Annotated in this window: 52 protein-coding genes (2 of these 52 running past the window's edge); 36 read left to right on the top strand and 16 right to left on the bottom strand. The window is 65.0% G+C overall.

The features are described 5' to 3' along the window. On the top strand, positions 1-960 hold the 3' portion of the coding sequence (locus tag HV765_RS19000; protein ID WP_175170622.1) for a glycosyltransferase. It extends 183 nt beyond the left edge of the window; the window shows 960 of its 1143 coding nt (coding positions 184-1143); the start codon falls outside the window, past its left edge; it ends in the stop codon at positions 958-960. A gap of 9 nt (positions 961-969) precedes the next feature. Here HV765_RS19000 and HV765_RS18995 read toward each other — a convergent pair whose 3' ends face one another. From HV765_RS18995 to HV765_RS18985, 3 genes are all read right to left on the bottom strand, one after another. Then, positions 970-2901: a bifunctional metallophosphatase/5'-nucleotidase gene (locus HV765_RS18995; RefSeq protein WP_175170621.1), complete on the bottom strand. Its 1932-nt coding sequence runs from the start codon at positions 2899-2901 to the stop codon at positions 970-972. 169 nt (positions 2902-3070) lie between these two features. Then, on the bottom strand, positions 3071-4180 hold the full coding sequence (locus HV765_RS18990) for an S-(hydroxymethyl)glutathione dehydrogenase/class III alcohol dehydrogenase (protein WP_054421138.1): 1110 nt from the start codon (positions 4178-4180) through the stop codon (positions 3071-3073). Positions 4181-4209: 29 nt separating this feature from the next. Next, positions 4210-4500 carry a metal/formaldehyde-sensitive transcriptional repressor gene (locus HV765_RS18985; protein ID WP_054421139.1) on the bottom strand — a complete coding sequence of 97 codons (291 nt, stop codon included), beginning with the start codon at positions 4498-4500 and terminating at the stop codon, positions 4210-4212. A gap of 119 nt (positions 4501-4619) precedes the next feature. On the opposite strand from HV765_RS18985, the gene hutC reads away from it, so the two are divergent. The 8 genes from hutC to HV765_RS18945 all read left to right on the top strand — a co-directional run bounded on the left by hutC (position 4620) and on the right by HV765_RS18945 (position 14599). Continuing rightward, positions 4620-5363: a histidine utilization repressor gene (hutC, locus tag HV765_RS18980; protein WP_175170620.1), complete on the top strand. Its 744-nt coding sequence runs from the start codon at positions 4620-4622 to the stop codon at positions 5361-5363. Continuing rightward, complete coding sequence (locus HV765_RS18975) at positions 5360-5956, top strand: HutD/Ves family protein (RefSeq protein WP_175170619.1); 597 nt, start codon at positions 5360-5362, stop codon at positions 5954-5956. The genes hutC and HV765_RS18975 overlap by 4 nt, the downstream gene beginning before the upstream one ends. A 199-nt stretch (positions 5957-6155) precedes the next feature. Then, positions 6156-7853 carry a urocanate hydratase gene (gene hutU, locus HV765_RS18970; RefSeq protein WP_175170618.1) on the top strand — a complete coding sequence of 566 codons (1698 nt, stop codon included), beginning with the start codon at positions 6156-6158 and terminating at the stop codon, positions 7851-7853. Continuing rightward, positions 7837-9255, top strand: a complete 1419-nt coding sequence (locus HV765_RS18965) for a purine-cytosine permease family protein (protein ID WP_175170617.1) — start codon at positions 7837-7839, stop codon at positions 9253-9255. The genes hutU and HV765_RS18965 overlap by 17 nt, the downstream gene beginning before the upstream one ends. 45 nt (positions 9256-9300) lie before the next feature. Continuing rightward, a complete protein-coding gene (gene hutH / locus HV765_RS18960; protein ID WP_175170616.1) occupies positions 9301-10830 on the top strand; it encodes a histidine ammonia-lyase in 1530 nt (509 codons plus the stop codon). A 119-nt stretch (positions 10831-10949) separates the two neighbouring features. Next, positions 10950-12359 carry an amino acid permease gene (locus tag HV765_RS18955; protein ID WP_175170615.1) on the top strand — a complete coding sequence of 470 codons (1410 nt, stop codon included), beginning with the start codon at positions 10950-10952 and terminating at the stop codon, positions 12357-12359. A 24-nt stretch (positions 12360-12383) separates the two neighbouring features. Then, on the top strand, positions 12384-13601 hold the full coding sequence (gene hutI, locus HV765_RS18950) for an imidazolonepropionase (RefSeq protein WP_175170614.1): 1218 nt from the start codon (positions 12384-12386) through the stop codon (positions 13599-13601). A 233-nt stretch (positions 13602-13834) separates the two neighbouring features. Then, complete coding sequence (locus HV765_RS18945; protein ID WP_175170613.1) at positions 13835-14599, top strand: carbon-nitrogen hydrolase family protein; 765 nt, start codon at positions 13835-13837, stop codon at positions 14597-14599. A gap of 84 nt (positions 14600-14683) precedes the next feature. On the opposite strand, the gene HV765_RS18940 is transcribed toward HV765_RS18945, so the two are convergent. Together HV765_RS18940 and HV765_RS18935 are read right to left on the bottom strand one after the other, a co-directional pair. Next, positions 14684-16282 (bottom strand): methyl-accepting chemotaxis protein, encoded by a 1599-nt coding sequence (locus tag HV765_RS18940; protein WP_175170612.1) that lies wholly within the window; start codon positions 16280-16282, stop codon positions 14684-14686. A gap of 323 nt (positions 16283-16605) precedes the next feature. After that, complete coding sequence (locus HV765_RS18935) at positions 16606-18015, bottom strand: MFS transporter (RefSeq protein ID WP_175170611.1); 1410 nt, start codon at positions 18013-18015, stop codon at positions 16606-16608. Between the two features lie 460 nt (positions 18016-18475). Between HV765_RS18935 and HV765_RS18930 the strand changes: the two genes are divergently transcribed. The 4 genes from HV765_RS18930 to HV765_RS18915 are packed head-to-tail and all read left to right on the top strand — an operon-like array spanning position 18476 to position 23110. After that, positions 18476-18982 carry a Csu type fimbrial protein gene (locus tag HV765_RS18930; protein WP_082386906.1) on the top strand — a complete coding sequence of 169 codons (507 nt, stop codon included), beginning with the start codon at positions 18476-18478 and terminating at the stop codon, positions 18980-18982. Between the two features lie 47 nt (positions 18983-19029). Then, positions 19030-19707 (top strand): fimbrial biogenesis chaperone, encoded by a 678-nt coding sequence (locus HV765_RS18925; protein ID WP_254600633.1) that lies wholly within the window; start codon positions 19030-19032, stop codon positions 19705-19707. Positions 19708-19748: 41 nt separating this feature from the next. After that, on the top strand, positions 19749-22097 hold the full coding sequence (locus tag HV765_RS18920) for a fimbria/pilus outer membrane usher protein (protein WP_254600631.1): 2349 nt from the start codon (positions 19749-19751) through the stop codon (positions 22095-22097). A 20-nt stretch (positions 22098-22117) separates the two neighbouring features. Further along, on the top strand, positions 22118-23110 hold the full coding sequence (locus HV765_RS18915) for a Csu type fimbrial protein (protein WP_175170609.1): 993 nt from the start codon (positions 22118-22120) through the stop codon (positions 23108-23110). A 12-nt stretch (positions 23111-23122) separates the two neighbouring features. On the opposite strand, the gene HV765_RS18910 is transcribed toward HV765_RS18915, so the two are convergent. Both HV765_RS18910 and HV765_RS18905 read right to left on the bottom strand, forming a co-directional pair. After that, positions 23123-25225, bottom strand: coding sequence for a site-specific recombinase (locus HV765_RS18910; protein ID WP_175170608.1), 2103 nt, complete (start codon positions 25223-25225; stop codon positions 23123-23125). A 16-nt stretch (positions 25226-25241) separates the two neighbouring features. After that, positions 25242-26933 carry an MFS transporter gene (locus HV765_RS18905; protein ID WP_175170607.1) on the bottom strand — a complete coding sequence of 564 codons (1692 nt, stop codon included), beginning with the start codon at positions 26931-26933 and terminating at the stop codon, positions 25242-25244. Positions 26934-27590: 657 nt separating this feature from the next. On the opposite strand from HV765_RS18905, the gene HV765_RS18900 reads away from it, so the two are divergent. Continuing rightward, positions 27591-28022 carry a ribosomal maturation YjgA family protein gene (locus tag HV765_RS18900; protein WP_054421397.1) on the top strand — a complete coding sequence of 144 codons (432 nt, stop codon included), beginning with the start codon at positions 27591-27593 and terminating at the stop codon, positions 28020-28022. Between the two features lie 48 nt (positions 28023-28070). On the opposite strand, the gene HV765_RS18895 is transcribed toward HV765_RS18900, so the two are convergent. Then, positions 28071-28283: a hypothetical protein gene (locus tag HV765_RS18895; RefSeq protein ID WP_175170606.1), complete on the bottom strand. Its 213-nt coding sequence runs from the start codon at positions 28281-28283 to the stop codon at positions 28071-28073. Positions 28284-28519: 236 nt separating this feature from the next. Between HV765_RS18895 and HV765_RS18890 the strand changes: the two genes are divergently transcribed. From HV765_RS18890 to HV765_RS18875, 4 genes are all read left to right on the top strand, one after another. Further along, positions 28520-29251 (top strand): iron-containing redox enzyme family protein, encoded by a 732-nt coding sequence (locus HV765_RS18890; RefSeq protein ID WP_175170605.1) that lies wholly within the window; start codon positions 28520-28522, stop codon positions 29249-29251. Positions 29252-29328: 77 nt separating this feature from the next. Further along, positions 29329-29628, top strand: coding sequence for a 2Fe-2S iron-sulfur cluster-binding protein (locus HV765_RS18885; protein WP_054421154.1), 300 nt, complete (start codon positions 29329-29331; stop codon positions 29626-29628). 5 nt (positions 29629-29633) lie between these two features. Next, positions 29634-29960, top strand: a complete 327-nt coding sequence (locus HV765_RS18880) for a ferredoxin (protein ID WP_175170604.1) — start codon at positions 29634-29636, stop codon at positions 29958-29960. After that, a complete protein-coding gene (locus HV765_RS18875) occupies positions 29957-30307 on the top strand; it encodes a 2Fe-2S iron-sulfur cluster-binding protein (RefSeq protein ID WP_175170603.1) in 351 nt (116 codons plus the stop codon). The genes HV765_RS18880 and HV765_RS18875 overlap by 4 nt, the downstream gene beginning before the upstream one ends. A 144-nt stretch (positions 30308-30451) precedes the next feature. Here HV765_RS18875 and HV765_RS18870 read toward each other — a convergent pair whose 3' ends face one another. Both HV765_RS18870 and HV765_RS18865 read right to left on the bottom strand, forming a co-directional pair. Next, positions 30452-31165 carry a GntR family transcriptional regulator gene (locus HV765_RS18870; RefSeq protein ID WP_175170602.1) on the bottom strand — a complete coding sequence of 238 codons (714 nt, stop codon included), beginning with the start codon at positions 31163-31165 and terminating at the stop codon, positions 30452-30454. An 81-nt stretch (positions 31166-31246) separates the two neighbouring features. Continuing rightward, positions 31247-31990, bottom strand: a complete 744-nt coding sequence (locus HV765_RS18865) for a sulfite exporter TauE/SafE family protein (protein WP_054421156.1) — start codon at positions 31988-31990, stop codon at positions 31247-31249. Between the two features lie 228 nt (positions 31991-32218). Between HV765_RS18865 and HV765_RS18860 the strand changes: the two genes are divergently transcribed. From HV765_RS18860 to HV765_RS18845, 4 genes are all read left to right on the top strand, one after another. Then, positions 32219-33751: a hypothetical protein gene (locus HV765_RS18860; RefSeq protein ID WP_054421157.1), complete on the top strand. Its 1533-nt coding sequence runs from the start codon at positions 32219-32221 to the stop codon at positions 33749-33751. 205 nt (positions 33752-33956) lie between these two features. Next, complete coding sequence (locus tag HV765_RS18855; protein WP_054421400.1) at positions 33957-35390, top strand: aldehyde dehydrogenase family protein; 1434 nt, start codon at positions 33957-33959, stop codon at positions 35388-35390. 26 nt (positions 35391-35416) lie between these two features. Then, a complete protein-coding gene (locus HV765_RS18850; RefSeq protein WP_054421158.1) occupies positions 35417-35896 on the top strand; it encodes a GlcG/HbpS family heme-binding protein in 480 nt (159 codons plus the stop codon). A gap of 22 nt (positions 35897-35918) precedes the next feature. Next, complete coding sequence (locus tag HV765_RS18845) at positions 35919-36929, top strand: 2Fe-2S iron-sulfur cluster-binding protein (RefSeq protein ID WP_175170601.1); 1011 nt, start codon at positions 35919-35921, stop codon at positions 36927-36929. A gap of 70 nt (positions 36930-36999) precedes the next feature. On the opposite strand, the gene HV765_RS18840 is transcribed toward HV765_RS18845, so the two are convergent. The 6 genes from HV765_RS18840 to HV765_RS18815 form a co-directional block, all read right to left on the bottom strand. Further along, positions 37000-37437, bottom strand: a complete 438-nt coding sequence (locus HV765_RS18840; RefSeq protein ID WP_054421160.1) for a universal stress protein — start codon at positions 37435-37437, stop codon at positions 37000-37002. Positions 37438-37556: 119 nt separating this feature from the next. Further along, the gene (locus HV765_RS18835) at positions 37557-39263 is read right to left on the bottom strand and encodes an ABC transporter ATP-binding protein (protein ID WP_054421161.1); all 1707 of its coding nucleotides are present in this window, start codon (positions 39261-39263) and stop codon (positions 37557-37559) included. A gap of 18 nt (positions 39264-39281) precedes the next feature. Next, positions 39282-40151, bottom strand: a complete 870-nt coding sequence (locus HV765_RS18830) for an ABC transporter permease (RefSeq protein WP_175170600.1) — start codon at positions 40149-40151, stop codon at positions 39282-39284. Next, entirely contained in the window at positions 40148-41119 is a 972-nt protein-coding gene (locus HV765_RS18825; RefSeq protein WP_175170599.1) for an ABC transporter permease, read from the bottom strand. The genes HV765_RS18830 and HV765_RS18825 overlap by 4 nt, the downstream gene beginning before the upstream one ends. A 19-nt stretch (positions 41120-41138) precedes the next feature. Continuing rightward, positions 41139-42827 (bottom strand): ABC transporter substrate-binding protein, encoded by a 1689-nt coding sequence (locus HV765_RS18820; protein WP_054421163.1) that lies wholly within the window; start codon positions 42825-42827, stop codon positions 41139-41141. Positions 42828-42863: 36 nt separating this feature from the next. After that, the gene (locus HV765_RS18815) at positions 42864-43700 is read right to left on the bottom strand and encodes a hypothetical protein (RefSeq protein ID WP_054421164.1); all 837 of its coding nucleotides are present in this window, start codon (positions 43698-43700) and stop codon (positions 42864-42866) included. 222 nt (positions 43701-43922) lie between these two features. On the opposite strand from HV765_RS18815, the gene HV765_RS18810 reads away from it, so the two are divergent. The 14 genes from HV765_RS18810 to HV765_RS18745 all read left to right on the top strand — a co-directional run. After that, the gene (locus tag HV765_RS18810) at positions 43923-45179 is read left to right on the top strand and encodes an SfnB family sulfur acquisition oxidoreductase (RefSeq protein WP_175170598.1); all 1257 of its coding nucleotides are present in this window, start codon (positions 43923-43925) and stop codon (positions 45177-45179) included. Positions 45180-45183: 4 nt separating this feature from the next. Next, positions 45184-46401 carry an SfnB family sulfur acquisition oxidoreductase gene (locus HV765_RS18805; protein WP_054421166.1) on the top strand — a complete coding sequence of 406 codons (1218 nt, stop codon included), beginning with the start codon at positions 45184-45186 and terminating at the stop codon, positions 46399-46401. 20 nt (positions 46402-46421) lie between these two features. Further along, positions 46422-47789 (top strand): LLM class flavin-dependent oxidoreductase, encoded by a 1368-nt coding sequence (locus HV765_RS18800; RefSeq protein WP_054421167.1) that lies wholly within the window; start codon positions 46422-46424, stop codon positions 47787-47789. A gap of 107 nt (positions 47790-47896) precedes the next feature. Continuing rightward, positions 47897-48697, top strand: a complete 801-nt coding sequence (locus HV765_RS18795) for a MetQ/NlpA family ABC transporter substrate-binding protein (RefSeq protein WP_054421168.1) — start codon at positions 47897-47899, stop codon at positions 48695-48697. A gap of 20 nt (positions 48698-48717) precedes the next feature. Continuing rightward, the gene (ssuE, locus tag HV765_RS18790; protein ID WP_175170597.1) at positions 48718-49311 is read left to right on the top strand and encodes an NADPH-dependent FMN reductase; all 594 of its coding nucleotides are present in this window, start codon (positions 48718-48720) and stop codon (positions 49309-49311) included. Positions 49312-49324: 13 nt separating this feature from the next. Continuing rightward, entirely contained in the window at positions 49325-50497 is a 1173-nt protein-coding gene (ssuD, locus tag HV765_RS18785; protein WP_054421170.1) for an FMNH2-dependent alkanesulfonate monooxygenase, read from the top strand. Next, entirely contained in the window at positions 50497-51189 is a 693-nt protein-coding gene (locus tag HV765_RS18780) for an ABC transporter permease subunit (protein WP_175170596.1), read from the top strand. The genes ssuD and HV765_RS18780 overlap by 1 nt, the downstream gene beginning before the upstream one ends. A gap of 10 nt (positions 51190-51199) precedes the next feature. After that, on the top strand, positions 51200-52435 hold the full coding sequence (locus HV765_RS18775) for an acyl-CoA dehydrogenase family protein (RefSeq protein WP_175170595.1): 1236 nt from the start codon (positions 51200-51202) through the stop codon (positions 52433-52435). Between the two features lie 10 nt (positions 52436-52445). Continuing rightward, on the top strand, positions 52446-53246 hold the full coding sequence (locus HV765_RS18770) for a methionine ABC transporter ATP-binding protein (protein ID WP_175170594.1): 801 nt from the start codon (positions 52446-52448) through the stop codon (positions 53244-53246). Then, entirely contained in the window at positions 53246-53908 is a 663-nt protein-coding gene (locus tag HV765_RS18765) for a methionine ABC transporter permease (RefSeq protein ID WP_175170593.1), read from the top strand. The genes HV765_RS18770 and HV765_RS18765 overlap by 1 nt, the downstream gene beginning before the upstream one ends. A gap of 16 nt (positions 53909-53924) precedes the next feature. Next, entirely contained in the window at positions 53925-54749 is an 825-nt protein-coding gene (locus HV765_RS18760; protein WP_054421175.1) for a MetQ/NlpA family ABC transporter substrate-binding protein, read from the top strand. Between the two features lie 19 nt (positions 54750-54768). Next, on the top strand, positions 54769-55674 hold the full coding sequence (locus tag HV765_RS18755) for an ATP-binding cassette domain-containing protein (protein WP_175170592.1): 906 nt from the start codon (positions 54769-54771) through the stop codon (positions 55672-55674). 66 nt (positions 55675-55740) lie between these two features. Further along, positions 55741-55956: a TOBE domain-containing protein gene (locus HV765_RS18750; protein WP_006227327.1), complete on the top strand. Its 216-nt coding sequence runs from the start codon at positions 55741-55743 to the stop codon at positions 55954-55956. 120 nt (positions 55957-56076) lie between these two features. Beyond that, positions 56077-56388, top strand: partial view of a DUF3300 domain-containing protein gene (locus tag HV765_RS18745; RefSeq protein WP_175170591.1) — the beginning only. It continues 1218 nt past the right edge of the window; the window shows 312 of its 1530 coding nt (coding positions 1-312); its start codon is at positions 56077-56079; its stop codon lies beyond the right edge, outside the window.

Below are 56388 nucleotides of genomic sequence, written 5' to 3'. Positions count from 1 at the left end.
GGGCGCCCGTTTCAGCAGTTAAGCGCGTTGCGCCGCTTGCGCACCTTGCTGCGCAAAGAGCAGTTCGACGTCATCCATGTGAATGGGTCTGCCGACCACCGCCTGTGCATGCTGGCTACGGTGGGCATGGGCGCCAAGCGTCCGTTCATCGTCTACACGCAACACACCGATCGGGCCTCGAACAGCCTGGGCGTGCGCATGCGCGCGAAGTGGGGCACGAACCGCGTCATCTGCGTGTGCGGCCATACCTTTCGCCGTATGAAAGATTCCGTGTTCCGCGATGAAGACCTGCGGGTGGTGCACAACGGCGTTTGCACGCAGCAATATCAACCGGCCAGCGCAGAAGAAGCGGCGGCGGCGCGTGCCGCCCTGTTGCCGGCCAGCATGCAGCGCCGGCTGGTGATCGGCAGCAACGCCGGCACCGCCATCTACAAGAATTGGCTGGACATGGTGACCGCCGTGTCGCTCTTGCCCGAGCATCAGCGGGATCAGGTCGTGATTCTGATCGCCGGCAAGGCGCCCGATGACGAGCAGCGCCAGCGCGTGGCTGATCTGGCCATGACGGATCAGGTTATTTTCACGGGTCTGCTGGATGACGTGCGCCCGTTCCTGGCGGCGTTGGATGTGGGCTTCGTGCTGTCGTCGCGGCTTGAGACGATTTCGTTTGCCTGCCGCGAAATGATGGCGGCCGGCAAGCCCGTCATCGTCAGCAAGGTGGGCGGATTGACCGAGAACGTGACCGACGGCCGCAACGGCTGGGTGGTGCCGCCCGGTTCAGTCAGCAGCGTGCTGACGACGGTATCGTCGATTTTGAATGACCGCAGCATCGCCGTGAAGATGGGGCAAGAAGCCCGCAGCACGGCGCTGCGGGAATTTTCGCTGGCGCGCTTCGTCGGCCAGACCGAAAAGGTGTACCTGGAAGGCCAGACGCCAGGCCGGCAATTCGGCCTGACCTCCTGATCCGTTCCTTTATTCGCTATACGACTTGGTGCTGTACAGGCTGACGGGCAGCAGGTTCAGCACGGGCAGGCCGGACACGGAGTCCTTGGCCTGCTTGTCGATATAGCTTTGCAGCACGTCGGCGTCCAGCACGCCGATGTCCTGACGGCGTTCGGCGGGCACGCTCGCCAGCGTCTTGTAGCCGTCGCCGCCGGTTGCGTTAAAGCTCAACACGAACAGCTTGTAGGTGCGCGCGGCGTTCAGCGGCTGCCACGTGCTGGTGGCCGCATCCAGCACTTCGATGTTGGTGACGCGGCTGCCCTGCGCTTGCGCGCCGTTCACATCCCAGCGCAAGCCGCCCGTGTACGGGTACGGACCCGTGGAGCCGCCCGCGCCGAACACCGCCTGCATGCCGTCTTCCAACATGCCCTTGACCTCGGCGCCGGTCACGTCCAGCCGCCACAGCATGTTGCCGAACGGCACCACCTCGATCACATTGGCCGCCGTCACATTGCCCTTGAGCGCCACGCGCACGCCGCCGCCGCTTTGCAGGGTGATGTCTGCGCCGCCGTAGTTGGCGTTGGCCACATCCAGATAGGCTTGCGCCACCAGTTGCTGCATGTCGCCACCGCGCAGGTCGACGCTGCCCAGCGTGTTGCAGTCAGCGCTTGAGCGGCTGCGGTCACGCGTCAGCCCCGGCACGCGGCGCGAGCACAGCTCTTGCGGAACCGAGGCCACGATGCTGGCGCTGAAGGTGTCGACCTTTGCCTTGAACGGCTGCAACACGGCTGCGGCCTTGGCGTCCGGCTGCTGGATGCGCAGGAAGCCGCTGGCCGCCACATCGGCAAGCATGGCGGTGTTGTCGGCGGCGGCGGGGGCGGCGCCGCCCACCGTCAGCGCGTCGCCCATAAGCACGTGCGGCGTGCCGGCGCATTCGGTCACGTCGCCGTTGGCGTCGAAGCTGACCTTCAGTTCGCCCACCACCTGCGAGTATTCCCAGGCCTGCACCAGGCAGACGCGCTTGCCGTCCTTGTTTTGCAGCACGGTCGGGTAAGCGCCCGACGGCGTGCCCACGCCGTAGCTCACCATCGAATCCGGGCCCAGCAGCGTGTGCGAATCACCGCCCACCACGACGTCAACGCCGCTTAGCTTGGGGATGATCTGCTTGTCGTAGTCGTAGCCGATATGGCTCATCACCACGATCTTGTTCACGCCTTGGGCGCGCAGCGCGTCGATCTGCGTTTGCGCGGCGGCGGCTTCATCCGAGAACAGTGTGCCCGCGTCGGGGCTGGACGATTGCTGCGTCTTGTTGGCGATGGTCAGGCCCACCAGGCCGATCGCCTGGCCGTCGCGCTGCAACACGATGGACGGCTTGACCATGCCGGGGGCGCGTGACGGATTCAACGCCGAGGCGTCGGCGAACGTGACGTTGGCGCTCAGCACCGGCGTCTGGCATGTACCGGCGTGCAGCAGGTCGATAAAGCGCTTCAATCCGGTGTCGCCCTTGTCGAACTCGTGGTTGCCGAGCGTCATCGCGTCAAAGCACACCGTGTTCATCATGGCCGCATCGGCCTCGCCGGCTTCGCCCGCGCGGTTGAAGTACAGCGTGCCGGTGTTGGCGTCGCCCGCGTGCAGCTTCAGCACGTTGGCGGACTGCGCCGACAGCGCGTTGATGGCGCCGGTGACGCGCGGGAAACCTCCCACGTCCACATTCGCCGTCACCGGCGTACCGGCGGCGTTCTTCAGCTTCAGATCTTTTTTCTTGCTGTCCAGATTGGAGTGATGATCGTTGATGTGCAGGATCGTCAGTTCCATCGGCCGGCTGGCGGCGGGTTGCTCGGGCGCGGGCTGTTCTGGCGCCGGGTTGGCGGACGTGTCGTCATCATCGTCATTGCCGCCGCAACCGGCCAGCAACAGGGCGCTCAGCATGGCCGCGCCCGCATTCCTCTTCCACGTAATCATTCGTGTGATCCCTCGTTTATGAAGGGCGAATGGTTGCGGCCGAAGATGACGTGAAGATGAATGACAGCGGTGTCATGAACGCGCGCGAACTTGTCTTGCGCGCGTCATAAAAAAACAGGCCCGGCGCATTGCGCGCCGGGCCTGCCGGAACCTGCCGCGAACGTGTCGCTTAGAAGTGAATCACGGTGCGGATCGACTTGCCTTCATGCATCAGGTCGAAGGCTTCGTTGATGCGTTCCAGCGGCAGCGTGTGCGTCACGAACGGGTCCAGATCGATCTTGCCGCTCATGGCGTCTTCGACCATGCCCGGCAGCTGCGTGCGGCCCTTCACGCCACCGAAGGCGGAACCGCGCCACACGCGGCCCGTGACCAGTTGGAACGGACGCGTGCTGATTTCCTGGCCCGCGCCGGCCACGCCGATGATGATGCTTTCGCCCCAGCCCTTGTGGCAGCATTCCAGCGCCGCGCGCATCACGTGCACGTTGCCGATGCACTCGAACGAGAAGTCCACGCCGCCGTCGGTCAGTTCGACGATGACGTCCTGGATGGGCTTGTCGTAGTCCTTGGGGTTGATGCAATCGGTGGCGCCCATGGCGCTGGCCAGCACGAACTTGTTCGGGTTGGTGTCCACCGCGATGATGCGGCCGGCCTTGGCCTGCACCGCGCCCTGGATCACGGCCAGGCCAATGCCGCCCAGGCCGAACACGGCGACGGTGTCGCCTTCCTTGACCTTCGCGGTGTTGTGCACGGCGCCAATGCCCGTGGTAACGCCACAGCCCAGCAGGCAGACCTTTTCATGCGGGGCGGCGGGGTTGATCTTGGCCAGCGAGATCTCGTTGACGACCGAGTATTCGCTGAACGTCGAGCAGCCCATGTAGTGGTAGATCGGCTTGCCTTCGTAGCTGAAGCGCGACGTGCCATCGGGCATCAGGCCCTTGCCCTGGGTGGCGCGCACCTTCTGGCACAGGTTGGTCTTGCCGGACAGGCAGAACTTGCACTCGCGGCATTCGGCCGTGTAGAGCGGAATGACGTGGTCGCCGGGCTTCAGCGACGTGACGCCTTCGCCCACTTCCACGACGATGCCCGCGCCTTCGTGGCCCAGCACGGCGGGGAACAGGCCTTCAGGGTCGTCGCCACTGAGGGTGAAGGCGTCGGTGTGGCAGACGCCGGTGTGGGTGATCTGCACCAGCACCTCGCCGCGCTGCGGCGGGGCGACGTCGATTTCAACAATTTCCAGCGGCTTGCCGGGTCCGAATGCGACTGCTGCGCGTGATTTCATAGCGGTTACTCCACGAATGTCGGGTGGGCTTACTTCAAATAGGAACGGACGATGCGCATCAGTTGATCGACCTCGGCTGCGGGGTCGATCTTCGCGTCTGGCGGCCCGCCCTGGGCGGATTGCAGGAAGGTTTCCCGGAGATGGCTTTCCAGCACTTCGGCCATCAGGCCGGTGGCGGCGCCGCGCAAGGCGGCCAGTTGCTGCAACAGCGCGCCGCACTCCGTGCCTTCATTGACCGCGCGTTCCAATGCTAACGCCTGCCCCTGGATACGGCGCAGGCGGGTGACGACACGCTTCTTTTCTTCCGGCGAATGCGGCACGGCAGGCTCCGAAAACGATACAGGGGGGGAGTATACGGAAATTCGGTTCCCGTTCGCAAGACATGTGTACCTGTCTATACTAGAACCCGATTTTTCCCGTCGCACACCAGGACTCCCCCGTGGCTTCTTCCCCCCCTCGATTGCCCGCCCAGACCAACGCCCTGCCCGCCCCGCTATACGCACAGGTCAAGCAGATGATTGCGCAGCAGATACGCAGCGGCGCCTGGCCCGCGCACTACCGTGTGCCGTCCGAAAGCGAACTGGTCGATGAATTGGGTTTCAGCCGCATGACGATCAACCGCGCGCTGCGCGAGCTGACGTCCGAGGGCCTGCTGGTGCGCATGCAGGGCGTGGGCACGTTTGTGGCGCAGCCCAAGGCGCGGTCGGCGCTGTTTGCCGTCAACAACATTGCCGACGAGATTGCGGCGCGCAATCACCGCCATCACAGCCGCGTCGTGCGCCTGGCCGAAGAGGCGGCGGGCGCGGAACAGGCGCAGGCGCTGGAGATCCGTGCGGGCCAGCCGGTGTTCCATTCCGTCATCGTCCATTTCGAAGACGACGTGCCGATTCAGCTGGAAGACCGTTACGTCAATGTGCGGCTTGCGCCGGACTATCTGAAGCAGGATTTCACGCAGAGCACGCCCTACGAATACCTGACGCGTGTTGCGCCCTTGAGCGAAGGCGAACACGTCGTTGAAGCCATTCTGGCCAAGCCGCGAGAATGCCAGTTGCTACAGATCGAACGCGATGAACCCTGCTTGCTGATCAGCCGCCGCACGTGGTCGGGAGACCGCGCCGTCACCCTGGCGCGCCTGATCCACCCCGGCTCACGCCACCGCCTGGAAGGCAAGTTCACGACATGAATACCCCCGACATCCATCTGTACCGCGCGGCCGATTATCCGCGCATGCCGTGGCGCAACGGCGGCGGCACGACACAAGAGGTTGCCTGCAACCCGGGCGGCAGCACGGCGGCGTTCGATTGGCGCTTGTCCATTGCTGATGTGGCGCAGGACGGCGGCTTCTCGGCGTTTACGGGGTATCAGCGCATCATCACGGTGCTGGAAGGCCAGGGCATCCAGCTGACGGTCGATGGCCACGAACAAGCGCCGCTTGCGCCGCGCAAGGCGTACGCGTTCTTGGGTGATGCGCAGGTGGATTGCCGGCTGCTCGGCGGCGCCATCCGCGATTTCAATCTGTTCTACGCGCCGGCGCGTTATCACGCGCGGCTGCAATGGGTGTCGGCGGCCTGCACCTTTCACAGCGCGGCGCACAGCGTGCTGGTGCTGAATGCGGGCCAGGAGTTGACGGTGCGCATCAACGGCGCGGCGCACGCGTTGCCGTCGCGCTATGACTGCCTGCATGTGGAAGGCCAGAGCGGGCTGGCGCAATACCAGCTGGATGCCGCGGGCGGGGTGGATGCCTGCGTCATTGAATTGCAGCCCCGCGCTTGCTGAACGCCTGACCCCTGGCCGGGGTGATCCCATTGGTTATCGAACATGCCGGACCTGATCAAGGTCCGGCATTTTTCATTGGGGAAATCCCTGAGCCAAATAATGGTCTTCTCATCTTGTATATACAAGCATAGGCATCCTATGATTCGGGCAACCGCCGCGCCGCGTCGTTCGCGCGGCCGAACCGATCAAGGAGAGCCTCTTGGACCAACCGACCCGATATCGCGACGTCGTCATCCGCGCCCCGCGCGGCAATCAACTGACCGCCAAGAGCTGGCTCACCGAAGCCCCTTTGCGCATGCTGATGAACAACCTCGACCCCGACGTGGCCGAGAACCCCAAAGAACTGGTGGTGTATGGCGGCATTGGCCGCGCCGCGCGCGACTGGGACTGCTACGACAAGATCGTTGAATCGCTCAAGGAACTGAACGACGACGAGACGCTGCTGGTGCAATCGGGCAAGCCCGTTGGCGTGTTCAAGACGCATGCCAACGCGCCGCGCGTGCTGATCGCAAACTCGAACCTGGTGCCGCACTGGGCCACGTGGGAGCACTTCAACGAGCTCGACGCCAAGGGTCTGGCCATGTACGGCCAGATGACCGCCGGCAGCTGGATCTACATCGGCAGCCAGGGCATCGTCCAAGGCACCTACGAAACCTTTGTCGAAGCCGGCCGCCAGCACTACGGCGGCAGCCTGACGGGCCGCTGGGTGTTGACGGCGGGCCTGGGCGGCATGGGCGGCGCGCAGCCGCTGGCGGCAACGCTTGCCGGCGCGTGCTCGCTGAACATCGAATGCCAGCAAAGCCGCATCGATTTCCGCCTGCGCACACGCTATGTCGATGAACAAGCCACCGATCTGGATGATGCTCTGGCGCGCATCGCCCGCTACACCAAGGAAGGCCGCGCGGTGTCCATCGCGCTGTGCGGCAACGCCGCCGACGTCCTGCCCGAGCTGGTGCGCCGTGGCGTGAAGCCCGACCTCGTCACCGACCAGACCAGCGCGCATGATCCGCTGAACGGCTATCTGCCCGCCGGCTGGACGTGGGACGACTACCGCGAACGCGCCAAGCGCGAACCTGCCGCCGTCATCAAGGCCGCCAAGCAATCGATGGCAGTGCATGTGCAAGCGATGCTGGCGTTCAAGCACCAGGGCATTCCCACGTTCGACTACGGCAACAACATCCGGCAGATGGCCAAGGAAGAAGGCGTGGCCGATGCGTTCGACTTTCCCGGCTTTGTGCCCGCCTACATCCGGCCGCTGTTCTGCCGTGGCGTGGGCCCGTTCCGCTGGGCCGCGCTGTCGGGCGACCCGCAAGACATCTACAAGACGGACGCCAAGGTCAAGGAACTGATTCCCGACGACGCGCATCTGCACCACTGGCTGAGCATGGCGCGCGAGCGCATCAGCTTCCAGGGCTTGCCGGCGCGTATCTGCTGGGTCGGCTTGGGCGCACGCGCCAAGCTCGGTCTGGCTTTCAACGAAATGGTGCGGTCTGGCGAGTTGTCTGCGCCCATCGTCATCGGCCGCGACCACCTGGACTCCGGCTCGGTCGCCAGCCCCAACCGCGAAACCGAAGCCATGCGCGACGGCTCGGACGCCGTGTCTGACTGGCCGCTGCTGAACGCCCTGCTGAACACCGCCAGCGGCGCAACCTGGGTTTCGCTGCATCATGGCGGCGGCGTGGGCATGGGCTTCTCGCAGCATTCGGGCATGGTGATCGTGTGCGACGGCACCGACGCCGCCGCCGAACGCATCGCCCGCGTACTGACCAACGACCCGGCCACCGGCGTGATGCGGCATGCCGACGCCGGCTACGACATCGCGATCGAATGCGCGAAGGAACAGGGCTTGAACCTGCCCATGGTGACATCGGGGCAACGCGATGGCGCAGCACGGTGAGCCAGGCGCCGCACCGCTGATCGAGCGGCGCTCCATTGACTACATTCCGGAATCTGAGCGGCACGGCAAGCTCTACAGCCAGTTCACGCTGTGGATGGGCGCCAACCTGCAGATCACGGCCATTGTCACCGGGGCGCTTGCCGTGGTGTTGGGGGGTGACGTCTTCTGGTCGCTGATTGGCTTGTTCATCGGGCAGGTGCTGGGCGGCGGGGTGATGGCGCTGCATGCGGCGCAAGGCCCGAAACTGGGCCTGCCGCAGATGATCTCCAGCCGCGTGCAGTTCGGCGTGTACGGCGCGGCGATACCGATCGTGCTGGTGTGCCTGATGTACCTGGGCTTCACCGCCACGGGCACGGTGTTGTCGGGGCAGGCGCTGGGCCAGTTGTTCGGCGTCAGCGACACCTCCGGCATCCTGATCTTCGCGGCCACGCTGTTCGGCTACCGCGTGATCCACATCATCGGCCGCATCGCCACGGTGTTCGGGCTGATCGCCTTCGTGTACCTGTTCAGCCGCGTTATCGCGGTGGGAGACGTGGGCCAGCTGCTGCAGATTCGGCATTTCAGTTGGGACAAATTCCTGCTGGCCGTGTCGTTGGCGGCATCGTGGCAGATCGCGTATGGCCCTTACGTAGCGGACTATTCGCGTTACCTGCCCAGCGGCACGTCTCCGGTGAAGACGTTTCTGGCGGTGGGGCTGGGGTCTGTCTTGGGCGCGCAGATTGCGATGGTGCTGGGCGTGCTGGCTGCGGCCATGGCGGCGGGCCAGTTCGCGGGGCGCGAGGTGGCGTACATCGTCGGGCTGGGCGGCACGGGAACGATGGCGGCGCTGCTGTACTTCAGCATCGCGTTTGGCAAGGTCACGATTTCCACGCTGAATTCGTACGGCAGCTTCATGTGCATCGCAACCATCGTCAGCGGCTTTCGGGGCCATGTCGAGATCACGCGGCGCCAGCGTGCGGTGGCGGTGGTGCTGATCGTGGGCGCGGCGACGGCCGTGGCGCTGATCGGCCAGCATTCTTTCCTGAACGCATTCAAGTCCTTCATTCTGTTCCTGCTGGCGTTCTTCGTGCCGTGGAGCGCGGTGAATCTGGTGGACTACTACTTCGTCAACCGCGAGCGCTACGACGTGCCGGCGCTGTCCGACCCGAACGGGCGTTACGGGCGCTGGAACCTGCCCGGCATTCTGGTTTATGCGTTTGGCGTGCTGGTGCAGATGCCCTTTATCTCGACGAAGCTTTACACCGGCCCGATGGTCGAGCGGCTGGGGGGTGTGGATATCTCGTGGATCATCGGGCTGATCGTGCCCAGCATCCTTTATTACCTGTTTGCGCGGCGCGGGCCGCGTCCTGAGGCCGATGCGTCCGACGCGTCGGCGCGGCGGCCCACGCAAGAACCCGCGTAACCACGACATTGCATGAAGCCGGCTGACCGGCGTAGGAGATCAAGAATGGATTTGCATATCAAGCCCGGCCACCTGACCTTGTCGGATCTGCGCCGTGTGTATCACGAGCCCGTGCGCCTGACGCTGGACGCCAGTGCGGCGGACCCCATCGACGCCAGCGTGGCGACGGTTGAACGCATCATCGCGGAAGGCCGTACCGTGTACGGCATCAACACCGGGTTTGGCTTGCTGGCCTCGACCAAGATCGCGCGCGAAGACCTGCAAGCCTTGCAGACGTCGCTGGTGCGCTCGCACGCCGCGGGCGTGGGCGAGGCGCTGGATGACGCGATGGTTCGCCTGATCATGGTGTTGAAGATCAACAGCCTGGCGCGTGGATATTCCGGTATCCGCCGCCACGTCATCGACAGCCTGATTGCGCTGGTGAACGCGGGCGTCTACCCGCACATCCCGCTGAAAGGTTCGGTCGGCGCATCGGGTGACCTGGCCCCGCTTGCGCATATGTCGCTGGTGCTGCTGGGCGAAAGCCGCGCGCGCTTCCAAGGCGAATGGCTGCCTGCGCAAGAGGCGCTGGCGCGTGCAGGCCTTGTGCCGCTGACGCTTGCCGCCAAGGAAGGGCTGGCGCTGCTGAACGGCACGCAGGTGTCCACGGCCTACGCGTTGCGTGGCTTGTTCGAAGCCGAAGACATGATGGCCGCGGGTCTGGTTTGCGGCAGCCTGAGCGTGGAAGCCATGCTGGGCTCGCGCGTGCCCTTTGACGCCCGCATTCACGCCGCACGCGGCCAGCCCGGCCAGATTGCCGTGGCGGCCGTGTACCGCGAACTGCTGGGCGACGACAGTGAAGTGGGCCATTCGCATGCGGACTGCGAAAAGGTGCAAGACCCCTACTCCCTGCGCTGCCAGCCGCAAGTGATGGGCGCCTGCCTGACGCAGATTCGTCATGCGGCGCAGGTGCTGCAAATTGAAGCAAACGCGGTGTCCGACAACCCGCTGGTGTTCACCGCCCAAGGCGACGTGATTTCTGGCGGCAACTTCCATGCGGAACCGGTGGCGCTGGTGGCCGACAACCTGGCGCTGGCGCTGGCGGAAATTGGCGCGCTGTCGGAACGGCGCATCGCGCTGATGATGGACAAGCATATGTCGCAGCTGCCGCCGTTCCTGGTTGCTAAGGGCGGCGTCAACTCGGGCTTCATGATCGCCCAGGTCACGGCCGCCGCGCTGGCCAGCGACAACAAGGCGCTGGCGCACCCCGCCAGCATTGACAGCATGCCCACGTCCGCCAACCAGGAAGACCACGTTTCCATGGCGCCCAACGCGGGCAAGCGCCTGTGGGCCATGGCTGAGAACGTGCGCGACATCCTGGCCATCGAATGGCTGGGCGCCTGCCAGGGCCTGGACTTCCGCGAAGGCTTGAAGACGTCGCCCAAGCTTGAGCAGGCGCGCCGCGCGTTGCGCGAGCAGGTGCCGCATTACGAAGAAGACCGCTTCTTCGCGCCTGACATCGCGGCGGCCAGCGGCCTGCTCAGCGCGCATGTCATGAATGGCCTGATGCCCGCCGGCCTGCTGCCCAGCCTTTGATTTCGATGTTGCGGCCGTCGTTTGACGGCCGCCATTGCTGCGCCGTGCGCACGCGCCCATAGAAGGCGCTCGCGCGGCGTTTGATGCTGTACGCCTATAAAACAAGTACGGAGACAGACATGCAAGCACAACCGCAGGATCTCAAACGGGGACTCAACGCCAGACATATCCGATTCATGGCGTTGGGTTCGGCCATTGGCACGGGGCTGTTCTACGGATCAGCCAAGGCCATTCAAGAGGCTGGCCCGTCGGTGCTGCTGGCCTACATCGTGGCGGGCGCCGCCGTGTACATGGTGATGCGCGCGTTAGGGGAAATGGCGGTGCGCAACCCGGTGTCGGGTTCGTTCGGGCATTACGCCACCAACTATCTCGGCCCGATTGCGGGCTTTCTCACGGGCTGGACCTATGCGTTTGAGATGATCATCGTGTGCCTGGCCGACATCACGGCGTTCGGGCTTTACATGGGTTTCTGGTACCCCGATGTGCCGCGCTGGATCTGGGTGCTATCGATCGTGTTCTTCATTGGCGCCATCAACCTGCTGTCGGTGAAGGTGTTTGGCGAACTGGAATTCTGGCTGTCGCTGCTGAAGGTGGGCGCCATCATTGCGATGATCGCGGGCGGCCTGGGCATCATGCTGTTTGGTTTCGGCCTGAGCGCGGATACCGCAGCAACCGGTGTGCATAACCTGTGGGAGCACGGCGGCTTCATGCCCAATGGCGTGGGCGGGCTGATTGCGTCGCTGGCGGTGGTGGTGTTTGCGTTTGGCGGCATTGAAATCATCGGCATCACGGCGGGCGAAGCCAAGGACCCGGGCCGCACCATTCCGCGCGCCATCAACGCGGTGCCGATGCGCATTCTGCTGTTCTATGTGCTGACGCTGTTCGTGCTGATGTCGATCTTCCCCTGGACCCAGATCGGCAGCAAGGGCAGCCCTTTCGTGCAGATCTTCGATAGCCTGGGCATAGGCTCGGCGGCCACCATTCTCAATATCGTGGTGATCTCGGCGGCGGTGTCGGCCATCAATAGCGACATCTTCGGCGCGGGCCGCATGCTGTATGGCATGGCGCAGCAAGGCCAGGCGCCGCGCGGGTTCGCGGCCGTCTCCCAGAACGGCGTGCCGTGGATGACCGTGGTGGTGATGTCGATTGCGCTGCTGCTGGGGGTGCTGCTGAACTACCTGATTCCCGAGGGCGTGTTCATGCTGATCGCTTCCATCGCTACCTTTGCCACGGTGTGGGTCTGGCTGATGATCCTGTTGTCGCAAGTGGCGATGCGGCGCAAGATGAGCGCGGAAGAGGTCGCGGAATTGAAATTCCCGGTGCCGTTCTGGCCGGTGGGTCCGTTGCTGGCCATTGCGTTCATGGTGTTCGTGATTGCCGTGCTGGGTTACTTCCCGCGCACGCAGGCCGCGCTGGCCGTGGGCGTGGTGTGGATTGCGCTGCTTTGCGTGGCGTACCGTTTCTGGGTCTATCCCAATCGTCCGGGTGACGGCGGCATTTCCGTGCCGTTGGCGCAAGGTTCGGACTGATGTAGTTGCTTTCAGGAGATGTGCATGAGACAGGTCTGGCGACACTGCCACGCCGCCACGATGGCGGGTGGTGGCTATGCGGTGATTGAGCGCGCGGCCATCGTGACGCGCGCCGATCGTATCGAATGGATCGGGCCAGAGGCCGAGTTGCCAGGCGTGGATGCGGCGCATGTCCATGATCTGGGCGGGGCGTGGGTTACGCCCGGCCTGATCGACTGCCATACCCATCTGGTGTTTGGCGGCAACCGCAGCACCGAGTTCGAACAACGCCTGCAAGGCGTGGACTATGCAACGATCGCCGCGCAAGGCGGCGGCATTGCCAGCACCGTGCGCGCCACCCGCGAAGCCTCGGAAGACGAACTCTATGTCAGCGCGCGCAAGCGTGCGCTGCATCTGCTGCGCGACGGCGTCACCACGCTTGAAGTCAAGTCGGGCTACGGGCTGGATTTGCCTAACGAACGCAAGATGCTGCGTGTGGCGCGCCGGCTGGGCCAGACGCTGCCGCTGACGGTGCAGGCGACCTGCCTTGCCGCGCACGCGCTGCCGCCCGAATTCCGCGGGCGGCCCGACGATTACATCGACGAAGTGGCGCGCCGCATGTTGCCGGTGCTGGCCGCCGAAGGGCTGGTGGATGCGGTGGATGCGTTCTGTGAGCATCTGGCGTTTTCGCCTGAACAGGTTGAACGCGTGTTCCAGGCCGCGAGGCATCTGGATTTGCCCGTGAAGCTGCATGCCGAGCAATTGTCGTCGCTGCATGGCGCAAGTTTGGCGGCGCGTTATGGCGCCTTGTCGGCGGACCATCTTGAATACCTGACCGAAAGCGATGTGCTGGCCATGGCCCAGGCTGGCACGGTGGCGGTGTTGTTGCCGGGCGCGTTCTACGCCTTGCGTGAAACGCAGCTGCCACCGCTGGAGCTGCTGCGCCGCCATGGTGTGCCGATTGCGATTTCCACTGACCTGAACCCGGGTACGTCGCCCGTGTTGTCGTTGCGGCTGATGCTGAGCATGGCATGTACCTTGTTCAAGATGACGCCGGAAGAGGCGCTGGCGGGCGCCACCGTACACGCGGCACGCGCGTTGGGCTTGCAGGCCACGCATGGGGCGCTTGAGGCCGGCAAGGTGGCGGACTTTGTCGCGTGGGACATCGCGCATCCGTCGGAGTTGGCGTACTGGATTGGCGGCGACCTGCCCAAGCGCGTGATTCGCCACGGCGCGTTGCTGGACATGGCGGCGCTGGCCTGAACCGCGCGGAACGCGCACGGCTTTGCGGTCGAAGGGGATGCCGTGCGCGGCCACACGGCTGCGGCGGAAAACGGACCACGTGCGCCGGATACGGACCACGTGCGCCGGATACGGACCACGACGCGTCGGATACGGACCACGTGCGCCGCCGCCGCACTATCGCCACGCGCGGCGTTCTACGATGTGGCCTGACCGCGTCCGATGCCGGGCGCGCCGCGCATCCAGGAGAACGTATGCGGATCTGCATGATGGAAGGGCCGGTGGATCTGGCCCCCGATAGCCCCACGTGGGCAGGCATTGCCGAGCGCATTGCCGAATTGGAACCCGACCTGCTCGTCACGAACGAGATGCCTTTTGGCGAGTGGCTGGCGGGCTCGCCCGTCTACGATCCGGCGCGTGCGGCCGAATCCGTGCGCATGCACGAAGCGGGCCTGACCGCGTTGGCGGTGCTGCCGGTGCCGGCTATTGTCTCGTCCCGCCCCATACCCGCAGGCGACCGGTTGGCAAACGAAGCCTTCGCCTTGCAGGGCGGGCGCTACACGCGCCTGCATCACAAGCAGTACTTCCCGGAAGAGCCGGGGTTCTTTGAAGCCACCTGGTTTCGTCCGGCGATGGAGGGGTTTGAAGTCGTCGACGTGGGCGGCATTCGTCTGGGCGTGCAGCTGTGCACCGAGCTGATGTTCAACGAACGGTCGCGTCGTTACGGACGCGACGGGGCAGAGCTGATCGTGGTGCCGCGCGCAAGCGGCGCATCCATCGGGCGCTGGCTGACCGCGGGCGCGATGGCGGCCATCACGTCCGGTTGCTACGTGGTCAGTTCCAACCGCGCTGGGCGCACCGCCGACGGCCAGGTATTCGGTGGCCGCGCGTTCGCCTTCCAGCCCAACGGCGAGCCGCTGGCGCAATCCACCGACACGGAATCCATCGTGGTGGTCGACGTGGACCCGGCGCGTTCACGCGCGCAGCAGTCGCAATACCCCTGCTACGTGAAGGAATAGGTGGGGGGCGCCGAGCTGGGAGCGCCGAGCTGGGGGCGCCGAGTTGGGTGCGCCTGGCCGGCCGCACCTAGCCGGCCGCCGCCCTCAGGCCGCGATGGCGATGGCGCGTTGGTCCTGGATCAGCGGCGGCAAACGGAACGCGCTGACCGCGCTCTGCAAACGCTGCGCCTGCGTTTCAAGCGAAGACGCGGCGGCCGCCGCTTCTTCGACCAGCGCCGCGTTTTGCTGCGTGACCTGATCCATCTGGTTCACCGCGGTGTTCACCTGGTCGATACCTGTCACCTGTTCGTGCGATGCGGATGCGATGTCGTTGACCAGCAGGGTCAGGCGTTCGATGGTCGACAGAATCTCTTCCATCGTGCGCCCCGCAGCTTCCACCTGCACTGAGCCCGCCTGCACCGTGGCGCCGGACGTGTTGAGCAGCTGCTTGATTTCTTTGGCGGCGCCCGCGCTGCGCTGCGCCAGCGACCGCACTTCGGCCGCCACCACGGCAAAGCCCTTGCCCTCCTCGCCCGCACGCGCCGCTTCCACCGCTGCGTTCAAGGCCAGGATGTTGGTCTGGAAAGCGATGCCGTCGATCACGCTGACAATGTCTTCGATGCGGCCCGAGTCCTGCGCAATTTCGCGCATGGTGCTGACGGCTTGCTTGACCGCCTGGCCGCCGCGCTGAACCACTTCGCTTGCGGTGGCCGCCATCTGGTTGGCCTGGCGGGCATTTTCGGCGTTGCTGGTGACGGTGGACAGCAGCTGCTCCATGCTGGCGGCGGTTTCCTCAAGCGAGGCCGCCTGCTGCTCGGTGCGGCTGGACAAGTCCTGGTTGCCGGCCGCGATCTCGCTGGACCCCGTGTTGATCTCGATGACGCCTTCGCGCACCGCGTGCACCGTGCGCACCAGGCTCGCCTGCATCTCTTGCAGATACGGAATCATCTGGCCCACGCAGTTGGCGCCATAGTGCGGAATGGGCGCGGTCAGGTCGCCGCTGGCGATGCGCCGGAAATGGGCTTTGATGGATTCCAGCGGCTGCCGCACGAACACCACCACATAGCGGTCGCCGAGCACCAGCAGCAACAGGCAGATGCCCAGCACAACGCCCATGCCGATGTAAGCCTGCTGGCGCTTGTTGGCCGCATCGGCCCACAACTGGGTTTCGCGTTCCTTGGCGTAGGCCTCGTAGTTTTCGATGCTCTTGCCGAAGGCACGGCTGGAGGCGACGACGGCGCTTGCCGCGTGCGCACGGGCGCGCGGGATGTCGCCCGCGTCCAGATGCTGACGCTGCACGGCGATGCCGCCGTTGACCAGCGCGTCAAAGCCCGCTTGCATGGGCTCCAGGATGGCGGTGGGCGCGTCCTTTTTGGCCAGATCGATAAAGACCGCTTGCTGCTTGCGGGCTTCGTTCAGCGCGGCGTCGATGCTGCGCCCTTCTTCGGCGGCTTGGGCCGCCTGGCCATCGCTGGCGTATTCCAGCTGGCGCGACAGGCGCAACCGCGCCCGCATGATCTGATCATTGACCCGGGACAGGGCGGAGACTTCGTGCAGGAGTTCGTTGCTGTCGGCAAGCGCCTCGCCGGCGCTGCGCAATCCGTTGACGCTGATGGCCGACAGGCCGGTAATCAGGGCGCTGATCATGAGCAAGGTGCACAGAATCATGCGGCGGATCGTGATGTCTTTCAAAAACTGTGTCATGCGTGTCGTTCCCAGATACAGCGAGTGCTGCAACGACAATTACGACCTCGCCGCTGGGATATTTAGCGGCTGTTTCACAACTTACGAATATGTCGGCGTGTTGCTTGAATATATTGAAAAATAGCGCAACATTGTTGCGTTTTGGTGCCATCTGAGCGATGCGTTGCCGGCTGGGTTGGCGGCATAGTTGATGGCATAGTCGGCGGCATAGTCGGCGGCATAGTCGGCGGCATAGTCGGTGGCTTAGTCGGCGGCTTAGTCGGCGGCTTAGTTGCCCCGGTCCAAGCCCACGCTGGATCGCCCCTGTGGACGGCCCGGCCGCCCTACCTCGTCGCGGACGCTTGCGTCGGTTCCGACGCGTCAAACCGCAATCGGGAAAAGCTGGCGATGCAGGCCAGCGCCGCACACAATCCGCCCAGCCACAAGGCGGCAATCGCGCCGTGCGTGTTGGATACATGGAAGCAGGCGGCCACCAGCGCCGCGCCGGTGGCCTGGCCCAACAGGCGCACGGTGCCGATCATGCCGCTTGCGCCACCGGCCCGCGATGCCGGGGCAGAGGTCATGATGGCGCGCAGATTGGGCGACTGGAAAAAACCAAAGCCCGCGCCGCAAATCGCCATGCGCCACGAGATGTCCCACACCGACGGCGTGGCGGGCATCAATGCCAGCAGCACCATGCCCAGCGCCAACAGCGCAAGGCCGACGCCGCCCAAGATGCCGGCGGGATACTTGTCGGACAGGCGCCCCGCAATCGGCGCCATGATGGCCACAACGACCGGCCACGGGGTAATCAGAAAGCCGGTATGCACCTGGCTGTAGCCCAGCACCGTCTGGAACAGAAAAGGCAGCGAGACGAACGCCAGCGCCTGCGCGGCGAAGGCGCAAACGGCGGTGGCGGCGGACAAGGCGAACAAGGGCCGGCGCAGCAGGTCCACGGCCAGGATCGGGGCGGGATGCCCTGCTTGCCGGCGCATCAGCAGCCACAGGCTGGCGATGGCGCCGCCCCACTCCAGCACCACGCGCGGCCACGGCGCGGCATGCGCCAGTTCGTTGGACCCCAGCACGAACAAACCCAACGTCAGCGCGCACAACAATGCGGCGACGCCATCAAACCCGTGCGGCGCGCGGGCGGTTTCAGGCAGGCCGCGCAGGCCCAGCACCGCCGCCAGAATGCCGATCGGCACATTGATCAGGAACAGCCAGTGCCACGACCCCAGCAGCAGAATGGCCGATGCGGCCGTGGGGCCGGCGGCGAACGACAAGCCCACCACCATCGCGTTCAGCCCCAGGCCGCGGCCCAGCATGTGCGACGGATAGATAAAGCGCAGCAGCGCGCCGTTCACGCTCATCACGCCCGCTGCGCCCAAGCCCTGCAAGATGCGCGCCACCACCAGCGTGGGCAGCGACGGCGCCAGCCCGCAAGCCAGCGACGACAACGTGAACACCACCAGCCCCACGATGTACACGCGCCGATGGCCCAGGATTTCACCGAGCGCCGCCGCAGGCAGCAGCCCCGCCACCATCGCCAGCTGATAGCCGCTGATGACCCAGATGGAGCCCGCGTCGCTGGCTTGCAGGTCGCGCGCAATGGTGGGCAGCGCGGTGTTGGCGATGGCCGTGTCCAGGCTGGCCATGCAAACCGCCAGCATGACGGCTAACAGCGCGCCCAGGCGTTCCGATGCAGGCAAGCCGGCGCCAGCCGGATAAACGGTGTTGCGGGAAAACGAGAGCATGGGGCGGAGGTAACAGCGAGGGTTCCGGGCGGGGCGTCCGGAATCAAGAGCACTGATTCTAATGCCGCATCGCGATTCAACGCTTCGTCAGGCGAAGGGCATGGCGGCGCCAATGGTGTTTGGTTTGGCCGGTCAGGCATTAATAATGCGACCGCATGGTCACATGGCTTAATGCCTTTACTGAATCAGTTATTTGCACCGCCCGAACGGGTTTGTTTGAATATTGTCACGGTGGGACACGGGCTTCGGTGCATAAATATAACTAAATGTATGTGGCGAACTTGTTTGAGTTTTCATAGATAAACTGACGGCTTTGGATAATCCGGCATGCGTGGGTTTAGTTAGAAAACGTAATAATGGCGCGGGTAAATTGAAACGAAGTCGTGCCGGATTTATTTATTCGACGTACGATTATTTTCCGTACGTCGCATGGTGCAACTATTTGGTGGAGGGTTTCCTTATGAAACGCTTGTCCTGGTATGCAGCAACGTTGTCCTTAATCGGCGCTGGCGCCGCGCCCGGTATGGTTTCCGCGCAAAGCACCGCCACCGCCACCTTCAACGTCACACTGACCATCAACGCCAACTGCGCGATCGCCGCGAATGATCTGGCGTTTGGCGCACACGGCGTCTTGAATGCCGCCGTTCCCGGCTCCACCACGCTGAACGTCACGTGCAGCAACACCACGCCTTATGCGGTGGGGTTGAGCGCAGGCACCGGCACCGGGTCCACCGCGACCACGCGCTTCATGAGCGCCACCGGCGCCAACACCGCCACCGTTTCCTACCAGCTGTACAAGCCGGGCAGCCAGACCGTGGTGTGGGGCGACGCCCAGGTTGCCGACCGCGTCAGCGGTGTGGGCAACGGCACGGCGCAGCCGCTGGTGGTCAATGGCATCGTGCCGGCCCAGACCACGCCCGCCCCTGACAACTATTCGTCCACGGTCACCGCCACGGTCTACTTCTAGTGGGCGCGCCAATGCAGAGGCTGTGTCGGGCGGTATTGGCGTTGTGCATGGCGGGCTGGTCGGGGCTTCTATCCGCAGCGGCGTTGCAGATATCGCCGGTGCTGGTGGATATCGCGCCGCAGCAGGCGGCAAGCGGCATCATGCTGCGCAATCCCGGCACGACACCCGTCTATGGACAGGTTCGGATCTACCGCTGGGAGCAGGCCAATGGCGACGATGTTCTGACGCCCACCGAAGAAGTGCAGGCCAGCCCCCCCATCATTCAGGTGCCGCCCGGCGGCGAGCAATTGGTGCGGCTCGTGCGCGCATCCAAGGAACTCGCGCCGCTGGAACGCGGCTACCGGCTGGTTATCGACGAAATCCCCGACCCGGCCACGCCCGGTATCAATGGCGTGGTTTTGCGCCTGCGGTATTCCGTGCCCGTGTTCGTGGCCGGCGCTACGCCCCGGCCTGAGCCCGAGCTGGCCTGGAACGCCACGCGCGCGGGCGGCGACTGGGTGCTGCGGCTGGCTAACACCGGCACGCGATACGCGCAGGTGGCGGCGTTGCAGGTGCTCAACAGCGCAGGCAAACCGGTGGCGGGTATTGAAGGATTGGTGGGATACGCCTTGGCGCAGCGCGAACGCGAATGGCGCATCCCCGCAAAACAAAACGCATCGGGACCGGTGCGGATCAAAGCCCTGATCAACGGTGACGTCGTCACCGTAACGCCTCGCGTTGATTGATCGCGCGCCGGCACGCCCGGCACCAACGAGGAAGGCAGCACATGGCAGTACGCGCTCCCCGTGTTCGCGGGCGACGCGCCTGGTGCCTTGCCCTCTGTTTGCTGGGGGCGCCGGCCCTGGCGGCGGAATCGCCCGATCTATTGTCGTTCGGCAATATCGCCGAGCGGGATGTCTTTCTGGAGGTCAGCATCAACGGGGTCAACACTTCGCAACTGCTGCGCTTTCGCGATGCGCAAGGCCGCTTGTCCGCCAGCGGCGATGCGCTGCGTTCGGTGGGCGTGGATGTGTCCAAGCTGGGCCTGCCCGACACGCGTGAGGTCGCGCTGGACCGGGTGGCGGGCTTGCGCTATTCCTACAACGCGGCGGCGCAGACGGTGGACATCGTGCTGCCCGACAACTTGCGCACGCCTTATCAGGTGGGGCGCAACCTGGCGGCTACGCCGCTTGCCACCGCGGGCCGCGGGCTGGTGCTGAACTACGACGCGTATACGCAAACGGACGCCATGTACAAGCTGTCGCTGTTTACCGAGCAGCGCTACTTTGATTCCAATGGTGTGTTCAGCAACACCGGCACGGCCTACTTCGGCGGCGAGGGGGATCGAGGCGACCGCTACGTGCGCTATGACACCTACTGGACGCGCTCTAATCAGGAAACCCTGCGCACGCTGCGGCTGGGCGACACGATTTCTTCGTCGTTGAACTGGTCGCGGTCGGTGCGCATGGCGGGCGTGCAGTGGGGCCGGAATTTTGCGCTGCGCCCCGACTTGGTTACCTTCCCGGTGTCATCGTTAAGCGCTTCGTCGGTGGTGCCGTCATCGGTGGCGCTCTACATCAACGGCGTGCAGCAGTATTCGGGCAATGTGCCGCCCGGGCCGTTCGTGGTGAACCAGATTCCCGGCATCACGGGCGCGGGCCAGGCCACGCTGATTACGCGCGATGCGCTGGGCCGCACGGTCAGCACGTCGGTGCCGTTGTATATCGATACCCGCATGCTGGCCGGGGGACTGTCCAGCTATTCGCTTGAAGCCGGATTCGTGCGGCGCCAGTTCAGCATTCGTTCGTTCGATTACGACAACCAGCCGGTGGCGACGGCGTCCGGGCGCTATGGGTACAGCGATGACCTGACGCTGGAAGCGCACGGCGAAGCCAGCGCGGGCCTGTACAACGTGGGCGCGGGTGCCATGGTCAAGCTGGGCCAGGCGGGCGTGCTGAGCGGCTCGCTGTCGGGCAGCGCGGGCCAGTATGACGGCGGCCAGATCAGCCTGGGGTATCAGTACATCCGCCCGGAATTCAGTATCGATTCCCAAGTGACGCGCGTGGTGGGCGACTACGGCGACCTGGGCTCGCGCGAAGATGCGCCGGTGCCGACGCAAACAGAGCGGGTGACGGTGTCGCTGCCGCTGACCACCTCGCAAAGCGTGGCCGTGAGCTACATCGGCTACCGCATGCCGCAACTGCCCACCGCCAAGCTGGGCTCGGCGTCGTACATGGTCAATCTGCACAGCCGTGTCGTCATGACGCTGAGCGCCTATAACGATTTCACGCAGTCCAACACGCGTGGCGTGTACTTGGGGTTGACGATGATGCTGGGCGAACGTTCCCAGTTGAACGCGTCGGTGGGCCGGCAAGGCGGCGACTCGACCTACAGCGTGGGGGCGCAAAGCAGTGTGGCTTACGAGGGCGGCTGGGGCTGGGGCGTGCAGAACGGGCGCGTGGGCGGCATGGGCTACAACCAGGGCCAGGCCCAGTATCTGGGGCGCTACGGCCAGGTGGCCGGCATCGTGCAGGACTACGGCGGCCGCACGCAGGGCGCGTTGCAGGCGTCGGGTTCATTGGTGTTGATGGACGGAACGGTGCTGCCCACGCGCCGCATCAACGACAGCTTTGCGCTGGTGTCGACCGATGGCGAGCCGGATGTTGCCGTGCTGCACGAAAACCGCAAGCTGGGCAGAACCAACCGCAGCGGCTACCTGTTGGTGCCCGACTTGAATTCCTATCAGACCAACCGCATCGCCATCGACCCCGAGGACTTGCCGGTGGACGTGAAGCTCGACACCACCAAGACCGTCGTCGTGCCGCAAGGCGGCTCTGGCGTGCTGGCGAAATTCCAGATCGAGAAATACGCGGCGGCCTCGGTCATTCTGAAATTGCCGGACGGCGCGTTCGTGCCGGTGGGCGCCGAAGTGGCGCACGTGGAAAGCGGCAAGCGTTCGGCGCTGGGATACGAAGGCCTGACGTTCGTTGAAGACCTGGTGGCGCGCAACCACTTGCGCGTCAAAGGCGCGGGCGTGTCGTGCACCGTGGAGTTCGACTACGAACATGATCCGAAACGGCCGCTGCCTACCTTGGGGCCGTTTGTCTGCGAACCGTTGGCGCGGGGGCGGCAATGACGGCGGCCTTGGGGGTGGCAATGAGGGCGGCGCGGGGCCGATACGCGCCGTGGCTGCTGGCGGCGCTGTGCATGGGCTCGGCCGCAACAGCAGAGGCAAGCTCCTGCGCATTGGGCGCGGGCACCACCGGCACAATGGATTTCGGCACGATCAACCCGTTGCTGTCAGCGGATACGGTGAACTCGGGCGGGCAAATCGTTGTGACGTGCGACTTCACCGCCCTGTCGTTGGCGGCGCGGCTCTGCTTCAACCTGGGGCTGGGCAACACCAGCACGTCGAACAACCCCCGCACCTTGGGCGCGGGTGTGAACCGCATGAACTACAACCTGTACACGGATGCCGCGACCAGCCAGGTATGGGGCACGGCGCTGACGACCGCACCCACGTCGGTGACGCTGATCGGCCCGTTGCTGGGCGGCACGGCGTCCACCACGTTCAGGTTCTACGGCAAGGTGCCGGGCAACCAGCCGCTGGTCAAGACCGTGAACAATGCCGACACGCGCTATTCCGAAACGTACTCGACGACCGCAACAGTGGATGTGTCGATCGGCCTGTTGAGCGGCCTGACGAATTGCCCGCTGACCTCGCCCACGCGCATCTCCATTCCCCTGACCGTGACCGCGCTGGTGCAGAAGAACTGCACGATCAACGCCACCAACATGGCGTTTCCGCCCAAGGGGGTGCTGAGCTCTGCCACCACCGCCACCAGCCAGATCACCGTGAAGTGCACCAACAACAACGCGTACTCGGTGGCGTTGGATGGCGGCTCCGTCGCCAACAACGTGCTGGCGCGCAAGATGAAGCACGCGACGCAGGCGGACACGGTCAGCTATCAGCTCTACCAGGACGCGGCTTACGCCACGATCTGGGGCAACGCCAGCGGCGGCGCGCCGCGGGCGGGAACCGGCACGGGGTCCAATCAAACGTACACGGTGTATGGCCGCGTGCCGGCGCAAGCGACGCCCCGGCCGGGGGACTACAAGGACGTCGTCACCGCCACAATCACGTTCTAAGCCACACCACGTTCAAGACTGCTCGGGCGCGGGCCGGGGTTTGACGGGCCAGAACAGCGTGGCGGGCCGCTGCCAGATGCGCTGGCGCACACCGGCCGACAGCGAATCGCGATCGCCCCGGCGCAGGTTGCGCGAGCGCAGCGCCACGTTGAACGCCAGCGCGAAACTTACGCCCACGTTCAACAGCCCCGTCATGGCGGTGCCTGCCACGGCCATCCAGAACGTTTGCGTACGCACGACGTCCCAGCCCAAGGTGCCGATGGCGGTGCCGATCTGCCCCGCGCTGAGCGTCACGTGGCGCACTTCCACGTGCGGGCCAAAGAAGCTCACGATGGCGGGGCCCAGGCCCAGCATCAGCCCCAGAGACACATTGCCCGCGATGCCCGACACGTTGCGTTGCCAGAATCCCGCCCAGCGCACGGCGCCGCGCTCGCCAAACAGATGCCGCACGCGGCGGTTGTATGCCATCACGTCGTGCACCCGGTGCAACGCAAACCAGTTGTCGGCCCATCCGGCGATCAGGCTGGACAGCCACAGCAGCACGCCGGTGGCCGCGGCGTAGATGGGGGTGGCGCCCCAGATGGAAAACGAGGCCAGCGTTTCTTGCGCCTTCTCCGCGCTGATCAAGGGATGGTCCAGCGCGTTCACGGCCACCCATTGCACGGCCCACGCCAGCGGAAACACTACGGCCAGGTTGCCCAGGATGGCGGCCGCGTTGGACCGGATCATGGCGAGCGTGTCGTCCAGAAAGGCGTCGCGCCCTTCCGGCGTGTAGGCATCATCCAGCCGGTGAGCCAGCGCCGGCCCGGTCATGGCGGGTTGCTTTGTGGCCAGCGTGTAGTGGGCGAAGTGGATCACCAGGAAGCCGCCCGCGTAGTTCAGCGACGCAAGCAGCCCTTCGATGAACTTGTCCAGATGCAGCGAGACGATGAAGAATTTCAGGTAGACGGTGAACACCATGATGAAGCCGCCGCCCAGCGACGCTTTCAGCATCGTCAGGTACTCGGTGGCGTCGCGCGCGATGTAGTGCTCGCCGGTTTCGGCGGTGCGCTCCATCACGCGGCGCGCCAGCTGCGCAAACGAGGACGCGGCCAGATGGCGGATGCTGCTGCGCGCTTGGGTTGAGCGGATCAGCTCGGCGGTCAGGTGCACATATTTGTGGCGCTGCGTGGGGTCTACCCACACGCTCAGCAGCAGTTCGATGCGGTCCAGACGCAGTTTCATGCGTTCGATCTGGAACACGACTTCGACGGATACGCCGTTTTCTTCCAGCTCGTCGTAGACGCCTTGCGAGGCTGCGCGGCAGCCATCAAGCAAGGCGCGGAACATGTTCAGGCGGCGGCCGAACACGTCGCGGGGGGTGTCGGCGGTGCTGTCGCACAGTTCAGCCGCGGCGGCGGCCAGCGCAAAGAAAGGCGTGTCCTGCACGCGGCCGGGCAGGCGCGAGCGGATGTCTTGGCTCAGACCCGTGGCGCGCACCTGGCTGACCAGCACCTGGATGCTGCTGGTTAGTGCTTGCGTGAGCCGCGGGGTGGGCGGTTCGGGCGCGATGGGGTCGGGCCGCGCCACGCCGTCGCTGATGCGAAACAGTGCGCGCATGCGGGCGAGCGTGTCGTCGTCCAGCGTCTCGATCCATTGCGCGTCGCCGGCGCGGCGGAAGATCAGCGAGAACAGGCCGAACATGTCGCTGCGGTTGGGCGGCGGCGGCAACAGGCGCGCCTGCGCGCGTTCCCAGAATTCGCCCCAGAAGCCAGGGTGTGAAGCCACACCGGTGTCGCAGAGCAACGAGGTGGGATCGTTGTCGGCCACTAGCGAGCGCAGCGTGGCGGCGACGGGCGCGGCGCGCTCGGGATTGTTTTCCAGCACTTGCAGCACGTAGCGCAGGCGCGCGTGCTGGGGGTGGCGGATGGGGGCGTCGGGGGTGGCGCTGGTGGTGGCGTCGGTGGCGGGTGTGCGTGCCGGCCGCCCCGGGCGGTCGAGCCAGCGGCACAGGTCCACCATCCACAGGTTGCGTTCGGCTAAGGGGGCGTCGGGGTTGGCGTTCGCCAGGATGACATCCAGCTGAGGCCCGCCGTGCCGCGCGGCCCGCCATGTGCGCCAAAGAGAGGTAAGCATCGACGGGCCTCGCGGGTCATAGGGATTCGGGGTCTCGGCGCAGTGAGAAGCCTTGCGCTTCGTTCATGGCCAGATAACTGACATTGCGCGATACCACGGGCGGTTTGTCGCCGCTGTGCAGCGCGCGGACTTCGTCCAGCACCATCTTGTCGGCCAGCGTCAGGCGGTCGAGCATGCGCAGGTATTGCATCCAGCTTTCCACGAGGAAGACTTCGCGCCAGACGCCCTCGCGTTCCAGGTCGCGGAACAGCTGCCATTGCTGCGCGCCGTTGCGCAGGCGCAGTAATCGCAGCGGATGCGCGGCGCTGAGCAGCGCCGGCAGTTTGTCGCGTTCGATCAGGTATTCCACGGCGACCAGCACGGAGCCATGTTGCGTGTTGAAGCCGGCGGCAGCCAGCGCCGGTTCGGTGCTGTCGACCCGGGCGAGCGATTGGGTGTCGACGTGTTCGGGCAGGCGGGAGCGGTACAGCAGGGCAACGGTAATGCCCAGCATGATGCCGGCGGTGACCAGCGCGCCGGATACGCCCATGGTGCCGGCGAAGTGGCCCCACATGAATGAGCCCGCGGCCAGGCCGCCGAAGATGGCGGTCTGGTAGAGCGCCAGCGCGCGGGCCTTGACCCAGTCGGGCACGAGCATCTGGACGGTGGTGTTGTAGGTGGCCAGCACGCCGATCCAGCAGCTGCCTGACACCAGCAGCGCGGGAAAGGCGACCCACAGGCTGCCGGTCAGGCCCAGCGCCAGCAAGCACACGGCCAGCAGCCCGGCGGCGACGGTGACAAGTCCGCCCGAGCCCCATGCTGCCTGCACGCGGCGCACGAAGGCGCTGCCCAGGATGGCGCCCAGGCCAAGCGCGCCCAGCATGTAGCCGTAGAGCAAGGCGCTGCCGTCTTCCTGGTCGTGCGCCAGTAGCGGCAGCAGTGCCCACAGGGCGCTGGCCGACAGGCCGAAGGCGAACGAGCGCAGCATGACGACGCGCGTGACGGTGGAGTGCTGGGTGTAGCGCAGGGCGGCGACGACGCCTTCGAACAGGCCTTCGGGCGGCAGGCGGCGTTCAGGCAGGTCTCGCTTCCATCGCCAGATGGCCCAGATCAGGCCGCCGTAGCAGAAGCAGTTCAGCAGGAAGACCCAGGGGGCGCCCATGGCGCCCAGCAGCAGGCCGCCAATGGCGGGGCCGACGGCGCGCGCAACGTTGTAGTTGACGCTGTTGAGCAGGACGGCGCTGCCGACGTGGGCGCGCGGCACCTGTTCGCCGACGGCGGCTTGCCAGGCGGGGGTGACGATGGCGCTGCCGATGGCGATGCAGAAGACGGAGGCGATGAGGGTGATGGGGTGCAGGAGGCCGGCGAACGCCAGGATGGTGATGAAGACGCCGCCGGACAGTTCCAGCAGCATGCCGGTCAGCATGACTTTGCGGCGGTCGTAGTTGTCGGCGAGCACGCCGGTCAGGATGGATAGCGCGACCAGCGGGAAGGCGGCGGCGACCTGGATCATGGCGACCATCAGGGGGCTGCTCTGTTCGGTGGTGATGATCCAGGCGGCGGCGACGGATTGCGCCCAGGTGCCTAGATTGGCGAACAGGTTCGCGATCCAGATGATGCGGAAGGCGGGGAAGGATAAGGGGGAGAGGGTGCTGACGGTCAGGGGTTCTGCCGGGGCGGCAGGGGGGGCGGCGGGAAGGTCCGCGGAGGGGGAGACGGGTTGGAGCATTGGCTCGTCTGTCTTTTTTTGGGGGGGATTTTTTACGGCGGGGTGAGGGGTATGGTACGCCTTGGTTTGCGGTTTTGGGTGGGGGGTTGGGGTTGTTGTTGTGGTCGCGGGTTGGGTTCTTGATCCGCCTGGGGCGTGGGGGGCAGGGGGTGCGCGGGTCAACGATTGCGGTCCGGAGCCTTCGCTCCGGACTGCCCCGTTGTCATCTTCGTTGTTGCCTGCGGCAACTGCCTTCAGATTCCCTCGGGCGCATCGACTCCCCGCGCACCCCCTGCCCCCCACGCCCCAGGCTGCGTTGCTGGAAACTTTGCGGGCTCTGGGGCGGGGGGTGTGCTTGGCGTTTTTGGGCAGGACTCGCTGGGTGGGGAAGAGTTTGCGGGGACGCCAAAGTCGGCCGCGCGGGCGGCCTTTTTTGGCTTATGAGGGTGCCTTGCGCTGGGTGTTCGCTGCGCGTTTTGGGGGGATTGTTTGTGGGGGCTGTGGATAAGGGTGTGGGTAAGGCGGTGGATTTTGGGTGGATAGGCGGTGGATAAGGTGGGATAACTTTTGGTGACGCAATTGGTGGGGGGTGTTGCCGGGTTTTCCCTTGATTTCTAGTACGCTGCGCGGTGGCCCGGCGCTTGCCGGGCTGGACTCTGTTTGGATGCACTGTTTGCCATGACCCTGACGTTCAATGGGCGCGCGTTTGCCGCCCTGCTTGCCGTGACCGCGCTGCTGGCGCTGATTGCCCTGTATGGCGCGCCCTATCCGTTCTTGCGTGGGTTTTTGGGGGATGTGATCGCCGTGGGGTGGGCGTATCTGGTGTATCGCACCTTTATCCGGGCGCGCGTGATGACGCTGGCGGTGGCGGCGTTGCTGACGGGGTATGCGGTGGAGTTTGGCCAGTATCTGGCGCGCGTGTACGGGTGGCAGCTGGAGCAGCCGGTGTTGCGCGTGGTGTTGGGCAGCGTGCCCGACTGGTGGGACGTGCTGGCTTACACGGTGGGGTTTGTGGTGGTGTTGATGCTGACGCTGGGTAAAGAGCGGCGGCAGCAGAAAGCTGAATTGCTGAATGCCCGGATGCGGGCCAGCTTGCGCGCCCGCCGTTAGGCGGGGGGCGATGTAGCCGGGGCGCTCGCCCCGGCTGATTCCGATTGATCACGCTTGGCAGATCGGTTCGTCGTCGTTGCGACGGACTGCGGGGGCGGCTGCGCGCAGCGGTTGCAGGCGGGCGGCGCGGAACGGGGCGAAGAGTTCGGCCCAGGACGACGGGAACAGGGGCGTCGCGTGGCGCACCGCGTCGCGGCGGGCGTAGTGGCTCAACAGTTGCTGGCCGATCGGGGCGTCTCCCAGAGGATGGCGGGTAGTCATGGTATTTCCGTATTGCATTGATAATGTATTCATTGTACTCGGCGAGGCCCTGCTCGTAAACCCTGCCCCGCGTCTGGCTGCTACGCGGCAAGTCATTGATATGCAACGGTCTGACCCTGTTTAGATTGTGCGTCTTCGGGATTGCCCTAGCAGTTTGAAACGGTAGACGGTATACAATGTTCTTCATGGCCGGGCTGAGCCAGCCTGGAATCTCTCCCACTGGACTGGAGCGTGTCATGGCAGAACTGATGAACCGAGATGAATTCCGCACCGCGTTGGAAAACGCGATCAAGGGCAAGAGCGCGAATGCGTCGCCCTTTTCCATTGCCTGGGCGGAAGGCAAGCTGAGCCGCGAGCATTTGCAGCGCTGGGCGGAAAACCACTATCACTACGTCGGCCCCTTCGCGGACTACCTGGGCTATCTGTACGCCCGCACGCCCGACACCTATACCGAGGCCAAGGACTTCCTGCTGGCCAATATGTATGAAGAGGAAATCGGCGGCGACCGCCATACCGATCTGTTGATCCGCTTTGCCGAAGCCTGCGGCACCACCCGCGAACGGGTGACGAATCCGGACAACATGTCGCCCACTACGCGCGCCCTGCAAAGCTGGTGTTACGCCGTGGCCATGCGCGAGGACCCCATCGTGGCGGTGGCGGGTTTGGTGGTGGGGCTGGAATCGCAGGTGCCGTCGATCTACCGCAAGCAGACGCCGACGCTGCGCGAGAAGTACGGCTTCACGGATGAAGAGGTGGAGTTCTTTGATCTGCACATCGTGTCGGACGAGATCCACGGCGAACGCGGCTATCAGATTGTGCTGGAGCATGCCAATACGGTGGAGCTTCAGCAGCGCTGCCTGAAGATCTGCGAAATCGGCGCGCAGATGCGGCTGCTGTACACCACGGCGCTTTACACGGATTACGTGCAACGCGACATCAAGCTGCCCGAGCTGGGCCTGGCCGCCTGATTGCCTGGCTGGCTGATACCCGCCGGTTGCACGGTGTATGCCGGGCAGCCGGCCCGCAGTTCCTGGACGACAGACTCATGCCTACCGTTGTATTTCATAAAGGCGGCCAGACCTACACCGACGAGGTGAAGGACAACACCAATCTGGTGGTGCGGGCCGGCATCAAGCAATTTCCGTATCCGCATCTGCGCTACGAATGCGGCATGGGCAAGTGCGCGAAGTGCGCGTGCCGCGTGCTGGCGGGGGCGGAGCATCTGCCGCCGGTGAACTGGAAAGAAAAGAAGCAGCTGGGTGATCGTATCGATCAAGGCTATCGGCTGGCGTGCCAGTTGTGGCTGAGCAGCGATGTGGAATTGCTTCAGGACGTGGAGGCATGACGGCCATGGATTCCGCATACGTGATTTTGACGACCAAGCCCGGCGTGTTCCGCACCGAAGTCGGCGACGAGGTGGACATCATCGAGACCTATGACTACGTGTTCTACGGGCGCGCGCTGGCGGTCTTTCGCATTGCGCACCTGCATGGCGATACCCGGCTGATCGTCACCGAAGAGACGCCGCCTTACGTGGTGAACCGCGTGCCGTCCAAGTTCCTGGAGAAGTTCTCGTCGGTGGAGGCGGCCCGCAAGGAGCTCGCGCATCTGACGCGCTTTGGCAGTATGGAATCGACCTTGACGCTGCGGCCCGCCGCCGCTGTCGCGGAGCATTGAGCATCATGGTTCAGATCACATTTATTTCGAACGGCGGCAAAGTCGCGACGGCGCCCGAGAACAGCAATCTGCTGCGCGTCTCGTTGAAAGAGAAAGGCGGCATCCCGTTCAAATGCGGGGGCGGCCTGTGCGGCACGTGCAAGTGCCGCATTGAAGAAGGGCTGGAACACACCGACGCCATCAAACCCAAAGAGCGCAAGCACTTGCGGCCCGAGGACTTCGAGGCCGGCTACCGCATGGCGTGTCAGACCTTCGTGAACGGCGACGTGAAGGTGTCGTGGGTGGTGCAGAACGGCAAGGGCGTGGTGGTGGACGCGGCGTCCGATCCGGTCGAAGCGGCGACTTGAAACGACGCGGCGTGATTAGACGCGCGACGACAAGACGAAAATGAAAAGACGCCAGATGACACGACGCAGATGACAAGACGCAAATGAAACGACCCAAATGAAAAGACGGGGGCCTTGCGGCCCCCTCTTCTCTTTGCGCCTTTTTTAGTCCGCCGACCCGTGTTGCTGCGCGTCGGTATACGCCTTGGCGGCGTTGTGTACATGCTGGCTGGCCAGCAGCGCGGCCAGGTCGCCATTGCCGGCGATGACGGCGTTCAGAATCTGCGAGTGCTCGTCCCAGTTCGCCTTGGCGCGATGCATGTTGCTGGGGGCGAACAGCAGCGCCGTGCGGTCACGCAGCGAACGCATCAGATCGGTCAGCACCACGTTGCCGCCAATCGTGGCCAGCATTTCGTGGAACTGCGAATTCAGCGCCAGGAACTTGTCCAGCTGTTCGCTGCGGGCGGCTTCCGTGCCTTCGCGCAGGAACGCTTGCAGGCGTTCAACGGTTTTGGCGTCGCGCCGCTGCGCCGCGAGTTTCGCGTTCAGGCCTTCCAGGGTGGCGCGCACTTCGACCATGTCGTAGGCAATGGCGTCGGACAGCACCGATACCGATGCGCCGCGGCGCGGCTCGATGGTGACGAGCCCTTCAGCGGCCAGCGCGCGCAGCGCCTCGCGCACGGGAATGCGCGACACGCCCATCTCTTCGGATAAGCGGCCTTCCACCAGGCGGTCACCGGGGGTGAATTCGCCGCTAAGAATGCGTTCGCGCAGCTTGTCGCGAATGACGGCGAACAACTGGGGGTGCTGCTCGCCGATCTTCAGCGGTGCGGAAGACTGCGTCTCTACGGCTTGGGTGCTGACAGGCGAAGTGGTCATGGCGAGCATGGTTGGATTAATGGATACATTCTCCATTGTATTACCGGGTGTAGCCGAATGCAGGTTCGGAAGCGACGCAAATCAAGCACCCCAGAACGCTTTGGCCAACACGCCTATCGCGCCCAGCGCGCAAGCCGCGAGCAAAACGCTGCGCACGGCATGCGGTGGCAACAGGGTGCGCAACCGGTTGGAGACCGCAAAACCGGCCAGCAGAAAGGGCGCAAGGCTCAGCGCCAGCCCTGCGTGGTAACCCGTATAGCGATCAGCCAGCGCCAGCATCGCCAGCGAGAAAATCGACCCCAGGAACAACACCACGCCCAAGGTGGCGCGCAGCTGCGGGGGCGCGGTGTGTTGAAGCACGATGGCGATGGGCGGCGCGCCTACAGAGGTCATCGTGCCCATGATGCCCGAGGCCACTCCCGCGCCCGACACGCGGCCCGGCGTGGCCGTAAAGCGCAAGCCCGCCACGCTTAAGCCCACTGCGGCCAGGATCATGCAGGCGAACAGCACGCCCAGCGTTTGCGGGGCGAAGCGCGCCATGGCGTAGATGGCGATCAGCGTGCCGACCGCGCGGCCGGCCAGCGCATAGGACACGGCGGACCAGTCGATGAAGGCGCGTTCGCGCAGCGCGGTCAATAACGAGATGAAGCCGCCAAGCGTCAACAACGGGCCGGGCGCCAGCTGCGGAAAGAACATCGCCGCCACAGGCGCGGCAAACATCGCAAAGCCGATGCCGCCCACGCCTTGCGCCACGGCGGCGCCGAACACCACCACCGCCATGGCGGCGTAGTGCCAGGCATCCGGGAACGTCAGGGTGGATAGCATCTAGGGCTATGTTCCTTTTTGTATACGATAGTCAAATAGGCCTAAGTGGCTGATACCCGAATGCGTCGTAGAGCCTAGGGTAATCCCTTGATTTTCGGCGCTTATTCATGGGTTTTTCAGAATTATCGGTTTCCCTAGGCGCTGCATATTTCGGTTGGTATGGCTTACAACGAAATATAGTATACCGATTGTGGCGACCTAACAGCCACGTCACAAGGGGAATCGCGCATGCAAGCGGACGTCGTGCTCAACGCTGCTCACTGGATGTATCTGATCAGCGTGGCCGCCATCATCCTGACGATGATTTTGCGGGCCAACGTGGTTGTGCCATCGGTAATCGGCACGTTTCTGGTGGTGCTTGCCATCACCGGCAATCCGATCAGCGCGCTGATCGGCATCTTCTCGGCCAGCTTCGTGGCCGCCAAAGAGCTTTTCAATATCTTCCTGGTCATTACCTTCATGACCGCCCTGCTCAACGCCTTGAAGACCTTGCAGGCGGATGTGCGCATGGTGCAGCCGTTCCGGCGGGTAATGCGCGGCGGCCACTCGTCGTTCGTGATCATCGCGCTCTGTACCTATGTGATTTCGCTGTTCTTCTGGCCCACGCCCGCCGTGCCGCTGGTGTCCGCGATTTTGCTGCCCGCCGCCATCGCGGCCGGGCTGCCCCCGCTGGCCGGCGCCATGGCGATTGCCATTGCCGGCCAGGGCATGGCGCTGTCGTCCGACTATGTGATCGGGGTGGCGCCTAGCATCAGCGCCAAGGCGGCGGGCGCGGCGGTCAGTGCGGCCGTGGTGGCCGACCGCGCGCTGGTGCTGTCGCTGATCACCGGCGCGGTGGCGCTGGTGACGGCCTACCTGCTGATCCGCAAGCACATCGTGCCCGCCAACGCCGCGCTGCTGGACGCCTGGCAGGCCCGCGCGCAAGACGGCAGCCTGGCGCGCATTGAGCAATCGGGTTCCTTTGACAAGGCCGAGCTGGCGCGCGGCACCATGGGCGCTGATCCGGCATTGCCTACCGGCCCCGCCATCAGCGACGAAGAGCGCCGCCGTGTGCGCTGGTCGAAGACCTTCGCGGTGGTGACGCCGCTAGCGTTCCTGGCGGTGATTGCGGTGATGGTATTGCCCCGCATGTTTCCGTCGCTGCCCGCCTTGCGCGGCGGCGATGCGGCGGCGCTGGTGGGCGGCGTGGCCTTCGTGGTGATGATGTTCGTGACGCTAGCCGCCGAAGGCCCGCGCAAGATGCTGGACGTCTGCCCCGAACACGTCACGGACGGCTTCGTCTTCGCTTTCAAGGCGATGGGGTCGGTGCTGCCGATTGCGGGCTTCTTCTTCGTGGGCGCCAATGAAACTGCCGCGCAGATCCTGGGCGTGCCGCAGGCGCAAGCCCCCGGCCTGCTGTTCGAAGTCATCTCGGCCGGCCAGCACCTGATCCCCGAGAACCACTTCCTGGTGGCCTTTGGCGTGCTGCTGGTGGGCATGATCACCGGCATCGACGGCTCGGGTTTCGCCGGCCTGCCGCTCACCGGCACGCTGTCTGGCGCGCTGGGTCCGGTGGTGGGCGTGGACCCGGCCACGCTGGCGGCGGTGGGCCAGATGGGCGCGGTGTGGACGGGCGGCGGCACGCTGATCGCGTGGTCGTCACTGATTGCGGTGGCGGGGTTTGCGCGGGTGAACGTGCTGTCACTCGTGCGGGCGTTACTGCTGCCAGTGTTGTTGGCGCTGTTCGTTTCGACGATTTGCGCCGTGCTGATCTGGAGTTGACCCGGACCGGAACGCAAACAGGGCCCTGCGGGGCCCTTTTTCTTATCTCTGGCGGTGACCCCTGACCCATCAGCCAGGGTTTCCACGGATCGTCGCCCACTGATTAAAGTATACAATGTTCATAAGCTATCTCAGACGACCAATCCGGCCACTCCGTATCAATAAAGGAAGCGCACCCGTGGACGATCTTTCGCAGCAGGCCTTCATGAATCACATCGGCGGCGCCTGGGTGCCCAGCGCCACCGGCCGCACGGCCCCGAATATCAATCCGGCGGACACGTCCGACGTGGTGGGCTTGTTCCCCCTGTCCGACGCCGAAGATGCCGGCCGCGCGGTGGCCGCCGCCGACGCCGCGTTCGCCGCCTGGCGCGACATGCCCATCTCCAAGCGCGCCGCCATCCTCTTTCGCGCGGCCCAATATCTGGAAGACCACGCCGACGCCTTCGCCCGCGAGCTGACCCGGGAAGAGGGCAAAAGCCTGAACCTGGCCAAGGACGAAGTGATGCGCTCGGCGCAGACGATCCGTTTCTATGCGGTGGAAGGGCAGTCTTTCACCGGTGAAACCTTCGTCAACGATGATCCCGACATGGTCGTCTACAGCCAGCGCGAGCCGCTGGGCGTGGTCACCGTGATCTCGCCGTGGAACTTCCCCATTTCGATTCCCGCCCGCAAGATCGCGCCCGCGCTGATCGCCGGCAACACCGTCGTGTTCAAGCCGTCGTCGGATGCGCCGTTGTCCGGCTACCGGCTGACCGAGGCCTTCGTGCAGGCGGGCTTGCCCGCGGGCGTGCTGAACCTGGTGATCGGCCCGGCGTCGGCGGTTGGCCCGGCCATCACCAGCGCGCGCGCCGTGCGCGCGATTTCGTTTACCGGCTCGACCGCCGCAGGCGAACAGATCCACCGCAGCGCGGGCCTGACTACCCGCACGCAGATGGAGCTGGGCGGCAAGAACCCGCTGATCGTGCTGGCCGACGCCGATCTTGACCGGGCGGTAGACCTGGCGGTCAAGGGCGGATTCTCGTTGAGCGGGCAGGCCTGCACCGGCACCAGCCGCGTCCTGGTCGACGCCCGCGTGCGCCAGGCGTTCACCGACAAGCTCGTCGCGCGCGTCAAGACGCTGACCATCGGCAACGGGCTGGACGGCAATTTCGACCTGGGTCCGCTGGCCACGCGCAAGCAGCTGGACAACGTGCTGAGCTACATCGCCATCGGCAAGCAGGAAGCCACGCACCTGTGCGGCGGCGACGTGCTCACCGGCCCCGGTTTTGAACGCGGCTATTACGTGACGCCCGCGCTGTTCACCGACGTGACGCAGCAGATGCGCATCGCGCGCGAAGAAATCTTCGGCCCGGTGATCGCACTGATCGAAGTCGACGGCTATGACGACGCCATCGCCAAAGCCAACGACACCGAATACGGCTTGTCGGCCGCCATCGCCACCACCGACGCGCGCTACGCGCACCGCTTCGCCCGCGACATTCAGGCGGGCACGGTGAAGATCAACCGCACCACCACCGGCAACCTGATCAACGCGCCGTTTGGCGGATTGAAGCATTCCAGCACCTCCACGTTCCGCGAATCGGGACGCGTCGGCCTGGAGTTCTACACGCAGATCAAAACCATCTACCGCGCCGGCTGAACCCGCGCAAACAAAGAGGCTACGAAATGAAGCAGATCTATCGCCTGGAACTGGAAGAAGCCCGCCTGATGGTGCGCGCGGCTATCGCCAAGTCGGAAGCTATCGGCGTCCTGGAATCCATTTGCATCGTGGATGACGGCGGCTATCCCATCGCGTTGGAACGCATGGACGGCGCGCGCATCACCGGCCCGCAGATCGCGTGGAACAAGGCGTTTACCGCAGCGGGGCACAAGCGTTCGACGCACCTGTTCAACACGCCGCCCAACGGCCCCGCGCTGCCCGGCAACGAAGCCTTCGGCATCCAATGGAGTTTCGACGGCAAGTTCGCGGTGTTCGTCGGCGGCTTTCCGATCGTGGTGAATGACGAGGTGATCGGCGGCGTGGGCTTGAGCGGCGGCAACGGCGAACAGGACACGCAAGCCGGCCTGGCCGCCTTGGCGGCATTGGCCGAACTGCTGGAGCCGCGCGGCATGAAAGTGCTGGTGCAGGCCGACATCAAAAAATAACGACGAAACGAGCGAGGCCGCGATGGCATACCGCGTGCATATCCTGGAAACGGACGAGGCGTTCGTTGTGGAGTCGGACGAATCCGTGCTGGACGCCGCCGTGCGCGCGGCGGTGAAGCTGCCGCACGAATGCACGTTCGGCGGCTGCGGCACCTGCCGCATCAAGCTGGAATCCGGCGCCGTGCGCTACGACGAATTCCCCATGGCGCTGACGCCCGAGGAAGCCGCTGACGGCTACGCGCTGGCCTGCCAGGCCCGCCCGGAAAGTGATTTGTGCATCAGCGTGGCCAGCAGCCGGCAGCAGTTTCCCGAGCCGCGCCAACTGCCGGCCACCGTGCACCGCATTGAGGCGTACACGGACGACATCATTCATCTGACGTTGGCGCTGCCCGATGACGCGCTGGACTACGTGCCGGGCCAGTACATGAATGTGCTGCTGCCCGATGGCGAAACGCGCAGTTTTTCGATGGCGTCGGCGCCTGCCAGCGGGTTGCTGGATTTCCATGTGCGCCGCATTCCCGGCGGCCGGTATACCGACCACTGGCTGGGGCAGGCGCAGGCTGGCGCAACGTTGAATATCGAAGCGCCGCTGGGCGTGTTCAGCTATCACGAGGAAGACTGGCGTCCGCTCATCATGATGGCCACGGGCACCGGCATTGCGCCGATCAAGGCCATTCTGGAATCCTTGCTGGACAAGGAAGACTGCCCGCCGGTCAGCCTGTATTGGGGCATGCGCACCGAAGCCGACTTGTATCTGCAAGACGAGATCGCAAGCTGGGCAGGGCGCTTGTACGAATTCACCTACGTGCCGGTGCTGTCGCGTGCAAGCGCCAGCTGGGAAGGCCGGCGCGGCCATGTGCAGGACGCGGTGTTGCAAGACCACGCCGACTTGTCCGAGCACGCCTTCTACCTGTGCGGGGCGCCCGCGATGATCCTGGACGCCAAACACCAGCTGGCCGCGCGCGGGGCCAGCCTGGACCATCTGTACGCCGACAGCTTCACCTTCCAACACGCGCTGGCGCCTGTCGCCTGACGCGGCCCGGCGTGGCGTGGCGGCGTCCGGCTCGGACGCCGCTAGCATCGCCACCTTTGCCTGCGCTGCGCTACCGGAACACCAGCACCGGTAGCCGCGTCTTGTTCAGCACGCGCTGCGTTTCACTGCCCAACAGAAAGCCGGTCATGCCGTGCCGCCCGTGCGAGCCCATGATGATCAGGTCGCAGCCTTCGCTTTTCGCAGTCTCGACGATGGCCTCGTGCGGGTGATCGTTGACCATGACAACGGTGCTGCAAGGCACCAACGCATGGCGGGCTTCCATCTCCAGGCCTTCCAGATAGCTCTGCGCGTTTTTCCGCGCCTGGTCAGTATGGTGCGCTTGGGTCGTGCCCAGCATCTCGGCCTGATAGACCAGCAGATGGTCCTCCGGTATGGCGCGGATAACGGTGATGGTCGCGCCCATTTCCTTGGCGAAAACGAGCGCGCGCTTGAAAGCCGATTCGGACAGCAGGGAGCCATCCACGGCGATGAGCAAGTGCCGATACATGTCGCTTCTCCTTTAGAAAAAGGAATGTCGAGCAACGAAGGTCGAGCAACGGCGAAATCAGTATAGGCTCGCCGTTATCGGCAATCCAGTCCCGCATAAGGACGAGGCAGCTCTCGCTTTCAGGCGCGGCGGCGCAACGCGTCGTCGCGGGTCGCCAGGCCCTGGGGCAGTGCGTCGATCAGGCTGCGCGTGTAGGGGTGGCGGGGGTGGCGCCATAGGGTGGCGTTGGGGCCTTCTTCCACGATCCGGCCCGCATTCATCACCAGCACCCGGTCCGCCAGATAGTGCACCACCGACAGATCGTGCGAAATGAACAGGTACGACAAGCGGAACTCGGCCTTCAGGTCCACCAGCAGATTCAGAATCTGTGCCTGCACGGACACGTCCAGCGCGGACACTGGCTCGTCGCAGATGACAACGGCCGGCCGCAGCACCAGCGCCCGGGCGATGCCGATGCGCTGTCGTTGCCCGCCCGAGAACTCGCTGGGATAGCGCGCCAGCGCCGCCCGTGGCAAGCCCACGGCATCCAGGATGTGGTCGATGCGCCGCCGCCGCTCATGCCGGTCCGACACACGGTGGATGCGCAGCGCCGCTTCCAGAATGTCGTTCACCGTATGCCGGGGGTTCAGCGACGCATACGGGTCCTGGAAAATCATTTGCACGCTCTGGCGGTAAGCGGCCAGGCGGCGGCGGTCCAGTTGCGCGGTGTCTTCGCCACGCAGCAGGATGCGGCCGGACGCCGGTGTCAGCAGGCGCACCAGCGTGCGCGACAAGGTGGATTTTCCGCAGCCGGATTCGCCGACCAGCCCCAGGGTTTCCCCGGGCGCCAGCTGAAAAGACACGCCGTCCACCGCCGTCGCCGCGCCTTCGCGCGTGGCGTATTGCACGCTTAGGTTTTCCACTTGCAGCAAGGGCGGCGTGCCGGGCGGCGCGGGGTCATTGGCCGCGGCGGCCACGCGCGGGGGCGTGACCAGGCCAAACACCGGCCGCCCAGACTCCGGGTCCAGGCGGGTGCGGATTTCCGGCAGGCGGCGCGTGCGGTAGTGGGTGGCGTCGTCCAGCTGTAACGAGGCGCCCAGCAAACCTTGTGTGTACGGATGGCGCGGCTGGCTCAGCAGTGTTGCCGCCGGACCTTCTTCGACCTTCTCGCCGCCCACCATCACGGCCACACGGTCCGCCCATTCCCCGACCACGGCCAGATCGTGGGTGATCAGCAGCAGCCCCATGCCAAGCTCGGCGCGCAGGTCGTCCAGCAATTGCAGAATCTGCGCCTGCACGGTCACATCCAGCGCCGTGGTGGGCTCATCCGCCACCAGCAGTGCAGGCTGGCAGGCGATGGCGGCGGCGATCATGGCGCGCTGGCGTTGGCCACCCGACAGCCGATGCGGATAGTCGTCCACGCGGCGCTGCGGTTCCGGCACGCGCACCAGGTCCAGCAATTCGATGGCGCGCGCGCGGGCCGCGCGAGCGCTGGCGCCGCGGTGCAGGCGCAGTGCCTCGCCAATCTGCTCGCCCAGCGTCAGCACCGGGTTCAGGCTTGTCATCGGCTCCTGGAAAATCATGGCGATGCGGTCGCCGCGCAAGGCGCAGCGCTGGCGTTCGGTCAGCGCCAACAGGTCCTGTCCGTTAAACGCGATACGGCCAGCGACGCGCGCATGGCGCGGCAGCAAGCCCAGCAAGGCGAGCGCGGTGGTGGATTTGCCGCAGCCGGATTCGCCTACGAGCGCCAGCGTTTCGCCAGCATGGATGTGCAGGTCCAGCCCGCGTACGGCCTGATGCCCGGGAAAGGACACGTTCAAGCCTTGGATGTCGATCAGCGTGGTCATGATGGTTCGCAGGGCGGGCTAGCGCGCGGCGGCGGGCGCAACGGCCCGATGGCGGCGCAGTTTGGGATTGAGCGCGTCGTTCACCGCATCGCTCAGCAGGTTCAGCGCCAGCACGGTGGCCATGATGGTCAACCCCGGCAGCGCCGTCATGTACCAGGCGGTGCGCAACGCCTCGCGTCCGGCGCCAACCATGCTGCCCCAGCTGACCACATTGGGGTCGCCCAGGCCCAGGAACGCCAGGCCGGCTTCTGACAGGATGGCGTGTGCGACCAGCACGGCGGTGGTCACGATGATGGGCGGCAACGCGTTGGGCAGAATTTCAAGAAAGATGATGCGCGCATGGCCCGCGCCCAAGGTCTGCGCCGCCCGCACGAACTCGCGTTCACGCAGCGCGATGAATTCGCCGCGCGTCAGGCGCGCGATGCCCGTCCACGACGTCACGCCCAGCGCGAAGATGATGGTGGATAACGACGGCCCCAGAATTGCCACCAGCACAATCGCCAGCAGGAAGGACGGCACCGTCTGGAACAGTTCGGTGATGCGCATCAGCACCGCATCGACGCGCGGCCCCGCATAGCCGGCAAAGGCGCCCACCATCAGCCCGATGAAAAGCGCGATGGCGGCGGACGCGCCGCCCACCAGCAGCGACACGCGCGCACCGTGAAACAGGCCGGCCAGGATGTCGCGGCCCATCAGGTCGGTGCCGGCCGGAAACTCCACGTCTTCGCCGGGCCAGGTAAAGGGCGCGCCGACCATTTCAAGCGGGTCACCCGGGAACAGCCACGACGCCGTTGCGGCAGCGCCCAGCACGATCAACAGGATGCCCGCGCCCACGGCAGCGGAAGGGGCGCGCAAGAGGCGCAGCACGGCCAGCAGATTCTGCTTCATGTCTTTCTTACCCGAGGGTCCAGCAAGCCGTAGGTGGCATCCACGGCAATGTTCATCAAGGCGACCAGCGCCGCGCTCATCAGCAGGATGCCCAGCAACAGATTGACGTCGCGGCTGGCGATGGCTTCGAACGACAGCTGGCCCAGGCCCGGCCACGCGAACACGGTTTCGACCACGATGCTGCCGCCCAGCAACGCGCTGCTTTGCAAGCCCAGCATGGTGATGACGGGCAGGATGGCGTTCTTCAACGCATGCCGCCAGATCACCCGCGCTTCGCCGTTGCCGCGCGCGCGGGCGGTGCGGATGTAGTCCTCTTGCAGCGTTTCAATCATGGAGGCGCGCGACAGCCGCGCGTAGATGGCCACGTAGTAGATCGCAACCGTTGTCACCGGCAGCGCCACGTGCCGCGCGTAGTCCAGCCACTTTTCCCAGCCGGTGTAGGCCGCGCCCACATCGCGGATGCCGCCCACGGGCAGCCAGTTCAGGTGCACGCCAAAGCCTACGATAAGCATCAGCGCCGTCCAGAACATCGGCGCGGAATACCCCGCCGTGGCCAGGGCCGACAGCAGGGTGTCCAGCACGCCGTGGGGGCGCCGGGCGGCCAGTACGCCCAACAGCACGCCCAGCGCTACCGACAACGCCAGGCCGGTCCCAATCAGCGCCAGCGTTGCGGGCAAACGGCCGGCGATCAGATCGGCCACCGGCTCGCCATAGCGAAACGAATAGCCCAGGTCCAGTGACGCCAGGCTCTTCAGGTAATAGCCCAGTTGCGCCCACACGCTTTGGTCCAGCCCATATGCCACGCGCAACTGCGCCACGTGTTCCGGCGTAATGCCGCTGTTTTCAGAGGCGATGACGTCCACCAGATCCCCCGGCACCAGCTTGAGCAGGAAGAAATTGGCGACGGCGGTGGCTCCTACGACAAAAAGAATCTGAAGCAGGTAACGCAAGGGGCGGGGCAGGCGCATGGTGAGGTTCCCGCGGCCGTCAGGCCTTGCCTAGCCAGACGTTGGCAAAGTTGTTGCGCGAATGTGAGGACGCGTCCGTCACGTTGCGCACCTGCTTGTCCCACACGCCGAACCAGCGGAATTCAAAGAGCCCGATCAGCGGCAGGTCGCGTTGCGCCAGGCGCTGCACCTCGTTGTATTGCTCAATGCGCTTTTTCGGATCGGTCTCGACCTGGGCCGCTTCAATCGCGCGGTCCATGTCGGGGTTGTTGTAGCCCGACACGTTGTACCAGGGCGTGCCTTTCGCTTCGGCCTTGCTCCAGTACCGCGTTTCCACGCCCAGCTGCGGATCGATCAGCACCGTGCCCCACGAACTGATCAGCTGGAAGTTGTAGTCGGTGAAAACGTTGCGCGTCCACGTCGCCAGATCCAGCCCACGCAAGGTGACGTCGATACCGATCTTGCGCAACGCCTGACGCACGAATTCGCCGGTGCGGCGGTAGTCATCGCCAAAGGGGATGTAGTCATGCGTCAACGCAAAGCGCCAGCCGTCGGCCTTGCGGGGAAAGCCCGCTTCGTCCAGCAGCTTTTCCGCCAGCGCCGGGTCATAGGGATACTGCTGCACGTTCGGGTTGTGATACGGCTTCACCAGCGACGGCACCGGGCTTACGAAGGGTTCGGCATAGCCGTTCCATACCGTCTTCACCAGCACTTGCTTGTTGACCGCGTGGGCGATGGCCTGGCGCACTTTCAGCTGCGACAAAATCGGGTCGCGCAGATTCGCTTCCAGCCACAGCCAGGCGGCAAAGCCGTTGTAGCCCGACGTGTCCACCGCCAGCTTGGGCAGTTTGGACAGGCGCGTGGCATCGGTGAAGGCGACAGGGTTGCGTTCGCCGTAGGCCACGCCGCCCGTCTCCAGCGCCGTGGCGCGGCCCGACACATCGGGAATGATCTTCCACACGATGCGGTCCAGGTACGGGCGTTCCGGCTGCCAGTACTTGTCGTTCTTTTCCAGCACGATGTAGTTGCCCCGGTTCCATTCCTTGAACACAAAGGGGCCGGTGCCAATCGGCTTGTTGTTGTAGGGGTTGTTCTGGATGTCGGTGCCTTCGAACAGGTGGCGCGGCAGAATGGGCGCGCCCAACGAGTCGATGGCGTTCAACGCCACGGGCGTGGGTTGCGACAGGTGCAGCACCACGGTGTGGTCGTCGGGCGTTTCCACCTTCTGCAAGTACTGAAACACGCGGCGCGCGCTGGGCGCATGCTTCAACCACACCGCTTCCGCCGACCACTTCACATCGGCCGCCGTGAACGGCTTGCCGTCATGCCACAAGACGCCTTGGCGCAGCTTGAACGTGATGGTCTTGCCGTCATCCGACACGGCCCAGCTTTCAGCCAGTTGCGGGCGCGGCTTCAAGTCCGGTCCGTATTCGACCAGCCCGTCGAAGATCTTGCTGACCACGGCGCCGGTGGGCGTGGACGAGTTCAGGTAGAAGGCCAGCGTGGGCGGCTCGGGGTGGACCACGGCGTTCAGCACGCCGCCGCGCGCCGCGCCGTCCACGGTGTTGGGCAGGCTTTGGGTGTCGGCATAAGCGGGCGCGAAGATCACGTTGGGAAACAGCGCACCCGCGCCCATCAGCGCGCCGGCGCTCAGCAGCCAGCGGCGCAGCGGGTTGGTCGGTTCGTCTTGCGGGTCGAGATGGCCGCCCGGAGGCAGTTGCTGCGTCATGAAGGTTTCCTTCTTTGGAAGAGAGTGCCGGCGGTGTCAGGCGGCCAGGCTGGTCAGAGCGGGAAGTTCGTCGGGGTCCAGGCGCAGCAGCGTGGCCAGCAGTTCGCGGCGCCAGGCGTCATACAGCGCAACATGGTTGCGGGTGTCCAGACCGGTGGCGCGCAGGTTCAACTGCCAGGAATCGCGCAGATAGGGGCCCAGCAGGCGCTGCACGTCCTCGTCAGCCTGGATCAGCCCTGCGACCCAGTCTTCGCGTTGTGCGGGGTCGGCGCGCGCCAGTTTTTCCAGCCACCATTGCGTGATGCGGATGCGGTGCGCTTCTTCATCGGGCAGGATGCGGTTCTCGCCGAATTCCCGATGTCCCGCGTCCAGCACGCGTGCCGTGCGCCGGTTCACGAACAGCCGCGCCAGGATGTAGTGCTCGTAATGGAATTGCCAGGCCAGGAAGTTCTGCCAATTGCGCAGCGCGAAGCCGCCAACGAGATCCCAGGCTTCCTGCACGCCTTGCTCAACAGCAGCCAGCGGCGATGCGCCTAGCAGCACCGTCGCGCGGCCGAGCGAAAACTCTGCGTGCGCCGCGTCGTCGCCCAGCTGGCGCGCCAGGGCGAATTGAAAGCCGGTGTCCTCCTTGAACGGGCCAGCAATCGCCTGCGCGGCGACCTGGGTGATGAACAAGTCGTGCACCGTGTTCCAGATGGCGTAATCAGCGGCAGCGTGGCGCTCTTCGGCCGTAGCCAGATCACGCGGTGGCTCCAGACGCACGGCAGGAATGTTGGGCGCGACAACCAGCCGGATGTCGTCGAACAAGCGCGCCTCCAAGGCGCCGTCATAGTCCAGCGTCAGAGGCAAGCGGGGCAGGTCCAGTTCAGGCATGGCAGGTGTCGGACGCGGAAAAGTCTCGACTCTAAGCAAGCGCTGACGCCGCCCGCAAACATTCTTTGGTCATGTCGATATGTGCCTATGCGCGCTGCTAACAGTAGGCAACGGGCGCGCCGCGCGCATATACCGATTTCAAATAACCGCATGAGAAATCCGTCCTTCCGCGTGTGATGGCGCGCCGATAGGCTGCATGTTTCCTCAACGCCGGGGCGCACCATGCCGCACGGGTCCAGCAATACGGCTTCAAGCCTTTCACCCCACCACGAACCGGATCAGGCGCCGCGGCGGATACGCCCGGCCCGCATTCATGACGATGCCCAGGCCATTGCCTCCGCGCACGAGCTGGCCGCCGACTTCGCGTTGGGTGCGGCAGAACGCGACCGCGAACGCGGGCTGCCTTGGCGAGAGATCGAACGCTATACGGCAAGCGGATTGGGCGGCATCACCGTGCCGCGCGAATATGGCGGCGCAGAGGTGTCGCATGTGACGCTGGCCGATGTGTTTCGCATCATCAGCGCCGCTGACCCGTCGTTGGGCCAGATTCCGCAAAACCATTTTGGCTTCCTCAATTTGCTTCGCCTGACCGGCACGCCCGCGCAGCAGCGCCGCTACTACGACGGCGTGCTGGACGGCTACCGGCTGGGTAATGCGGGCCCCGAGCGGCATACGAAACACACTAGCGATATCGAAGCGCGGCTCACGCCCGATGGTGACGGCTACCGCGTCAGTGGACGCAAGTTCTATTCAACGGGCGCGTTATTCGCGCACTGGATACCCGCCAAGGTGTTGGACACCGAAGGCCGGCTGGTGACCGTGATTCTGGAGCGCGGTGCGCCGGGGCTGTCCGTCGTGGACGATTGGTCCAGCTTCGGCCAACGCACCACGGCCAGCGGCACGGTGCTGCTGGATAACGTGCGTGTCGAACCTCATGCCATCTTGCCTGCCTGGCAAGCTCAGCAGGCCTCCGTGTTGATCGGGCCATTCGCGCAACTAATGCAGGCTGCCATCGACGTCGGCATCGCCGAAGGGGCGTTGCAAGACGCGGTGGCGTTTCTGCGCGAGCGCTCGCGTCCGTGGGTAGAGGCCAACGTTGAACGCGCCACGCAAGACCCGTATGTGATTGCGGACGTGGGGCAGCTTTACATCGAACTGCATGCGGCCCAGGCCTTGCTGACGGAAGCTGCGCAGCACCTGGACGATGCCCGTGGGCGCGCGCTGAACGGAGACGACGTTGCCGCCGCGTCGATCTCCGTGGCGCGCGCCAAGGCGTTGTCTACCGAGATTGCGCTGGCGGCAAGTGAAAAGCTGTTCGAACTGAGCGGTGCGCGGGCGTCGCTGGCCGAGTTCAATCTGGACCGTCATTGGCGCAACGCGCGCACGCACACGCTGCACGACCCCGTGCGTTGGAAGTATCACGCGGTGGGCCACTACGTGCTTAACGGCCAGCGCCCCAACCGCCATTCCTGGATCTGACGCTATGACGCACGAGAAAATATCCACGTTGGCGCCGCGCCGCGCCGCTGTCATCGAGTCGGGTGCGCAAGCGTTGTCGGTAGCGCGGGCGCTGGCCGAAGACTTCGCACGCGAAGCCTCCCAACGCGACCGCGAACGGCGTCTGCCGCTGGCGGAGCTGGAGCGCTATTCCTTGTCGGGCCTGTGGGGCATCACCGTGCCGCGCGAGCATGGCGGCGCGGGCGTGTCGCGCGTGACGCTGGCCGAAATCACCGCCATCATCTCGGCCGCCGATGGCTCGTTGGGCCAGATTCCGCAGAATCACTACTACGCGCTGGAAGCGTTGCGCGTGAACGGCAGCGCCGACCAGCAGCGCCGCTTCTACGCACGCGCGCTGGCGGGTGAGCGCTTCGGCAACGCATTGGCCGAAACCGGCACGCGCACGGCAGCCGAGCGCCGCACCCGGCTGGACCCGGATGGCGCGGGCGGATGGCGCATCAACGGCAGCAAGTTCTATTGCACGGGCGCGCTGTACGCGCAGTGGATACCGACGGCCACTGTGGATGGCGACGGCATTCAGCGTCTGGCCATCGTGCGCCGCGACAGCCCCGGTGTGGAAGTCATCGACGACTGGTCAGGCTTTGGCCAGCGCGTCACGGGCAGCGGCACCGTGCATTTCACCGACGTGGCGGTGCCTGCCGAAGACGTGTTGCTGCTGGCCGATCCGGTGGCCCCCCCGAACACGATCAAGCCGCTGGCGCAGATCATCCACGCCGCTATCGATTTGGGCATCGGCCAGGCCGCGTTGCAAGACGCGCTGAGCTTTGTGCGCGAGCGGTCGCGTCCGTGGATCGACGCCAACGTTGAACGTGCCGCCGATGATCCGCTGACGATCAGCGAGTTCGGCCGCCTGTCCATCCGGCTGGAAGCGGCGCGCGCGCTGGTCGCCCGCGCCGGCCGCATTCTGGATGTGGCTACGGCCGACGGCACCGCCGCCAACGTGGCCGCCGCCGCCATCGCGGTGGCGGAGGCCCGTGTGTTGACGACCGAAGCCTCGCTGGCCGCAGGCACCAAGCTATTCGAGCTGGCGGGCACGCAATCCACGCTGGACCACCTGAATCTTGACCGCCACTGGCGCAATGCCCGCACGCACACGCTGCACGATCCGGTGCGCTGGAAGCGGCACGCGGTGGGCAATTACTACCTGAACGACATTGCGCACGGCCGCGTGGGCACCACCTGATCCTGACGGAGCCAACTTTCATGGCGAAAAAGAAAATCCTGCTCAACGCGTTCAACATGAATTGCGTCGGCCACATCAATCACGGTTTGTGGACGCATCCGCGAGACACGTCCACGCAATACAAGACGCTGGAATACTGGACGCACCTTGCGAAGTTGCTGGAACGAGGCCTGTTCGACGGCTTGTTTCTGGCTGACATCGTGGGCGTGTATGACGTGTACCAGGACTCGGCGGACCTGACGTTGCGGGAATCGATTCAGCTGCCGGTGAATGACCCGCTGCTGACGGTGTCGGCGATGGCGGCGGTGACGCAGCACCTGGGCTTTGGTGTGACGGTGAACCTGACTTACGAAGCGCCGTATCTGCTGGCGCGTCGCTTTTCCACGCTGGACCACCTGAGCAACGGCCGCATCGGCTGGAACATCGTGACGGGCTATCTGGAAAGCGCCGCGCGTGCGATGGGCTTGTCGGAACAGATTGCGCACGATGAACGCTATGACCGCGCGGATGAGTTTCTGGAGGTGGCCTACAAACTGTGGGAAGAAAGCTGGGACCGCGATGCGGTGAAGGCAGACAAGCGTGCGCGTGTGTATGCGAGCCCGGATGCGGTGCGGCGAATTGATCACGAGGGCAAGTACTACAAGGTGCAGGGCTATCACCTGTCGGAACCGTCGCGGCAGCGCACGCCGGTGCTGTATCAGGCAGGCTCGTCGGGCCGGGGCCAAGCGTTTGCGGCACGTCATGCGGAGTGCGTATTTGTGTCGAGCCAGACGAAGGAAGGCTTGCGTAAGCTGGTGGCAAGCGTGCGCGAGTCGGTGGCGCGCGAGGGGCGTGATCCGCGTGATATCAAGTTCTTCATGGGGGTGACGGCGGTGGTGGGCAAGACGGAAGCCGAGGCTCGGGAGAAGCATTCGGAGTATTTGCGGTATGCGAATCCGGAGGCGGGGCTGGCGCATTACGCAAGTTCTACGGGCATCGACTTTTCACGTTATGCGGCGGACGAGCCAATCCGGTATGTGAAGAACAACGCGATTGAGTCGGCGGTGAAGAATCTGACGGTGTCGAGAACGGATCGGACGGTGACGGATCTGCTTGCCGATATGGCGTTGGGGGGGAGATATCCGGCGCTGGTGGGTAGCGCGTCGCAAGTGGCGGACGAGTTGGAGTCTTGGGTGGCTGAGACGGATATTGATGGGTTCAATGTGGCCAGGACGGTGACGCCGGAGTGCTATGAGGACTTTGTGGATCTGGTGATTCCGGAGTTGCAGGAACGGGGGGCTTATAAGACGGCTTACTCGGAAGGGGGATTACGGGAGAAGCTGTTTGGGGCGGGTAGGGGGGAGCTGCCGTTGGAACATGTGGGTAAGCGGGGAGTGCGGGTGTATTGAGTTGTGGCGGGTGCGCGCACACATAACCTCATACCGACTAAGTATTTTTCGCCATCTCATCCCGGTGCCAGAATCCTCAAATCATCTCTCGCTCCGAGCCAAAAATCATGCCCTCGCTTCGTTACCTGTTAGCCGCCTCACTCCTCGCGATTCCGTTCATCACCCCCGCAAACGCCGCCGATAAATCCACCATCACCGTTGGCATCTCTGTCGGCACGGCGGAAAAGATATTCGATGTTGTTCAGAAAGTCGCCGCCCGTGACGGCCTCACCATCAAGCTCGTCAAGTTCAACGACTATCAGCTTCCGAACGCGGCCCTCAACGCCGGTGACCTCGATGCAAACGCCTTTCAACACAAGCCGTTTCTCGACAATCAGATCAAAGCCCGCGGCTTCGATATTGTTCCGGTTGGCCTGACGATCACGGCGCCGCTGGGCTTCTACTCCCGCAAAATCAAATCACTCAACGACCTGCCTGAAGGCGCGTCTGTTGGCATTCAGAACGACCCGTCCAATGGCAACCGCGCGCTTCGCTTGCTGGCTGCCTACAAGCTCATCACGCTGAAGCCCGAAGCCGAACAGAAGAACACAGCCACGCCGCTTGACGTCGTATCCAACCCGCGCAAGATCAAGCTGGTGGCGCTGGATGCCGCGCAATTGCCGCGTTCGCTGGATGACTTGACGGCGGCCTCCATCAACAACGACTACGCCGAACAAGCTGGCCTGGTGCCTGCCCGTGACGCTATTGGCCGTGAGGCGGCTGACGGCCCCTATGCGAACTTGATCGCTGTCCGCACCAAAGACCGCGACGAGCCTTGGGTGAAGAAACTGGTGTCTGCCTACCAGTCGCCCGAAGTGCGCGCCTACATCGAGAAGGAATTCAAGGGTTCCCTCATTCCTGCGTTCTGACGCGACCTTTGCGAACCCCCATGAGCATCCTTACCTTGACGGGCAGCCCGTCTCAGCGTTCCCGGTCTTCTGCTTTGCTTCGCCATGCCGCGCAACGGTTGCGCGCGTTGGGGCTGGGTGTCAGTGAACTGGGCTTGCGCGATATTCCGGCCGAAGAACTGATTGAAGGCCATTACTCGGGCGCGGCCGCCGGCGCGTTGCGGGCGCGGGTTGGCGCCGCGGATGCGGTGCTGATTTCGACGCCGGTCTACAAGGCTTCGTTCGCCGGCGGGCTGAAGGCCGTGCTGGATCTGTTGGATGAGAAGGCGCTGGCCGGCAAGGTGGTGCTGCCGATTGCCACGGGCGGAAGCCCTGCGCATTTGCTGGCGCTGGAATACGGGCTGAAGCCGGTGTTGTCGGCGCTGGGCGCCCGCCACATCCTGGCAGGCGTGTACGCCACCGACAAGCAGGTGCGCGTCGATGATGACGGCGCCATTCATATCGACGATGACGTGCGCGCGCGCCTGGACGACGCCGTTGACCGTTTGAGCGAGCAGGTGCTGGCGCGCACCATCGTTGTCAACGAAGCCTATGACCTGGGCCGCCTCGCGCTTGCGGGCGGGTTCAGCGTCTGACCCGGAGCTGCACATGGATGTTTTCTGGTTCATTCCCACGCATGGCGACTCGCGCTACCTTGGCACCAGCCAGGGCGCGCGCGCGGCAAGCTATGACTACTTTCGTCAGGTCGCGGTAGCGGCCGACACGCTGGGCTATGACGGCGTGCTGCTGCCCACCGGCCGGTCTTGCGAAGATGCGTGGGTCGTGGCGTCCAGCCTCATCGGCGCCACGCGCCGGTTGAAGTTTCTGGTGGCGATACGCCCCGGCGTCAGCTCCCCGCAGGTGTCGGCGCGCATGGCCGCCACGTTTGACCGTCTGTCCGAAGGGCGTTTGCTGGTCAACGTGGTGACGGGCGGCGACCCGGGTGAGCTGGAAGGCGACGGTGTCTTTGTCAGCCATGACGAGCGCTACGCCATCACGGCTGACTATCTGCACATCTGGCGCGGCATTCTGGAAAACAGCCATCAGGCCGAAGGCTACAGCTTCGAAGGCGAACAGCTGGTGTCCAAGGGCGGCAAGGTGATTTATCCGCCCGTGCAAAAGCCGTATCCGCCTTTGTACTTCGGTGGCTCGTCCGAGGCCGCACATGCGCTGGCCGCCGAGCAGTTGGACGTTTATCTGACCTGGGGCGAGCCGCCCGAGGCCGTGGCCAAGAAAATCGCGGACATCCGTGCACGGGCGGCGGAGCATGGGCGCACCTTGCGCTTTGGTATCCGCTTGCACGTCATCGTGCGCGAAACGGAAGAAGCGGCATGGGCGGCCGCCGACGAGCTCATCAGCCACTTGAGCGAAGACGCGGTGAGCGCGGCGCAAGCAGCGTTTGCCAAGATGGATTCCGAAGGCCAGCGCCGCATGGCCGCTTTGCATGGCGGAAAGCTTAGCGACGGGCAGGGCGGCCGTTCGCATCTGGAAATCGCTCCAAACCTGTGGGCGGGTGTGGGGCTGGTGCGTGGCGGGGCTGGCACGGCGCTGGTGGGTGATCCCAAGACCGTCGCCGCCCGCATCCAGGAATACGCCGATCTGGGCATCGACACCTTCATCTTCTCGGGCTATCCGCATCTGGAAGAGTCGTATCGCTTTGCTGAGCTGGTGTTTCCGCTGCTGCCTGGCAAGGGCCAGCGCCACGCGGGCAACACGGTGCTGACAGGACCATTTGGCGAAGTCATGGCGACCGAACTGGTGCCAAAGGAATCGGCAAGCTGATGTCTGCGCACTGGTTGCCGATGCTGTCCACGCCGTCTTCGTTGGTCTCCGCTGCGGCAGAGGCTTGGGGGTCGGGCGACGCATGGGCGCTGCTGCGCGTCAGCGTGTGGCGTGTGTCGGTGGCGCTGCTGTTGGGCGGCGCCGTGGGGGTGGCATTGGGTGCGCTGAACGGGTTGTCGCGCACGGCCGGCAACGTGTTGGACGCAGGAGTGCGCGTGTTGCGCGGCGTGGCGGTGTTGGCGAGCATTCCCTTGCTGCTGCTGAGCGCGGGCGCAATAGGGGAAACAAAAGAAGGCGCAACGCTGGGCCTGTTGGCCGTGGGCGTGTTCTTCCCGGTGTACGCCGCCGCGTTTCAAGGGGTGCGCGGGGTGGACGCAACGCTGATCGAGCTGGGCCGCACGGCAGGTCTTGCCCGTTGGCCGCTGTTGCGCGACGTGATCTTGCCGGGCGCCTTGCCGTCGGTACTGTCCGGGCTGCGCGGGGCGCTGCTGCTGCTGTGGGGCTTGCTGCTTGGCGTCGAAGCCATTCGCACCCTGGCGGCCCATCCCGATGGCAGCACGGCCGTTGACCGCATCGTGCTGACCTTTTTGATTTACGCCGTGCTGGCCCAGGCGGCCGATCGCTTGCTGTCTGCCTGGTCGCGTCATGCGTCGCGCTGGAGCCGCGCGCGGCCCGCCGCTGGCGCTTATTAGGATTTCAACCATGGCCAAGATTCAAGCCATACGAACAACATCCGTGGCGCAGGCCGCTGAAGCCGATGATGTCACTCCGGCGTTCTCCGCAGACCCGGCGCAGGCGCTGGAAACACTGGCGTCGCAGTTGGCCGCGACCGCTGTCGAGCGCGACCGGCAGGGCGGACACGCCGCGCACGAACGTGAACTGATCCGCGCGAGCGGCTTGCTGCGCTTGTCAGTGCCAACGGAATTTGGCGGCGCGGGCGCAAGCTGGTCCACGGTGTTGGCGGCGGTGCGCCGCTTGGCCGAAGCCGACAGCGCCTTGGCGCACGTCTTTGGTTTTCACCATTTGCAAGTCGCCGGCGTACTGCTCTATGGCACGCCCGCACAGCACGCATATTTCTTGAAACCCACCGTCGAACGCAATCTGTTCTGGGGCAATGCGCTGAACCCGCTGGACCGCCGTGTGGTTGCGCGCGCCGAACTGGACGGCTACCGCATCGACGGGGTGAAGAGTTTCAGCTCGGGCTCGGTGGGTTCGGATGTGCTGACGTTTTCTGCCTGGCACAAGGCGTCGGATACCGCGTTGATCGCGGCGGTGCCGACGCGGGCTGAGGGCATTACCGTGAACCCGGATTGGGATGCCTTCGGACAACGCCAGACCGATAGCGGCACGGTGCGTTTCGACCACGTTCGCCTGGAAGCCATTCAGGTGCTGCAAGCGCCGGGCGTGACGGCAACGCCGCGCGCCACGCTGCGGTCGCAGGTGGCGCAGCTGATCATGACGAATCTGTACCTGGGGCTGGCGCGCGGCGCGTTCCAGGAAGCGCGCCGCTATGTGCGCGAGGATGCGCGCGCGTGGTTTGCCGCAGGCGTGCAGCGCCATGCCGACGACCCGTATGTGCAGGAGCGCTTCGGCGAATTCTGGTTGCGCCTGCAAGCCGCAGAGGCCCTGACGGACCAGGCGGGTCTGGCGCTGGATGCCGCCTTGGAACGCGGCCCGTCCGTGACGGCGGACGAGCGCGGCCGGGTGGCGGTGGCGGGCGCACAAGCCAAGGTGCTGGCGCATCGCGCCGCGCTGGAAGTGGGGTCGGAATTGTTCGACGTCACCGGCGCCAGTTCCACCGCCGCGCGTTTCGGCTACGACCGCTTCTGGCGCAATGCGCGCGTGCACACGTTGCACGACCCGGTGGCCTACAAGGTCCGCGATCTGGGCCGCTACGCGCTGCTGGACCAGATTCCTGAACCCACCGCTTACTCATGATGCCTTCCCGATGACCCAGATTTCTTCTCTTCCCAGCGCGCCGCAGACCGTGATCCGGCTGGATGCCGTCAGCAAGGCCTACGCCACGCGCTCGGGCCGCTTCGATGCCGTGCGCGATGTGTCCTTGTCGATTCGCGCGGGCGACACCTTCGGCATCATCGGCAAAAGCGGCGCGGGCAAGTCCACGCTGCTGCGCCTGATCAACCTGCTGGAACGGCCAGACGAAGGCGCGGTGCATGTGGCCGGCACGGAATTGACGGCGCTGCCCAAGCGCGCGCTGCGTGGCGCCCGGCAGAACATCGGCATGATCTTTCAGCAATTCAATCTGCTGCAAAACGAGACCGTGTTCGAGAACGTGGCCTTTGCGCTGCGCGTGCATGGCGGACGCAGCCGCGAACAGATTGCGGCGCGCGTGCGCGACTGCCTGGACATCGTGGGCCTGACCGACAAGATCGCCAGCTACCCCGCGCAATTGTCGGGCGGCCAGAAGCAGCGCGTGGCGATCGCACGCGCCTTGGCCAGCGAGCCCGCGGTGCTGCTGTGCGACGAGCCCACTTCCGCGCTGGACCCCGAGACCACGCGTTCCGTGCTCGCCGTACTGCGCGACATCAACAAGCGGCTGGGCGTGACGATTGTGATCGTCACACACGAACTCGCCGTCGTGCGCGCGCTGTGCCGCCACGTGGCGGTGATGGAAGACGGCCGCGTGCTGGAGCAGGCAGAAATCTCGGGCGCCAACGTGCACCTGTCGTCCGCGCTGGGCCGCGAGCTCATCCGCGAGGCCACCCACCCGTATGAAGAGGTTGCGTGATGCTGGATACCTTTGTGCAGTTGCTGCCCGAACTGGGCGTGGCGGTTGGCCAGACCTTTCTGATGCTGGCCATCGCGTTGGCTGCGTCCATTCTGTTTGGCGGGCCGCTGGGCGTGCTGGTGTTCCTGACAGGGCCCGGGCAGTCGCTGGACCGTCCGGTGTCGCATCGGCTGCTGAGCTGGACGGTGAATACGGTGCGTTCGTTTCCGTTCATCATTTTGCTGGTGGCGCTGGTGCCGTTTACGCGTGCGATTGCGGGCACGTCGATCGGTCCCGTTGCGGCGGCGGTGCCGCTGTCTTTCGCGGCCATTCCTTACTTTGCCCGCCTGGTCGAGCAATGCCTGCGGGAAGTGCCGCGCGGCGTGATCGAGGCCGCCCATGCGGCCGGCGCGTCGGAGCTTCAGATTGTGCGGCGCGTGCTGCTCGTTGAGGCGCGCTCTGGCCTGGTGCTTGCCTTGACGGTGCTGGCCGTGAGCTTTCTTTCCTATTCGGCGGTGGCCGGCGTGGTGGGCGGCGGCGGCATCGGCGACCTGGCCATTCGCTACGGCTACTACCGCTTCCAGACCGACGTGATGGTGCTGACCGTGGCGCTGCTTGTCGTGCTGGTGCAAATCATTCAGGTAGCGGGCAATACCGTCGCGCGCCATATCGACAAGCGTTGAACGCTTGAGGACTCACATGTCATTCCCTCGACTTGCCCTGTTCGCGGCGCTGGCCGCGCTGACCCTCGGTGCGGCGCATGCCGCCGACCCCGCGAAGAAAGAAATCGTGTTCGGCGCCACGGCGGGGCCGTACAGCGACCAGATCAAACTTGGCATCAAGCCCATCCTGGAAAAGCAGGGCTACACGGTCAAGATCGTGGAATTCAACGACTACATCCAGCCCAACTTCGCGCTGGCGCAGGGCGCGTTGGACGCCAACGCGTTTCAGCACGAGGTGTATCTGAAGAACTTCGCGGCCAAGAACAAGCTGGCGCTGTCCGAGCTGGTGAAGGTACCCACTGCGCCCATCGCCATCTACAGCAAGAAATACAAGAGCGTGGACGCGGCGCCTGACGGCGTCACCGTGGCCTTGCCGAACGACCCGACCAATCAGGCGCGTGCGCTGGTGGTGTTGCAGGAGCTGGGCTGGGTGAAGCTGCGCGATGGCTACGACCCCTTGCAGGCGTCAGAAAAGGACGTGGCCGTGAACGTGAAGAAGATCAAGCTGATTCCGCTTGAAGCGGCGCAGTTGCCGCGTTCGCTGGACGACACCGATTACTCGTTTGTGAACGGCAACTTTGCGCTGGCCTCGGGCCTGAAGCTGACCTCGGCGCTGGCGCTGGAGAAGACCACGCCCACCTACCAGAACCTGGTCGCCGTGCGCACCGCGGATATCGGCAGGCCGTATGTGAAAGACATCGCGGCGGCTTACGCGTCGCGCGAATTCCTGGCGGTGACCGATAAGTCATTTGCGGGCTTCGTGAAGACCGATTATCAGCAAAAGCTGGAGGCGGCCCGCTAGGGTGGCGGCCGGCACGCTGATGTTCATCCCGCCGCAGGAGTTCGAGCTGTTGCAGCATCTGGAGGTGCCTGACCGGGCGCGGCGCGATGACGCGGACGCGCCCGTGGAGGAACCCGGCCGGCCGCTGCGCATCAGCCTGCGCAAGCTGGCCAAGCGGGATGGCGCGCGCGTGGTGCTCAAGGGGCTGGATCTGGATATTGCCGCGGGCGAGTTCGTGGCCGTCGTGGGACGTGGCGGCGCGGGAAAGAGCAGGTTGCTGCGCATTCTGGCGGGTCTTGACCGGCCAAGCGGCGCGCAGGGGGGGCCGCCCACGCGTTCGCCCGTGCTGTTCGACAACTTTCCGCAATGGGCGTCCGACGAACGGGTGCGGCTGGTGTTTCCCGAAGACCGGCTGCTGCCGTGGAAGCGCGTGTGGCAGAACGTGGCGCTGGGTGTGCCGGGCGATGCGCGGGGCCGGGCGCTTGATGCGCTGCGGCAAGTGGGCTTGGCGGAACACGCCAGCGACTGGCCGGCGCAGTTGAATGCTGCGCAGCGCCAGCGCGTGGCGTTGGCGCGAGCGCTATTGCGCCAACCCGGCCTGTTGTTGCTGGATGACCCGTTAAGCGGGCTGGATGCGCTGTCGCGCATCGACGCGCAAGCGCTGATCGAACAGGCGTGGCAGCGCGGCGGTTTTACGTCCGTGCTGGCCACGCGTGACGTGCACGAAGCCGTGGCGCTGGCCGATCGCATTGTGGTGATCGACGAGGGTGCGGTGATTTTTGACGAGCGCGTGGCATTGACGCGCCCGCGCGCACGCGGTTCCGCCGCTTTTGCCGCGCTGGCCGCGCGGGTGTTGCGCGCCATCTTGAAAGAAGCAGAGCCGCCGTTGACCGACCGGCCGCTTGCGCCCGTGATTCAGATTCGGCATTTGCGGCTGGCGGTGTAGCGCCGTCAGTCATTTCCCTTTTACGTGGCGCCCCGATGGCGCCGACCCTTTCATCAGGAGCAAGCCATGAGCATTCAATCCATCAACGCCCGTAACCAGTTCCGCGGCAAGATCAAGGAAATCATCCTGGGACCGGTGGTGTCCGAGGTAGACGTGGACACGCCGGCAGGTATCGTCACGTCCGTGATCACCACGCGTTCCGTGAAGGAACTGGACCTGCAAGTCGGCACCGAGGTGCTGGCCTTCGTCAAAGCCACCGAGGTGTCCGTCGCCAAACTGTAAGAAAGCGAGATTGGCGCCGGCGCTTCCCCTGCGCCGGCGTTAGGCATATATTGTCAGCGCGTTATCCGGCGGTTTCTTCCTGGTGTTCAGCTTCATGCGTTGCTACACGGAGAACGGTTCATGCGTCGACTGCAAAGGTGGTTCATCGGCTGGGTGTGCCTGGGGCTTGCAGTCTGCCTGCCCGCCGTGGCGCAGACCAAGCTGGACAATGGGCAGTTGGATCAGCTGATGGCGCCCGTGGCGCTGTACCCTGATTCGCTGCTGTCACAAATCCTGATGGGGGCCACGTACCCCGACGACATTGCCGCTGCGGCCAAATGGTCGGCGGCGCATACGTCCGAGTCGGGCGATGCGGCGGTCAAGGCGGTTGAAGGCGAAAGCTGGGACCCCAGCGTCAAATCCCTGGTGGCGTTTCCTTCCGTCATGGACATG

This window comes from Achromobacter kerstersii, assembly GCF_902859595.1.
In the GTDB taxonomy this organism is placed as follows: Bacteria; Pseudomonadota; Gammaproteobacteria; order Burkholderiales; family Burkholderiaceae_B; genus Achromobacter; species Achromobacter kerstersii.
The sequence above is the reverse complement of the archived record's forward strand: the minus strand, read 5'-3'. Positions and strand labels throughout refer to the sequence as shown.

Bases quoted from the DNA above. Each gene is read 5' to 3' on its own strand.
- HV765_RS18955 (WP_175170615.1), top strand. From the start codon at position 10,950: ATGCAAGCACAACCGCAGGATCTCAAACGGGGACTCAACGCCAGACAT.
- ssuD (WP_054421170.1), top strand. From the start codon at position 49,325: ATGGATGTTTTCTGGTTCATTCCCACGCATGGCGACTCGCGCTACCTT.
- HV765_RS18850 (WP_054421158.1), top strand. From the start codon at position 35,417: ATGAAGCAGATCTATCGCCTGGAACTGGAAGAAGCCCGCCTGATGGTG.
- HV765_RS18780 (WP_175170596.1), top strand. From the start codon at position 50,497: ATGTCTGCGCACTGGTTGCCGATGCTGTCCACGCCGTCTTCGTTGGTC.
- HV765_RS18995 (WP_175170621.1), bottom strand. From the start codon at position 2,901: ATGATTACGTGGAAGAGGAATGCGGGCGCGGCCATGCTGAGCGCCCTG.
- HV765_RS18805 (WP_054421166.1), top strand. From the start codon at position 45,184: ATGACGCACGAGAAAATATCCACGTTGGCGCCGCGCCGCGCCGCTGTC.
- HV765_RS18870 (WP_175170602.1), bottom strand. From the start codon at position 31,165: ATGACCACTTCGCCTGTCAGCACCCAAGCCGTAGAGACGCAGTCTTCC.
- HV765_RS18940 (WP_175170612.1), bottom strand. From the start codon at position 16,282: ATGACACAGTTTTTGAAAGACATCACGATCCGCCGCATGATTCTGTGC.
- HV765_RS18800 (WP_054421167.1), top strand. From the start codon at position 46,422: ATGGCGAAAAAGAAAATCCTGCTCAACGCGTTCAACATGAATTGCGTC.
- HV765_RS18975 (WP_175170619.1), top strand. From the start codon at position 5,360: ATGAATACCCCCGACATCCATCTGTACCGCGCGGCCGATTATCCGCGC.
- HV765_RS18890 (WP_175170605.1), top strand. From the start codon at position 28,520: ATGGCAGAACTGATGAACCGAGATGAATTCCGCACCGCGTTGGAAAAC.
- HV765_RS18795 (WP_054421168.1), top strand. From the start codon at position 47,897: ATGCCCTCGCTTCGTTACCTGTTAGCCGCCTCACTCCTCGCGATTCCG.
- HV765_RS18775 (WP_175170595.1), top strand. From the start codon at position 51,200: ATGGCCAAGATTCAAGCCATACGAACAACATCCGTGGCGCAGGCCGCT.
- HV765_RS18930 (WP_082386906.1), top strand. From the start codon at position 18,476: ATGAAACGCTTGTCCTGGTATGCAGCAACGTTGTCCTTAATCGGCGCT.
- HV765_RS18925 (WP_254600633.1), top strand. From the start codon at position 19,030: ATGGCGGGCTGGTCGGGGCTTCTATCCGCAGCGGCGTTGCAGATATCG.
- HV765_RS18825 (WP_175170599.1), bottom strand. From the start codon at position 41,119: ATGCGCCTGCCCCGCCCCTTGCGTTACCTGCTTCAGATTCTTTTTGTC.
- HV765_RS18750 (WP_006227327.1), top strand. From the start codon at position 55,741: ATGAGCATTCAATCCATCAACGCCCGTAACCAGTTCCGCGGCAAGATC.
- HV765_RS18910 (WP_175170608.1), bottom strand. From the start codon at position 25,225: ATGCTTACCTCTCTTTGGCGCACATGGCGGGCCGCGCGGCACGGCGGG.
- HV765_RS18865 (WP_054421156.1), bottom strand. From the start codon at position 31,990: ATGCTATCCACCCTGACGTTCCCGGATGCCTGGCACTACGCCGCCATG.
- HV765_RS18880 (WP_175170604.1), top strand. From the start codon at position 29,634: ATGGATTCCGCATACGTGATTTTGACGACCAAGCCCGGCGTGTTCCGC.
- hutH (WP_175170616.1), top strand. From the start codon at position 9,301: ATGGATTTGCATATCAAGCCCGGCCACCTGACCTTGTCGGATCTGCGC.
- HV765_RS18855 (WP_054421400.1), top strand. From the start codon at position 33,957: ATGAATCACATCGGCGGCGCCTGGGTGCCCAGCGCCACCGGCCGCACG.
- HV765_RS18830 (WP_175170600.1), bottom strand. From the start codon at position 40,151: ATGAAGCAGAATCTGCTGGCCGTGCTGCGCCTCTTGCGCGCCCCTTCC.
- HV765_RS18920 (WP_254600631.1), top strand. From the start codon at position 19,749: ATGGCAGTACGCGCTCCCCGTGTTCGCGGGCGACGCGCCTGGTGCCTT.
- HV765_RS18810 (WP_175170598.1), top strand. From the start codon at position 43,923: ATGCCGCACGGGTCCAGCAATACGGCTTCAAGCCTTTCACCCCACCAC.
- HV765_RS18915 (WP_175170609.1), top strand. From the start codon at position 22,118: ATGAGGGCGGCGCGGGGCCGATACGCGCCGTGGCTGCTGGCGGCGCTG.
- HV765_RS18770 (WP_175170594.1), top strand. From the start codon at position 52,446: ATGACCCAGATTTCTTCTCTTCCCAGCGCGCCGCAGACCGTGATCCGG.
- HV765_RS18905 (WP_175170607.1), bottom strand. From the start codon at position 26,933: ATGCTCCAACCCGTCTCCCCCTCCGCGGACCTTCCCGCCGCCCCCCCT.
- HV765_RS18755 (WP_175170592.1), top strand. From the start codon at position 54,769: ATGTTCATCCCGCCGCAGGAGTTCGAGCTGTTGCAGCATCTGGAGGTG.
- HV765_RS18840 (WP_054421160.1), bottom strand. From the start codon at position 37,437: ATGTATCGGCACTTGCTCATCGCCGTGGATGGCTCCCTGCTGTCCGAA.
- HV765_RS18900 (WP_054421397.1), top strand. From the start codon at position 27,591: ATGACCCTGACGTTCAATGGGCGCGCGTTTGCCGCCCTGCTTGCCGTG.
- HV765_RS18935 (WP_175170611.1), bottom strand. From the start codon at position 18,015: ATGCTCTCGTTTTCCCGCAACACCGTTTATCCGGCTGGCGCCGGCTTG.
- HV765_RS18945 (WP_175170613.1), top strand. From the start codon at position 13,835: ATGCGGATCTGCATGATGGAAGGGCCGGTGGATCTGGCCCCCGATAGC.
- HV765_RS18765 (WP_175170593.1), top strand. From the start codon at position 53,246: ATGCTGGATACCTTTGTGCAGTTGCTGCCCGAACTGGGCGTGGCGGTT.
- ssuE (WP_175170597.1), top strand. From the start codon at position 48,718: ATGAGCATCCTTACCTTGACGGGCAGCCCGTCTCAGCGTTCCCGGTCT.
- HV765_RS18835 (WP_054421161.1), bottom strand. From the start codon at position 39,263: ATGACCACGCTGATCGACATCCAAGGCTTGAACGTGTCCTTTCCCGGG.
- HV765_RS18965 (WP_175170617.1), top strand. From the start codon at position 7,837: ATGGCGCAGCACGGTGAGCCAGGCGCCGCACCGCTGATCGAGCGGCGC.
- HV765_RS18885 (WP_054421154.1), top strand. From the start codon at position 29,329: ATGCCTACCGTTGTATTTCATAAAGGCGGCCAGACCTACACCGACGAG.
- hutI (WP_175170614.1), top strand. From the start codon at position 12,384: ATGAGACAGGTCTGGCGACACTGCCACGCCGCCACGATGGCGGGTGGT.
- HV765_RS18815 (WP_054421164.1), bottom strand. From the start codon at position 43,700: ATGCCTGAACTGGACCTGCCCCGCTTGCCTCTGACGCTGGACTATGAC.
- HV765_RS18990 (WP_054421138.1), bottom strand. From the start codon at position 4,180: ATGAAATCACGCGCAGCAGTCGCATTCGGACCCGGCAAGCCGCTGGAA.
- HV765_RS18845 (WP_175170601.1), top strand. From the start codon at position 35,919: ATGGCATACCGCGTGCATATCCTGGAAACGGACGAGGCGTTCGTTGTG.
- HV765_RS18860 (WP_054421157.1), top strand. From the start codon at position 32,219: ATGCAAGCGGACGTCGTGCTCAACGCTGCTCACTGGATGTATCTGATC.
- HV765_RS18895 (WP_175170606.1), bottom strand. From the start codon at position 28,283: ATGACTACCCGCCATCCTCTGGGAGACGCCCCGATCGGCCAGCAACTG.
- HV765_RS18760 (WP_054421175.1), top strand. From the start codon at position 53,925: ATGTCATTCCCTCGACTTGCCCTGTTCGCGGCGCTGGCCGCGCTGACC.
- HV765_RS18820 (WP_054421163.1), bottom strand. From the start codon at position 42,827: ATGACGCAGCAACTGCCTCCGGGCGGCCATCTCGACCCGCAAGACGAA.